The sequence below is a fragment of the Pseudomonas sp. FSL R10-1350 genome, assembly GCF_009600525.1.
Classification (GTDB): Bacteria; Pseudomonadota; Gammaproteobacteria; order Pseudomonadales; family Pseudomonadaceae; genus Aquipseudomonas; species Aquipseudomonas helleri.
Genome location: NZ_WIVR01000024.1, coordinates 1 through 57,069 on the forward strand (window position 1 = coordinate 1; position 57,069 = coordinate 57,069).

A 57,069-nucleotide genomic window follows, 5' to 3' on the forward strand; every position below is an offset into this window, starting at 1 on the left:
AGCGCAGGTAAACCGCGGCCTCGTGGCCGGTGGCGGGCAGGTCTGCGCTGAAGCTCATGGCCGAATGATCACGACGGCTGCGCAAGCGGTCTTGGGCAAAGGTGCGCAAGCCCCGGTGAGCGCTGGTTTGGCCACGGATCAATCCCGCATTGGCTGGCTTTTCTGGGGCGCTCAAAAACGGGTTGGGCGGTGGCAACTGCCAGGCGTGTCCAGTGGCCGGTTGCGCCGCGGGCAGCATCTGTTGCAGTAGGCCTGCGAGCGCTGCTACGGCTTGATCTGACAACCCAGGTACACGTTGCTCACAATCAGCGCGGGCCAGTTCCAGCGCGCTGCTGACCTCCAGCTGACGCTGGCGCAGCCATTGGAATTCGTTGCGCAGGGCGGGATGGTGTTGCTGCGTGCTGAAATAGGCCAGCCAGTCGTAAAACGCGTCGCGCACGATCGTGGCGTTTTGCGTCATGTTGCCCGCCGCGCTGAAGGCGATGTGCAGCAGCGCCTGGCCCTCGAACTGGTACAGCACGTCTGCTTTCAGGCCGGTGCACAGTTGCTGTTCGCGCAGGTAGGCGAGAAGGCCTCCCGGCTTGTCGGCATTGATCCAGCGGCACAAAAAGTCCAGCGCCGTGCTGGAGGCCTCGGGCAGTTGTTCGAAGGCGAACAGCAGGTTCAGATGCTGGCCGTCGAGTTGCTGGTACACGGTTTCGCCGTTTGACAGCAAGGTCGGTGGGCGGGTTTGCGCCTTCACTGGGCCGGTGGCAAAGGGTTCGGTATAGCGCTCGGCCAGGGCTAGCAGTTCGGCTTCGGGCACTGGGCCGACCAGGCTCAGGCTGATGTTGCCGGCGTGATAAAACGTTCGGTAATAATCGTGCAGGGCTTGCTGAAATGCAGGGCGCTGGATCGGCAGGCTGTAGCGATTACCGGCGTGAAAAGCCCGCAGAGGGTGAGCCGGGTTCAGCGGCTGGAGCAATTCGAACTGGCGCCGGGCCGATGGCTCACGGGCCCAGGCGATAAATTCTGCGTGCAGTACTTCACGTTCGCGCAGTTGCTCTGCCGGGTTCATGCGTGGCTGAGCGAGCATGTCGCACAAACGCGCCAGGCCGCCTTCGAACGCTGCCACCGGCAGTTCAAAAAAGAAGTCGGTGTGGCGCTCGCTGGTGCGGGCGTTGACCTGGCCGCCGTGGCGTTGCACATAGGCCATCAGGTTGTCGGCGGCGGGGTAGCGCTCGGTGCCGAGGAACAACAGGTGTTCGAGAAAGTGCGCGAGCCCCGGCCAGGCGGCTGGCACGTCGTGGCTGCCTGCGTGAACCCGTAAAAACGCTGCGCAGCGCTTGAGGCGCGGCGCGTGGCGCAGTGAAAGAGTCAGGCCGTCAGTGAGGGTCAAACGGCGGGCTTGGGAAGGGTTCAGCGCAGACATGGGCATTTCCGGAACAGAGATGCCCACATGCTAGCGGATTACGGGCGATCAGCGCTTGCTCAGCGCGGTGTAAAGTTCGGGGCGGCGATCAGTCAGGTAGAAGTTGCCGGTGCGGGCATCCTCCAATTGTTGGCTGTCGAGGGTGGCGGTAATCAGGATTTCGTCCTGCTCGGCTACGGCGATTTGCTGGCCGTTGGGGGCGCTAATGCTGCTTTGCCCGCAGTAATGGACATTGCCTTCGTGCCCGCAATAGTTGGCGTAGGCCACATAGCACTGGTTTTCGAAGGCCCGGCTACGCACGGTAACCTCGGCGATAAAGTCGTACGGCGCCATATTGGCGGTGGGGACGACGATCAGCTCGGCCCCGGCGAGGGCCAGACGGCGGGTGTTTTCGGGGAATTCGAGGTCGTAGCAAATCAGCAGGCCGAGTTGCCAGCCATTCAGTTCGAACACCGGAAAGGCGTCCGGGCCGGGGCTGAACATGTCGCGATCGAGTTGGCCGAACAGATGGGTTTTGCGGTAGTTGCACAGGCTTTTACCGTGGCTGTCGATCACCTGCACGCTGTTGTAGATGTGCCCGTCAAGGTCGCGCTCGGGGTAGCCGTAGGCAATCGCGATGCCGGTGGTTTGCGCCAGCTCGGCAATTTGCAGCGCAGCGTCGCCGTCAGAGGGCTGGGCCAGATCGGCCACCGCTTTGGCGCCAATGTTGTAGCCCGTCAGGAACATTTCGGGCAGGACCAGCAAGTCAATGTCCTGGGCTTGCGAAGCGATGGAAGCCAGGCGCTGGAGGTTGCCTGCCACGTCGAGTGGCAAGGGTTGGCATTGGTAAAGGGCGATGCGCATGGTGGCTCTCCTTATTCACTATCCCTGTGGGAGCGGGCTGGTTTTGCGGTCTTTTCAAGGTCAAAAGATCGCGAGGCGAGCTCGCTCCTACAGGGGGCAGCGGGGTTGCTTTGCGGTCAGTCCGGCAAGGCAATCGGGCCGATGTCGTTGAAGACATCGCCGGGGCCCGGGTTGTCGGCGTGGGTGCTGCCGCCGAAGTGGGTCATGATGCCCCAGACCGCGTTCAACGACGTTTGCACCGCGCCTTCAACCCAGGCCGGTGTCCATGAGACATCATCGCCGGCAATAAAAATCCCGCGCTGTTCGCTGGGCAGGTCTTGCTGCATGAAATGCGCGTACATGCGCTGGTTGTATCGGTAGTGACCCGGCAGCGCACCTTTGAAGGCGCCGAGGAAATGCGGGTCGGCTTCCCATGACACGGTGATCGGATCGCCGATGATGCGGCTGGCGATGTCGACCTTCGGGTAGATCTTTTTCAGCGAGTCGAGGGCCAGCTTGACGCGTTTTTCCACAGGGTGCGGGAGCATTTTCAGCGCATCGCTCATCCATGAGTACGACAGGCAAATCACCCCCGGCTTGTCGTCACCGTTGTCGAACAGGTAGGTGCCACGGGTCAGGCGGTCGGTGAGGGTCATGCTCATCAGGTCGCGGCCGGTGTCCGGGTCTTTGTCTTTCCAGAACGGGCGGTCGACCATGACGAAGGTTTTTGACGACTGCATGTAACGGGTACGGTCCAGCGCCATCCATACTTTTTGTGAGAACAGCGATTCTTCGCAGTCGATTTGCGTGGTCAGCAACCAGCTTTGGCACGTCACCAACACCGCTTCGTGGGTGCGGGTGACGCCGAGGTTGTCGGTGACCGAGAACTGCCCGTCAGCGGCACGGGAAATAGCCTTGACCCCGGTGCGCGGCGCGCCGCGATGCAGCGAGCGCAGGCTGGTACCTTCAGGCCAATGGGCGCATCGCTGCGGCACATGGCTCCAGATGCCCAGTGGCACTTGCTCGACGCCGCCTACCACGAGGTGCTGGTGGTCGTCGCAGTTGGTCATTACCACGCGGAAAATTTCCAGCATCGAGTTGGGGAAGTCCGAGTCCCAGCCGCCGGTGCCAAACCCGACCTGACCAAACACTTCGCGGTGCTGGAAGGACAACTTGGCGAAGGCTTTGGAGGTGGCGACAAAGTCATAGAAGGTGCGGTCGTCCCACAACGGAACCAGGGTATTCCACAGCTCTTTCAGGCGCGGGACGTCGCGGTCGCGGATGGCTTGTTGTATATCGCCAAAGCGCGAGCCTTCCTCCAGCGCGTCTGCCCAGGCGTCAGCCACTTCCTGGAACAGGGCGGGCAGATCCGCCAGCTTTTGTGCGTAAAAGGTCTGGCCTTCGAGGTCGATGACGGTACTGCCGGACGCGGGTGTCAGCGGGTTGGGGAACGGTTTGGTTTCCAGCCCCAGCTTGTCGACGTAATGGTAAAACGCGGTGGAAGACACCGGAAAACGCATGCCGCCCAGCTCGGCAATCACCCCTTCGCTGCCCTCGAAGGCTTGCGAACGCAGGCGCCCGCCCATCTTCGACGCTTCATAGACTACGGGCTTGAGGCCCAGCTTCATCAACTCGTAAGCGGCCACCATGCCCGCCATCCCGGCGCCGACAATCGCCACCTCAGCGCCCAGCTTATTGGCCGGAATACTGCCCAGCCCGGCCGGGTGTTCGATCCAGTCATCAAAGGCAAAGGGGAAGTCGGGGCCGAAAATAGTGATCGGTTTTTTGCCGTCGGCAGGGTGGCGATTGTTCTTGTTCATGGCTGACCTTACTGGGCGACTCGCGTTAAACGTGAGTATAGGAAAAGACAGCCGCCAGTTTAGGGAGCGCGGAACACGGTAATAAGACGCAAAGTGTCGTCGTTATGACATTTGTTTAGTCAATATGACGAATTTGGCCGACAGAATGATGTGCGCAGCAGGCATAACGCCTTAGCCGCGGTCGACCTTGCTGCTGAGAATGATCGAGGTGGTGGTTTTTTCGACACCGTCAACGCTGCCGATCTGATCAAGCAACTGGTCCAGTTGCTCGGGCGATTCGCTGCGCAGCCAGGCCACGTAATCGAACTCGCCACTCACGGCGCACAACTGTTGCACTTGGGCCATGCTGCTCAGACGCCGCACCACCTCCTTGCCGGAGCGCGGCTGCACGGTAATCCCGACATAGGCTTGCAGCCCGCCATCCACCAGACGCTGGCTCAAACGCACGCCATAGCCGGTGATGACCCTAGTTTTCTCCAGCCGCGCCAGGCGCGACGTCACCGTGGTGCGCGCAATCCCCAACTGCCGCGCCAGCATCGCCACACTCTCACGCGCATTAAGCTGCAAGGCCGCGATTAATTGGCGGTCAATGTCATCCAGTGCAGGCGGGTGGGTATCAGGCACAGGAAGGCTCCGGTGTGGGCAGGGTGGGCGGGTAGGGTAAGGGACAGGCCGGGTCTTCTCAACCGGCAAAATCTGGCCCGGCAGTGTTGAAATTGATGAGCGTTGATCTACGCTTGCCCGAAGATGCGGGGCGTTACATGAAGTGTGACAATCTGACTATTATCATAAAAAATAATAGGTCTATCTAAAACAAGTTAAAAAACCAATCTATTTCGATACTTTGTAAAGATTGGATAAAAGTTAGTTGCGCCAGTGCTACGTTAAAGAAGTTGTTTGATAGTTGTTATTTAAGCAGGTCAGTCATTAATAGCCACTCTGCAGTCATGGATTATGCAGAGCGGCTTTATTATTAAGTGCGGACCTTAAGATGGATAGGTGAGTGCGCAACTTTATCGGGTTGCGGCACTGGAAGTTTGAGAGTGCTGAATTAGTTAGAGCCGTCTAAGAGGGTAAGGGAATGTCCGACATCACATTGGCAGGCGATGGGTCTACAAGCAGTGACCCGGTGAAAAAAGCTAGCTCGCCCAGTTCGTCCAGCTCTTCTAACGCCAAGCCGGCGCGACTGGATGCTGAGGGTATCAAGAAAGAAATAAGCCAACTCAACAGTTCGCCAGATGGCCTTAGTTCGGCTACGGCCAAGAGCCTGCTTGAAAAGTATGGGCCGAACGCCATTGAGGCCAAAGAAGACAGTCGCTGGAAAAAGCTGCTCGGTTATTTCTGGGGGCCTATTCCATGGATGATTGAAATTGCGGCACTTATCTCGTTGGCGCGTCAGGACTGGCCAGACTTTATCGTGATTACCGGCCTGCTGCTTTATAACGCAGCTGTTGGTTTTTGGCAGGACAACAAAGCCGCCAGTGCACTGGCGGCGCTGAAGAAAGGTTTGGCACTTAAAGCCCACGCCAAGCGTGACGGGAAGTTGCAAACCATCGATGCGGCCGAACTGGTGCCGGGGGATGTGGTGACAGTGTCCGGTGGGGAGATTTTGCCCGCCGACTTGCTGTTGATCGACGGCGCTTATTTGTCGGTGGATCAGGCGGCGTTAACGGGTGAGTCTTTACCTGTATCGAAGATGGTCGGTGACAGCGGTTACTCCGGCTCTATCGCGCGGCAAGGTTCGATGACCGGTATTGTCACTTCAACCGGTAACAATACGTTCTTTGGGCGCACAGCCAAGTTGGTGGCCAGTGCGGGTGCCAAGTCTCACGCTGAACAAGCGGTACTGCGTATCGGGGATTTCCTGATTATCCTCGCGGCCATTCTGGCGCTGATTCTGGTCGGCACGCAGTTATACAAAGACATTGTTGTGCAAGGGCATTGGGCGTGGTCTGAGGCCGGTGATATTGCGCAGTTTGTGTTGGTATTGCTGATCGCTTCGGTACCGGTGGCCATGCCAGCGGTGATGTCCGTCACCATGGCGCTGGGGGCGTTGGCGTTATCCAAACAAAAGGCCATTGTTTCGCGGTTGTCGGCCATTGAGGAGTTGGCCGGGGTTGATGTGTTGTGCTCCGATAAAACCGGGACGCTGACGCAAAACCACCTGACGGTTGATAGCGCGATTCCTTTTGACCCTAAAACAACCCCCGACGAAGTGATTCTAGGCGCGGCGTTGGCGTGCCAGCCGGAAAGTACGGATGCCATTGACCAAGCTGTTTTAAGTGCGCTGAAAGATAAAAAATCGCTGGATGGCTTTAAACAAGTCAGTTTCACGCCTTTTGACCCGGTCAATAAAAAGACCTTGGCGGTGGTGCAAGACGCTTCGCAAAAGCAGACGTCCTATGCCAAAGGGGCGCCGCAAGTGATTGCCACGTTGTGCGGTATCAGTGAAACCTCCAGCGATGATCCGCGCTCCACGGCTTACTTCGGCAAAGTCAGTGAACTGGCCAGCCATGGCACGCGCGCACTCGGTGTTGCCCGCTCGGATGATGGCGGCAAAACTTGGGACCTCCTGGGCTTGCTGGCCTTGCTCGATCCGCCGCGCCCTGACGCTAAAGAAACCATTGCCCAGGCACGTGCGCTGGGGCTGTCGGTGAAGATGGTCACGGGCGATGACGTGGCGATTGGTTCCGAAATCTCCCGGCAACTGGGGCTTGGGACGCACTTGCTGGTTGCTGATCAGGTGTTCCCTAAAGATACGGACAACAACCATATTCCGATTGATGCGGCCCGTGCAGTTGAGGCCGCCGACGGGTTTGGGCGCGTGTTCCCGGAGAACAAATACCAGATCGTTAAAGCGCTGCAAGAGCGTAATCACATTGTTGCAATGACAGGGGATGGTGTTAACGACGCCCCGGCCTTGAAACAAGCTGAATGCGGTATTGCGGTGTCGGGTGCAACGGACGCGGCAAGATCGGCCGCCGCGCTGATTTTGACCGCCCCGGGGTTATCCACGATTGTGAATGCCATTGAAGAAGCGCGGGCTATCTTCGAGCGCATTACCTCGTATGTGTACTACCGGATTGCGATGACGATTTGCATCATGTTTGTGGTGGTGCTGTCTTATTTGGTATTCGGCGTGCGTCCGTTGACCGCCATCATGATTGTGGTACTGGCGTTGCTGGATGATATTCCGATCATGACCATCGCCTATGACAACGTCAAAATAGCCAAGAAACCGGTGCGGTGGGATATGCACCGAATCATCATATTCTCTTCACTGATGGGGTTGATGGCACTGGCGCAGAGCTTTGGTCTTGTTCTGATCTCGATGTACTGGATGAACAACGCAGAACTGATGCATGTGTTTGCACTCGACCTGAGTCATCTACAGACCATGTTGTTCTTGCAGTTGGCAGCCGGCGGACACTTGTTGCTGTTTGTGGTGCGTAACCGTAATAGCGTGTTCAAACCACCGTTCCCGTCGTTGCCGCTGTTGTTGGCGGTTATCGGTACGCAGATTGTCGCGGTATTTATTTGTGCCTTCGGTATTTTCGTCCCGGCTATTTCGTGGGAACTGATCGGCGTTGTCTGGGTGTACGTCCTTGTCTGGATGGTGATCATCGATATCGTGAAGTTGATCTACTTCTCCGTCGTCGACAAGCGTGAAAAACAAAGCGAAAACCTGACTAAAGCCATCGCATGACTAGGGAAGCCAGACTATGAGCCTTATGAGTAAGTTGATTGTTAAGCCAGGGTCAAAAATTCGCCTCGCTGATGTGGACCCTGACTTTCATGGTTCTTATAAATCGGAAAAGGATGCGCAAAAGCATCTTGATCAACAGTCCGCCAGCATCTCTGACCTGCAAAAGAAGCTCTATGCCGAGCGTAAACATTCTTTGCTGATTGTTTTGCAGGGCATTGATGCGGCCGGTAAAGATGGCACTTGCTGGCATGTGTTGCGTTCGATGAACCCGCAAGGCACCAATGTGCATGGTTTCAAGCAGCCGACAGCCGAAGAAAGCAGCCATGATTTTCTTTGGCGGGTGCATCCCCATGTACCGGCTGACGGTAACGTGGCTATCTTTAACCGTTCGCACTATGAAGACGTGCTTGTGCAGCGCGTGCACAAAATGGCGCCCGGCAAGGTTATTGAAAAGCGCTACGACTTGATCAATGCGTTTGAAAGCACCGTGCATTCGAATAACACGACGATCTTGAAGTTCTTCTTGTACATCTCGCCTGAAGAGCAACTCAGACGCTTTGAAGAGCGTCTGGATGATCCGATGCGGCAGTGGAAAATCAGCGAGGGTGACTATTCAGAGCGCGCCCTGTGGGACGACTACATCAAGGCGTATGAGGCGATGTTGAACAAATGTTCGACTGACCACGCGCCTTGGTATGTCATCCCGGCCAACCACAAGTGGTTCCGCAACCTGGCGGTCGGGAGCATTGTTGAGAAGACGCTCAAAGACATGAAGATGCAGTTGCCCAAACCTACGGTTGATCTCAAAGAAATCAGAAGGAAGTACCACCAGGCCAAGAAAGAAAAACTCTAAATCATTAGAGCGCCGCCCTGAAGGTTTTGAACGTTCAGGGCGGCGATGGCCAGGTCTGACATCTCATGGCGTTTCCTGTTGGTTGATCAGAGCAGGAAGCGCTATCGGCATTTAGCGGTTCACCTTATATCGGCCTGTGACGGGCTTCATTGCATTAGGCGTCGTTATGTACACAACCCTGCTCATTTTCTTCATGGTTTATTTGGTAATGGGTGTCGGTAAGCTGCCGGCATTTAACGTGGACAGAACGGGCGCTGCAGTCGTTGGCGCCCTGGCCATGATCGTAGCAGGAAGCCTTAGCCCGCAAGCCGCGTGGGATGCCATCGACTACCGCACCCTTGGGCTGCTGTTTGGCTTGATGGTGGTGTCGGGGGCGTTCACGGTCTCGGGATTTTATGCCTGGGCTGCGGAGAAAGTCGCAACGCTGAAAATTACCCCGGTCGCGCTGTTGGCAGTCTTTATTGCGGTCAGTGCCGGGCTTTCCTCATTGCTGACCAATGACGTGGTGGTGTTGTCGATGACGCCGCTGCTGGTCAGCGTAGCGCTGGCACGGGGGCTTAACCCGGTGCCGTTTCTGCTGGCGTTTTGTTTTGCAGCCAACGCCGGTGCCGCGGGCACCCTGATCGGCAGCCCGCAAAACATGATTGCGGCCCAAGCGCTTGATCTCTCGTTTAACGAATTCATGATTGCTGCAGGGGTGCCGGCGCTTTTATCGCTGCCCATCATCTGGTGCATCATCGCGTGGCAATACCGTGGCAAATGGACGCTGGAGCGTAAGACCGATAAAGCGGTTGTTCACCCTCCCGTACAGCTCGATAAAGTCGAAACGACCAAAGCCATCATCGTCGCCAGCGCCGTGATCATCGCCCTGGTGGCCGACATATGGCCGCGTGAACTGGTGGCCCTGGCCGGCGCGGGCATCCTGCTGGTCAACCGCAGCCTGGCTTCCAAAGACGTGCTCAAGCAAGTTGACGGCAACCTGTTGCTGCTGATTATCGGCTTGTTCATTTGCAACCAGGCACTCGCCAATACCGGACTGCCGCAATCGCTGTTTGACTGGTTGCGCCATGTGGGTATCGACGTTAACGACCCAATTTCGCTGTTTGTGGCCGGTTCATTGCTCAGTGATGTGGTCGGCAACAACCCGGCGGTCATGCTGCTTTCCCCATACCTGCACCCGGACAACAACGCGCAGTCATTAGGTGCTGCAATTGCGTTGGGTACCGGGTTTTCGAGCAACCTTATTATTTTCGGCAGCCTGGCCGGGATCATCGTCGTGGAACAGGCGGCGGGGTGCGGTATCAAGATCTCGTTCGGGGCATTTGCAAAGTCCGGGGTGCCGGTGACCTTGGTGACCTTGCTGATGGCGGGGCTGTGGATTGCGTTTTTGTGAGGGGAGGGCTCGGCAGCGGCTACAGGGGTTTAGCGTTCGCTGGCTGTAGGAGCGAGCTTGTCTCGCGATCTTTTCAGCGTGGTTTACGGCTGCTGCGCAGCCGGACGTAGCCTCGCAGGCTCGTCAACTGCTACGGGGGAGCGTGAGCTCTGTGTCGGAGCTGCCGAAGGCTGCGATCTTTTGACGGTATTTTGGTGGGCACAAAAATGCCGCGCAATGCGCGGCTTTTAATGTGGTGGGCCCAGCAGGACTCGAACCTGCGACCAAGGGATTATGAGCCCACTTAAAACACCAGGGTTCATTGGTAAAACCCAGCAAATAAAGGTTTTTACGAATATTTATTCCCATATTTCCCGCATGTACTCGATGGATCTGGACACGCTTTGAGCCTGACTTCTCACAACCCTACAAAACCTTTCACTCTGTGCAATGGCCTCCAAGCTGTCAGAGCCCATACACGACGTGGCCTAGCTAGCTGATTGCACCACCCCGTGGGTTTGCACAAAAAAAGGACGTGAAGCCCGTCGGCGGGAGGGGGGATAAGTGTATTTCAGCTAATATTTTTTTTTGGTAGGCTTTTTTAGCACTGCGGTTACCAGCCGCTTGTCCACAAGTACCTAGCGCGTGACGATTGCTAAATGCAATTGCGGTGACAGTTGCTGAACTAAAGCAAGAGTTAGGAGTTTAAAAATGGTATTGGATTGGAACTGGTTTTTCAGTACTCTTTCGCAATCAACAGCTGCAATTGTAGGTATTGTTGGCGCTTTCATTATTGCCAAGATTTTCTCTAATCAGAGCGTATTCTCTGAAAAAAATAACAAAATGAATGCTCTCATAATTGAATCACATAAGCTTCTTGATAAAATTGGGACTATAGATTTTGACTGGTACAACAAGCAGAAAAATAATGCGGCTTATAGATCTGCAGCCAAAAAAATATACTCCATCGAAGATGAAAATGAATCAAATTACAACGATGATGTACTGTTGGAGATTTATGAGGGAGCGAATTTTTCTGAGTTCTCTGAAAGGGAATCGATCTTAGAAAAACTTCGCGAAGAGGTGGCACATCACTGTAGCTCTCTTTCGGAAAAGCGGCTTCGCGAAGAGCGACAGCAAGAGAAACAGGAAAGAAGAGGTAGAGGTGAACTGGTCGGACTGGGTGGTCTAACAGCTATGTTAAGTGGGTTCACCAACCCCGAGAGTACTAGGGGGTCATTGCTCAACTATTCTGATATTGCATCCATGCCTTGGGTTGCCATTAATAAGGAGCGGGATCTTATCACCGAGTGTTTTCTAGAAGCGAAGCATCATGCTCGACTCATAGGAGATTTTGTTGAGTCAGTTACAGACAATCCAGAGTCGCCACCGCAGATAACTTGGTCGCTAGCTTTTGTCGCTTTAATCTTCCTTGCAGGCGTAATTTATCCTTTAACTTTTATGCCAAGCGGCACACCTCCAACTCACGCTTTAAATTGGATCGGATTGCTCAATGCTTTTTTATCCGTGAAAGGCGCTTTGTTATCTCTGTTAAGTTTGGCGTTCATGTTTATCATTGGCATGTTTATGTTTACGAACCATTCTATGAAATACAGTCCTAGTAAGGTCTCCCAGCTTGAGAGGTTGAGTGATGCAAACAACTATTCTGAGTATTTTAAGTGTTTGTAAAAATTGATGGATTTGTCACTGCTTTATAGTGTGTATAAATCTATGTATTTGTGAGAATACGTATACTGATCCAATAGCCCATGACGAGTAGATCATTGTAGGTCGAAAGGCAGTCCAAAAAGTTTTTTGATCTACACTAGTTTGGCACTAATAAATTGCAAAATATGGTGCGCAAACAAAATCAATGAAGCTGACTGAGCTTGTTATCTTTCCATTCCATCATTAACAATAGTGGCAGATAAATTATGAGTTTTCGCAAAGCAACCATAACAAAAAATAATTTCTGCTCAATCCTTAAGGATTCAATGGTTCTTTATGAGATGTCTCGAGATGCGAAGGATTTTTTTACGAAAGATATTTTGTCGAGACAATCCATACTCTCCACATGTTTTGCCATGGAGGCTGTAGCAAATTCACTACTTGAAATGCTACCACGCAAAGATCGTGATGACTTGGAGATTGAAAGAAAGTCTACATTGTCAAAGTTGGCGTACGTGATATTTGAGTGTGGCGGAAATAAAATTGATAGTAATAGTAAGGAGTATGACGCTATATCAAAACTTATTAAATTGAGAGATGCTATGGTCCATCCGAGCGTTTTAGTGAAAGAGATAGAAGTCTTTACGGAGAAAGGAGAGCAGGGAATTGCTTTTAATCATACTGAAAAAGACGATCGTAGTCCTAAAAGAAAGAATTACTCAGTCAAAGGTTTTTTAGCTCTGGATTGTCCGCCCGATAACTTTGATCACAGAGATGCTAAGACGGCACTAAATATGCTTGTGGCTTTCCTCAATAAATATGTCTTGGAATGGTGGGGGATAGAGGTTAAAGATATTGAGATTTATTTTTTTGACGTCTCGGATATAGGGCTTTCTGACGATATGAGGATGATAAACCTGAAAGAAGCAGAAGTTTTTAACCGAAACTCCGATATCTTCGATATCAAATTTATTTCAGCTCAAAAGCTTTGCCTCTCAACAGAGATTCAACACTTGAGTGCTAAGTAAGGCGCTTTGTTTGGCGGTGGGCTTAAAGCGTGCGAGTGATTACTAATATTCAGGTTCATTTGAGCGACAATGTCAGTGAGATCACTTAAAGCCTTCAAGATATTCAACGTATCCGAGCCCACCCAAACCTTTGGTGATTTTAGTGTAAGACTAACTCCCGAAGACTTTGAAGAATTCCTTCGATCCGCTCCTGCATATCGCCACCCACGGTGGCGTTGTACTTATCCCCAACCACCAGATTCAGATCCCGGCACGTGGCTTGGTGTAAATCATCCACAGCCGCCACGCTCATTGATCCGCCTGACAGCAGTTTCACGGCGCCCAGCGCTTCTATGGTTTTGACCCCCCCGACAGTTTCCTTTGAGTGGTCGTCCACGGTTTGGCTGTGGCTTTGATAGTGCTCTTGGTTGTCCAAGGCCTGAACTTCGCGGTCAGCTGAAAAGTCCTGTATGCGACCATCGGTCTGCCGCGACCAGTTGCCGTCGGCGTCCACGCGCTGCTGGGCGGTTTCGCTGTGCTGCCAGATTTGATCCCCTTTGGGCACTTTGGGCAGGTTCAGGCCGTGGGGCAGGATGGTCTGGATAAAGGGCTTTATCGGTATGCCGTAGGCGAAGTTGACCACGACCATGCTGCTTTCCCCATACCTGCACCCGGACAACAACGCGCAGTCGTTAGGTGCTGCAATTGCGTTGGGTACCGGGTTTTCGAGCAACCTTATTATTTTCGGCAGCTTGGCCGGGATCATCGTCGTGGAACAGGCGGCGGGGTGCGGTATCAAGATCTCGTTCGGGTCATTCGCAAAGTCCGGGGTGCCAGTGACCTTGGTGACTTTGCTGATGGCGGGGCTGTGGATTGCGTTTTTGTGAGGGAAGGGGCTCGGCAGCGGCTACAGGGGGTTAGTGTTCGCTGGCTGTAGGAGCGAGCTTGTCTCGCGATCTTTTCAGCGTGGTTTACGGCTGCTGCGCAGCCGGACGTAGCCTCGCAAGGCTCGTCAACTGCTACGGGGGAGCGTGAGCTCTGTGTAGGAGCTGCCGAAGGCTGCGATCTTTTGACGGTATTTTGGTGGTCACAAAAAAGCCGCGCAATGCGCGGCTTTTAATATGGTGGGCCCAGCAGGACTCGAACCTGCGACCAAGGGATTATGAGTCCCCTGCTCTAACCAACTGAGCTATAGGCCCTAAGTAAGCCGGGGATTATAACGATGGTTTCTTAGGAGTGCTATCCGAAAAATCTTAATTAGAGGTACGAAGAATTCTGTGTGCGAATTCTGTCGCATTTGAAGGCGTGCAGGCGCTGTATTGCCCACAAAGCAAAACCCCCGGCAGGGCCGGGGGTTTTGGGATCACTCGTCGAGGAAGGAGCGTAAGTGCTCGCTTCTCGTCGGGTGGCGCAGCTTACGCAGCGCTTTGGCTTCGATCTGACGAATCCGCTCACGGGTAACGTCGAACTGCTTACCAACCTCCTCAAGGGTGTGGTCGGTATTCATGTCGATACCGAAACGCATGCGCAGTACTTTGGCTTCGCGTGCCGTCAGGCCGCCGAGTACGTCGCGTGTCGCTTCTTTAAGGCTCTCAACGGTGGCTACATCGATTGGCGACTGCATGGTCGAGTCTTCGATGAAGTCGCCCAGATGGGAGTCTTCGTCATCACCGATCGGGGTTTCCATGGAAATCGGCTCTTTAGCGATCTTCAATACCTTGCGGATTTTGTCCTCAGGCATTTCCATGCGTTCGCCCAGCTCTTCCGGGGTCGGTTCACGGCCCATTTCCTGCAACATCTGGCGGGAAATACGGTTGAGCTTGTTGATCGTCTCGATCATGTGCACCGGAATACGGATGGTGCGGGCCTGGTCGGCGATCGAGCGAGTGATCGCCTGACGGATCCACCAGGTGGCATAAGTCGAGAATTTGTAGCCGCGGCGGTATTCAAACTTGTCTACCGCTTTCATCAAGCCGATGTTGCCTTCCTGGATCAGGTCGAGGAACTGCAAGCCACGGTTGGTGTACTTCTTGGCGATGGAGATCACCAGACGCAAGTTCGCTTCAACCATCTCTTTCTTCGCGCGGCGGGCCTTGGCCTCACCGATCGACATACGACGGTTGATGTCCTTGATCTCAGCAACCGTCAAGCCGGTTTCTGCTTCCAGTGCCGACAGCTTTTGCTGGCAACGGATGATGTCCGGTTGCAGGCGGCCTATGGCTTCAGCGTATTTGCTTTTGCCTTTGGCCAGCGAATCGCTCCAGCTTTCGTCAACTTCGTTGCCCGGGAACAGGCGCAGGAAGTCGGCGCGTGGCATACGTGCATCACGTACGCACAGCTGCATGATGGCGCGTTCTTGTGCACGCAGACGCTCCAGGGCACTGCGAACACGCTCAACCAAACCTTCGAATTGCTTCGGAACCAGTTTGATCGGCATGAACAGCTCAGCCAGGGCAACCAGTTCGATGATGGCTTGCTTGCTGTCGCGGCCGTGCTTTTTCAGCGCCTTGCGAGTGATTTCCATCTGATCAGAGACGGCACCAAAACGCTGGGCAGCAATGACCGGATCTGGACCGCTTTCGGCTTCTTCTTCATCGTCTGAAGCTTCTGCGTCGTCATCGTCGCTGTCGTCGTCAGCTTTAGCAGCTTTGGCGTCGACAGGTGGCGGAACTTCGGCGGCAGGTGGCGTAATACCGTCGTCCGGGTCGATATAACCGCTCAGAACGTCGGACAGGCGGCCACCTTCGGTGGTGACGCGAGTGTACTCGGAGAGAATGTGGTCAACCGTGCCAGGGAAGTGCGCGATTGCGCTCATCACTTCACGGATGCCTTCTTCGATACGCTTGGCGATTTCGATTTCGCCTTCACGTGTCAGCAACTCTACCGTACCCATTTCACGCATATACATACGTACAGGGTCAGTCGTACGACCAATATCGGTCTCTACTGCCGCCAACGCTGCGGCTGCTTCTTCAGCAGCGGCTTCGTCGGTGTCAGCATCGGCCAACATAAGGGCGTCCGCATCCGGAGCACTCTCGTGTACGGGGATCCCCATGTCATTAATCATGCGGATGATGTCTTCCACTTGCTCCGGATCTGAAATATCTTCGGGCAGGTGGTCGTTGACCTCTGCGTAAGTCAGATACTTCTGCTCACGGCCGAGGGTGATCAACTCTTTGATACGAGACTGCTGTTGCGCTTTTCCGGACATAACACCCTATCCACTGAAGGTCTTGGCGGGCAAAAAACAAGCCGAGGATTATACCTTAGCTGTGACCTCACGCGCCAGTTGAGGTCGGGTTTGATGCAGGATTATTGCGACTCAAGAGGTCGCGTAACTGGTTTTTTTCCTCGGTACTAAGCTCGCCTTGACGTGCTTTTCGAAGAAGTTGCTCTAGATTTCGCTCACGTTGGCGTGCTGACAAGCTAGTTATGGTGTCGAAAAACTGTTGTTCAAGGTTATCGGCGTCAATTAGCCATTCCTTTTCCAGCAATCGTTGTAACAATCGACCCTGCTCGGTGCCGTGCCAGCGCGACAGCAACTGAATAGAGCTTAGCTTAGGATTTTTCTGTACGGCTTCTACCAGAGCAATCAGTAGTTGATTATTGGTCTGGTCTTCGGCCGCAAAGTGCCCGGCGTCCTCAACTTTTTTTGCCAGTTGGGGGTGGTGCAGCAGGGTGCGCAAGGCCGTTAGCGTGGGCGGTTCGACGCCGACTGGCACCCAGGCCTGCTCGCGCTCGGCACCGCGTTTGCCTTTTTTGTCCCAAGGTTTGTTTTCCCACTTTTTACCGCCAGCGCCAGGCTTTTTCGGGGTCCATTCCTGTTGGGGGATGTACACGTCCGGTTGCTGGAAGTCGCTGTAGTCGGGCATTGCGTCGTAATCAATGCCGGGGTCGTAAGCGGGTTGGGGCTGGGGTTTGACGGGCGCGCTTTGTGCCAGTTGGCTAACCATGTCGTGGGTCAGGCCGGTGATTTCGGTCAGGCGCTGACGCATCAGCGTGCGCAGGTTGGCGCCCGGCACTTTGTCGATCAACGGTGCTGCCAGCGTGACCATGTGGGCTTTGCCCTCAAGCGACCGCGGGTCGGCTTCTTCGGTGAGTTGCTGGAAAAAGTAATCGGCCAGCGGTTGTGCGTGCTGGTTGATGCGCGCCTTGAAGGCGTCGGTGCCTTCGGAGCGCACCAATGTGTCCGGGTCTTCGCCCTCGGGCAAAAACAGAAAGCGCGCACGGCGACCGTCCTGCAAGCACGAGAGGGTTGCTTCAAGGGCGCGCCAGGCAGCGTTGCGGCCAGCCTGATCGCCGTCAAAACAGAATAGAACGCTGGGCACCACGCGAAACAAGCGTTTCATGTGCTCTTCGCTGGTGGCGGTACCCAAGGTGGCGACGGCATTGCGCAGGCCTTGCTGGGCCAGCGCGATCACGTCCATGTAGCCTTCAACCACGATGATTTCATCGAGGCTGCGGTTGAATTTGCGTGCCTCGAACAGCCCGTAGAGTTCCTGGCCCTTGTGGAATACAGGGGTTTCCGGGGAGTTCAGGTATTTGGGCTTGTCGTCGCCGAGCACGCGGCCGCCGAACGCAATGATGCGGCCGCGGCTGTCGCGGATCGGGAACATCACGCGGTCGCGAAAGCGGTCGTAGCGTTTGCCGGTCTCGGCGTTCTCCACCAGCAGCCCGGCGTCAATCATCGCCTTTTGCTGCAGGGTGTCGTTGCTCAAGTGCTTGAACAGGTTGTCCCAGCCGGGTGGGGCGAAACCGAGGCCAAAGTCGCGAGCGATTTCGCCGGTCAGGCCGCGGCCTTTGAGGTATTCGACGGCGACTTTGCGTGCAGGATGACTCTTGAGCGCTTGCCGGTAAAAGTCGGCGGCAGCGGTCAGAAGCGGGTAGAGCGGTGAGTCGGTAGGTTGCCGTGGCTTGTGTGAGCGGCCGCCTTCTTCTCGGGGGATCTCCATGCCGGCAGCTTTTGCCAGTTCTTCGACGGCCTGGGGGAAGTCCAGGTTGTCGTGGTCCATGATGAAGCCGAGGGCATTGCCGCCTGCGCCGCAGCCAAAGCAGTAATAAAACTGTTTGTCGGGGCTGACACTGAACGAGGGCGTTTTTTCTTTGTGAAACGGGCAGCAAGCCGTGTAGTTCTTGCCTGCTTTCTTCATTTGCACGCGCGAGCTGACGACATCGACGATATCGGTGCGGTTCAGAAGGTCGTCAATAAAGCTCTGGGGGATTAACCCGGCCATGGCGTTCTCGTCATCACGGAGCAGAAATTAACCCAGATGAGTGGCTTGGCATGATGGCGTGCACGCAGGTGCATGGCTCGATCGTGTGGCGTCTGCTCAGTCATTGTGGGGAAGTGTATCTGTCGAATCTCATCTGACTAGGGTTTTAATCAGTACGAATATGTTCGATAGGTGTTGCGCTCTGAGTCCGAATTGACCTGTGGTGGGTCTCGGGTGGCTCATAAGCAGGCACAGGAGAAGTACCTTGGGCTGATTGTCTTGGGAGAATCAGGAAAAGTGTGCTCGTCGGTAGCCTTGTAAGGCTCGTCAGTAAAGACGTGCACCGCTGGTTGTTAAAACCAGGTCTGACGTGGTGTTACGCTTTGTCGCGGTCGCATCTGCGGCCTTTACGGTAGAGCGTGTAACTTGCTGCAACTGCCTACGGCCCGGCTTTAGGCCGGGCTTGGCAGAAGCTTGCAACGAACGTCTGTGTATTAGTACAGACGAACGGCGCGGCGCTGCTCGCGCTGAACTTTCTTTGCGTGACGCTTAACAGCTGCTGCTGCTTTGCGCTTACGCTCAGAAGTCGGCTTCTCGTAAAATTCGCGGCTGCGAACTTCAGCCAGTACACCGGCTTTTTCGCAGGAGCGCTTGAAACGACGCAGAGCTACGTCGAAGGGTTCGTTCTCTTTTACTTTGACGGCTGGCATCCAGAGCTACCTTCATTCATTACCGGGGTCAACGTCCCAAGGCTAAATTGCGTTGTAAGACGTCGGTTTTTAAGGGTTGCGGATGTTAACCCCTCAACGCCCGGAATGCAAAGCCTCTGATCGAAAACCGCTGGTCGGGGGCGGGAGTGGCGACTATTATGCGCGCCTTCGAATTGAGCCTCAACAAGGCGTAAACCCATGCTAGTACTGGGATTAGAAACTTCCTGCGACGAAACCGGCGTCGCGCTATACGACAGTGAACGCGGGCTTTTGGCCGATGCGCTGTTCAGTCAGATCGACCTGCACCGCGCTTATGGCGGTGTGGTGCCGGAGCTTGCCTCGCGTGATCACGTCAAGCGCATGCTGCCCTTGATTCGTCAGGTGTTGGCTGAGGCCGATTGCGTGCCTACAGAGATTGACGCCATTGCCTACACGGCAGGGCCGGGACTGGTCGGGGCCTTGCTGGTCGGGGCTTCGTGTGCCCAGGCGCTGGCTTTTGCCTGGGGTATTCCTGCCCTTGGCGTGCACCACATGGAAGGCCATTTATTGGCCCCCATGCTGGAAGAGCAGCCACCAGAGTTCCCGTTCGTCGCTTTGTTGGTGTCGGGAGGTCATACGCAGCTGGTGCGTGTTGATGGCATCGGTCAATACGAGCTGTTGGGCGAGAGTCTGGATGATGCGGCGGGTGAAGCCTTCGACAAAACCGCCAAGATGATGGGGATGCGTTATCCGGGTGGCCCTGAGATCGCGCGGCTGGCTGCACAAGGGGTTGCCGGGCGTTTTGTGTTCCCGCGGCCGATGACCGATCGTCCGGGGCTGCAATTCAGTTTTAGCGGCCTTAAAACCTTCGCGCTGAATACTTGGCAGCGTTGTGTAGACGCGGGCGAGGATACGGAGCAGGCGCGTTGCGATATTTCGCTGGCGTTTCAGCAAGCCGTTGTCGAAACCCTGACCATCAAGTGCAAGCGCGCGCTGAAGGCTGCCGGGATGAAGCGCCTGGTTATTGCCGGGGGGGTGAGTGCGAACAAGGCGCTGCGTGAATCGCTCGAGAAAATGCTCGGCGAGATGAACGGTCAGGTGTACTACGCTCGCCCCGAGTTCTGCACCGATAATGGCGCGATGATTGCTTATGCCGGGTGTCAGCGTTTGCTGGCGGGCCAGCACGAGAGCCTGGCGATCAGCGTGCAGGCACGCTGGCCGATGGAGCAGTTGCCACCGCTGTAAGTGTTCAGAAATGCCGTTCGCGCCCAGCCATCAGGTCGCGTAGATTGCTGCGGTGCCGCCACACAATGAGCGTCGTCAGGGCGCTCATGGGCAGCAGCGCTGCAGGCTCTTGCCAAGCCAGCAAGGGCAGGGTGAGGGGGCGGCAATCAGTGAGGCCAGCGAGCTCGTGCGGCTGAGCTGGAAGGTCAGCAGCCATGCGACAGCAGCCAGCAGCGCGGCGGGCGGATAAAGGCCCAGCAGCATGCCGGCCGCGGTGGCAACGCCCTTGCCGCCGCGAAAGCGGAAGTACAGTGGGTACATGTGCCCTACAACGGCGCAGGCGCCGATCCAGGCTTGTTGCTGGAGCGTGCAGCCCAGTTGATAGGCCAGCAATACCGGTAAAAGCCCTTTGCACAGATCGCCAAGCAAGGTCAGGATGGCGAGCTTTTTACCGGCCAGGCGCAACATGTTGGTTGCGCCGGCATTGCCTGAGCCACTCATTCGCGGGTCGGGGTTTCCCGTCAGGCGGCTGAGCAAAATAGCGAAGGACATAGAACCAAGCAGGTAGGCGAGCATCGCCAGTAACCAAAACATGCTAACTATTCCGGGCAAGGACGCCCTGATTCTAACGGCGCATTGCGCCCTTGTCGTGCTGCGGAGAAGAGTGCTTGGACAGAGTGTTTATCGAAGGCCTGGAAGTTGACACCGTTATCGGTGCTTATGACTGGGAGCGCGGCATCCGTCAGTGCCTGCGGCTAGATCTGAGTTTTGCGTGGGATAACCGCCCGGCAGCGGCCGGAGACGACCTGACCCTGGCATTGGATTACGCCAGTGTGTCGGCGCGCATCCAGGCGTTTGCCGAGCAGGCTCAGTTCCAGCTGGTAGAAACATTTGCCGAACGTTTGGCGCAGGTGCTGATGAGTGAATTCAATATTCCCTGGTTGCACCTCAAGCTGACCAAGCCCGGCGCCGTTGCGGCGGCCACAGGGGTGGGTGTGGAGATTGAGCGCGGATGCCGCTAACAGAGGTTTATCTCGGGCTCGGTAGCAATACCGAGCGTGAACGGCATTTGTGTGCCGGGCTGGACGCGCTTGCGGGCTTTTTAGTGGGCATGACGTGTTCGGCGGTGTTTGAAAGTCAGCCGGTGGGCATCAAAAGCGGGCCATTTTTCAATCTGGTGGTCGCGGCCAAAACCGATTTGCCACTGATGGAATTAAGCCGACGTTTGAAGTTGATTGAAGCGGATAACGGGCGTTATGCCCCGGATCGCAAAGGGCTGCCGTTGGATATCGACGTGTTGTTTTACGGCGATCTTAAGGGTGACTTTGAGTTCCTGACCTTGCCGCGAGCAGAAATTCTCAAGAATGCGTTTGTGCTTTGGCCGTTGTCGTTGATGGCACCAGATAAGGTGCATCCGGGCGTGGGTAAAACCCTTGCCCAGATGTGGGCCGAAGCGCAGATCGACCAGGTATTGGCGCCTGTGGCGTTTGAGTGGCGGGGCGTGCAATTGACGCCGGCAGAGATGCTTTGATTTTGTAGGAGCAGCCGCTCGACGCTCGATTGCCTCGCGATCTTTTGATTGTTTAAAAGATCGCGAGGCAAGCTCGCTCCTACAGACGGTCAGTGTTTGGCGGCGTCTTTGTAGGCTTGCAGGGCCTTGAGCCGTTCGTGCTTGAGGGCCTCGCCCAGTTCGGGGCCTTTGAAACCTTGTTCTATCAGCGGTTGTACGGTCACGCCTTGTGCTGCCAGGGCCGCGCCGCGCAGATAGTCCGCCTGTGGGTAAGGGCGGTTCTCCAGACCTAAACGCCCTCTGGCGTCCATTTCGCAGGCCACCACAAATTCCTCAAAACGCTGAGGGCGGCGATATACATCAAACCGCTGCAGCAACTCCAGCAATGTCGATGCCTTGAGCTCCAGGGCGCGATGACCATGGGTGTGGTACTCGCCCACCAACAGGGCCAGTTCCTGGCAATCTCTCGGTACTTTGTAGCGTTCGTTGACGGCTTTTATCAGACGCAGCCCTTTGTGCTCGTGGGCAATGTGTCGTGGCCACTGGCTTTCCGGTGTCAGCCCTTTACCCAGGTCGTGCAGCAGGCAAGCCCAGCGCACGGTCAGTGGTTGGTGGTGCAAGGCAGCTTGTTCGAGCACGCTCAGCGTGTGCAGGCCGCTGTCGACTTCGGGGTGATGAGCGGGAGGTTGTGGCACGCCAAACAAGGCGTTGACCTCTGGCAGTAGCACCTCAAGCGCGTCGCAACTGCGCAGCACTTCGATGAATACCTGTGGGTGATCTTCCATGAGTGCGCGAGAGATTTCTTTCCAGCAACGCTCGGGCGTCAGGGCCTGCAGTTCGCCAGAGGCGGACAGTTGGCGCATGAGTTCCAGGGTCTCGGGAGCGATGCTGAAACCAAGCCCTGCATAACGGGCGGCAAAGCGGGCAACACGCAGGACTCGCAAGGGATCTTCGGCAAACGCGGGGGAAACGTGGCGCAGAATGCGTGCTTCTAAGTCTCGCTGGCCGTGGTACGGGTCGGTGATATTGCAATCAGCGTCTTCGGCCATCGCATTGATGGTCAGGTCGCGGCGTATCAGGTCGTCTTCGAGGGTGACGTCGGGGCTGGCATGGAAGATAAAGCCACCATAGCCATGGCCGCTTTTGCGTTCGGTTCGGGCAAGTGCATATTCTTCACCGGTTTTTGGGTGAAGAAATACCGGGAAGTCTGACCCCACCGGGCGAAACCCTTCGGCGAGCATTTGCTCGGCAGTCGCGCCCACCACCACCCAGTCGATGTCGGTGACGGGTTTGCCCAGCAAGCGGTCGCGCACTGCGCCGCCCACTTTATAGATCTTCATAAAAAGCCTCCGTTAGCGCGACAGGATAACCCGTGTGCCGCGTTAGCGGAGGTCGATGTGGTTACAGGTGGACGGCGGACAAGTCCAGACGGCCGTAGTCGTTTTCACCATGCTCGCCTTTGGGCGGTACGTGCTGGACCTTCATGATCTGGTCGCCTTGCAGGGTCTCCAGATGGATATCGAAGCCCCACAGACGGTGCAGGTGCTTGAGTACCTCGTCGGTGGAGTCACCCAGAGGTTTGCGGTCATGTTGTTGGTGGCGCAAGGTCAGGGAGCGGTCGCCGCGTCGATCAATGCTCCAGATCTGCACGTTGGGTTCACGATTGCCCAGGTTGTATTGCGCTGCCAGCGTTTCGCGGATGGTGCGGTAACCGTTCTCGTCGTGAATCGCAGGCACCAGCAGGTCGTCCTTTTGATCGTCGTCCATGATGCTGAAGAGCTTGAGGTCGCGAATGACCTTGGGCGACAGGTATTGCAGGATGAAGCTCTCGTCCTTGAAGCTGCTCATGGCAAATTTGATGCTGGTCAGCCAGTCGCTGCCTGCAAGGTCCGGGAACCAGCGCCGGTCTTCTTCGGTGGGGTGCTCGCACATGCGGCGGATGTCCTGGTACATCGCAAACCCCAGAGCATAGGGATTGATGCCGCTGTAGTACGGGCTGTCAAAGCCTGGCTGGAAGACCACGCTGGTGTGCGAGGTGAGGAACTCCATCATGAAGCCATCGGTGACCAGCCCTTCGTCGTACAGGTCGTTCATCAGCGTGTAGTGCCAGAACGTGGCCCAGCCCTCGTTCATCACTTGGGTTTGGCGCTGCGGGTAAAAATACTGGGCGATTTTGCGCACAATGCGTACGACTTCGCGCTGCCAGGGCTCCAGCAGTGGCGCGTGTTTTTCAATGAAGTACAGGATGTTTTCCTGCGGCTCATCCGGGAAGCGGGCGTTGTCCTTTTCACTGGATTTTCCCACCCCTTTGGGGATGGTGCGCCACAGGTCGTTGATTTGCTTTTGCAGGTGCTCTTCGCGGTCTTTCTGGCGACGGCGTTCTTCTTCGGCAGAAATCGGATAGGGCCGTTTGTAGCGGTCCACGCCGTAGTTCATCAAGGCATGGCAGGAGTCGAGCAGGTCTTCGACGGCATCGATGCCGTGGCGTTCTTCGCACTGCATGATGTACTGCTTGGCGAACACCAGGTAGTCGATGATCGAGCTGGCATCGGTCCAGGTCCGGAACAGGTAGTTGCCCTTGAAGAAGCTGTTATGCCCGTAGCACGCGTGGGCTACGACCAGGGCTTGCATGCAGATGGTGTTTTCTTCCATCAGGTAGGCGATGCACGGGTCGGAGTTGATCACGATTTCGTAAGCCAGCCCCATCTGCCCACGGCTGTAGGACTTCTCGGTACTCAAGAAGTGTTTGCCGTAGGACCAATGGTGGTAACCCAGCGGCATGCCGACGGACGCGTAGGCGTCCATCATTTGCTCAGCGGTAATCACCTCAATCTGGTTGGGGTAGGTGTCCAGCGCATAACGTTCCGCGAGGCGGCTGATTTCGCGGTCGTAAGCCTGGATCAGCTCAAAGGTCCATTCGGACCCTGTGGAAATAGGTTGGCGTTTATGCTCTTTGGCGGTCATGTGGCTAACCTGCGCTGGAAGAGTTCACGGAAGACCGGGTAGATATCGCCGGCCGAGACCAGTTGCTGTTGAGCGAACGTGTCGGGGAACGAGTCTCTGATGCGCTCGTATTCGAACCAGAGCGCCTGATGCTCGCGCGGGGTGATCTCAACGTAAGTGTAGTACTGCACGAACGGCATGATCTGGTTGACCAGGATGTCGCGGCAAATAGGCGAGTCATCGTTCCAGTTGTCACCGTCCGAGGCCTGGGCCGCGTAGATGTTCCATTCATTGGCCGGATACCGCTCGGCCATGATCTCTTGCATCAGTTTGAGTGCGCTGGACACGATGGTGCCGCCGGTTTCCCGGGAATAGAAAAACTCCTCTTCATCGACCTCGCGGGCGCTGGTGTGATGGCGGATGAACACCACGTCAATCTTGTCGTAGTTCCGTTTCAGGAACAGGTACAAGAGGATGAAGAAGCGCTTGGCGATGTCTTTGGTGGCCTGGGTCATGGACCCGGAAACGTCCATCAGGCAGAACATCACCGCCTTGGAGCTGGGGTTGGGTTGTTTGACCAGCAGGTTGTACTTGAGGTCGAACGTATCAAGGAACGGCACGCGGTGTATCCGCGCGCTAAGTTTCTCTATTTCGGCCTCGATGTCTTTGATATCGCCGAAGTTGTCTGGTTCTTCGCGTTTTAGCCGCTCAAGTTCAGCTTTGGCTTCTTTGAGTTTTACCCGGCTGCTGCCGGACAGGGCGATGCGCCGTGCGTGGGCTGAACGCAGGGTGCGGATGATGTTGATGCGCGACGGGTTGCCTTCGTTGCTGATGCCCGCGCGCACGGTTTTGAAAGTGTCGGTGCCGGTGAGGTGGCGTTTGATCAGGTTCGGCAGTTCGAGGTCTTCGAACATGAACTCGAGGAACTCTTCCTGGGTGATCTGAAAGACGAATTCGTCCATGCCCTCACCGGAATTACCTGCTTTGCCCGGGCCGCCGCCCCCTCCGCCGCCCCCTTGCGGGCGCTGGATATGTTCGCCGCTGGTGAATTCCTTGTTGCCGGGGTGAACCGTGGTTTGCTTGCCACCACGGCCGTGGTGAAGCACGGGCTCATCAATGTCGCGGCCCGGGATGCTGATTTGCTCGCCATGCTCCATGTCGGTGATGGAGCGATGGCCTACGGCCTCTTCGACCGCCTTTTTGATGTGGTCGCGGTAACGCCGCAGGAAACGCTGACGGTTTACCGTGCTTTTATTCTTGCCATTGAGGCGTCGGTCGATCACATAGCTCATAAGGCCCTCCGGGCAGCTTCAAGTTGTCAGCTGCAAGCTGCAAGTCGAAGCACAGCGCGTGTGTTTTCTTCTTGCAGCTTGAGGCTTGAGGCCTACAACTGCCTCACTGCGATTTTCTGACTCGCAGATACCACTCGGAGAGCAGTCGTACTTGTTTGTCGGTGTAGCCGCGTTCGACCATGCGGGTGACGAAGTCGTTGTGTTTTTGCTGGTCCTCTTTGCTCGCTTTGGCGTTGAAGCTGATAACCGGTAGCAAGTCCTCGGTGTTGGAGAACATTTTCTTCTCGATGACCACGCGCAGCTTCTCGTAGCTGAGCCAGGTCGGGTTTTTGCCATTGTTGTTGGCGCGGGCGCGCAGCACGAAGTTGACGATTTCGTTGCGGAAATCTTTCGGGTTGCTGATGCCGGCCGGTTTTTCGATTTTCTCCAGCTCTTCGTTGAGCGCTACGCGGTTGAGGATTTCGCCTGTTTCCGGGTCGCGGTACTCCTGGTCCTGAATCCAGAAATCGGCGTAAAGCACGTAGCGGTCGAAGATGTTTTGCCCGTACTCGCTGTAGGACTCCAGGTAAGCGGTCTGGATTTCCTTGCCGATGAATTCGATGTAGCGCGGTGCCAGGTATTCCTTGAGGAAGCGCAAATAACGCTCGCGGGTTTCCGCCGGGAACTGCTCTTGCTCGATCTGTTGCTCCAGCACATAGAGCAGGTGCACCGGGTTGGCAGCAATTTCGTGCGGGTCAAAGTTGAACACTTTAGAAAGGATTTTGAACGCGAAACGGGTCGACAGACCGGTCATGCCTTCATCCACGCCCGCGCTGTCGCGGTACTCCTGAATCGACTTGGCTTTCGGGTCGGTGTCTTTGAGGTTCTCGCCGTCATAGACCCGCATCTTGGAGTAGATGTTGGAGTTCTCTGGCTCTTTGAGGCGCGACAGGACGGTGAACTGCGCGAGCATTTTCAGGGTGTCCGGCGCGCAATGGGCCTTGGCCAGCGAACTGTTGAACAACAGCTTGTCGTAGATTTTGACTTCGTCGCTGACGCGCAGGCAGTACGGGACTTTGACGATGTAAATCCGGTCGATGAACGCTTCGTTGTTCTTGTTGTTGCGGAAGGTGTGCCACTCCGATTCGTTGGAGTGAGCCAGCAGGATGCCGTTGAACGGAATCGCGCCCAGCCCTTCGGTGCTGTTGTAGTTGCCCTCTTGGGTGGCGGTGAGCAGAGGGTGGAGGACCTTGATCGGTGCCTTGAACATCTCGACGAATTCCATCAGGCCCTGGTTAGCCCGGCACAGTGCGCCCGAGTAGCTGTAGGCGTCGGCGTCGTTTTGCGGGAATTCTTCGAGTTTGCGGATATCGACCTTACCGACGAGGGCCGAAATGTCCTGGTTGTTCTCGTCACCGGGCTCGGTTTTGGCCACGCCGATCTGATTGAGGATCGAAGGGTAGAGTTTAACCACGCGGAACTGGCTGATATCACCACCGAATTCGGCCAGGCGTTTAGTCGCCCAAGGCGACATGATGGTGTTCAGGTAGCGTTTTTGGATGCCGAAGTCTTCTTCAAGAATCGCGCCGTCTTCGGTCGCGTTGAACAGCCCCAGCGGTGATTCAAAGACGGGTGAGCCCTTGATTGCATAGAACGGGACCTTCTCGATCAGTTCTTTGAGCTTTTCAGCCAGCGAAGACTTGCCGCCGCCCACCGGGCCGAGCAGGTAGAGAATTTGTTTTTTCTCTTCCAGGCCCTGAGCGGCATGGCGAAAGTACGACACGATCTGGTCAATGCACTCTTCCATTCCGTGGAAGTCGGCAAAGGCCGGATAGCGGCGAATCACTTTGTTCGAAAAAATGCGCGACAGGCGGGAATTGGTTGAGGTGTCCAGTAGTTCCGGTTCACCGATGGCCATCAGCAGCCGTTCGGCAGCTGAGGCGTATGCGCTTTTGTCTTGTTTGCACAGCTCAAGGTATTCCTGGAGCGTTAGCTCTTCTTGGCGTGTGGATTCAAAGCGTTGTTGGAAGTGGCTAAAAATACTCATGACGTCACCTCGCTCGATACGTGGAGCCGGCGATTGATCGGTCAGTTCGAGTGCTGGCATGCAGCAACGTTGCAGTTGCCGTGTACCCCCCAGGACACCATCAAGGGGCTTAACCCCTTGAAGTTACTACTGATGATCCATACACCGGTGTACCGGCTCTCCCCAGATTCGGATGGCCTGCGCTTAAGGATAGTTGGTAATCGGGGAGGTCAAGAAGAGATGCGCGAATAGTTGGCGCGACCGTTGGTCTGCAAGAGCGCCAGCCCGCTCAGGACGCGGGCTTGGGCGGATGAAAATATTTTTCGGGCTACTTATTGGGACGTTTCTGCGGGGTAGGTGGTGCGCCACAGTTCGAAGCCGCCATCGAGGCTGTAAACGTCAGAAAACCCTTGGCTGATCAGGTAAGCCGCTGCGCTTTGGCTGGAGTTGCCGTGGTAGCAGGTGACGATCAGCGGGGCGTCGAGGTCGGCTGCGCGGATGAAGTCAGCGATCGACTGGTTGTCCAGATGCTGTGAGCCGGTGATATGCAGGGCGGCATAGGTGGGCTGGTCGCGGATGTCGACGACTACAGCGCCTTTTTCGCGCAGGGCTTGGGCTTCTTGTGGGGGAATGCGTTTGAATTCAGTCATGGGAGTTTCCTTTAGCCAGGCAGCGCGTGCGAATCAGGGCGCGAGCGGCGGTTGCGAAGAAGGGGTTGGAGGGCAAAGCAGTTGAGGGGCCGGGTGCCCCTGCTCATCACAGTCGCAGCTCAGGCGCAGGCCGGTATCGACATTGAGCAAGGTCATCGCCCCGCCCCAGACGCAGCCGGTATCGAGTGCGAACACGCCAGGCTCAGAGCATTGGCCTTCAAGTGCCGCCCAGTGGCCAAAGATGATCTTGGTGTCCCGGGTTTTGCGTTCTTTGTAGCTGAACCATGGCGCAAAGCCCGGCGGCGCGGTACCCAGACCTTCTTTGCTCTTGAGGTCGAGTTTGCCGTCGCGGGTGCAAAAGCGCATGCGGGTGAAGTAGTTGGTGATGACCCGCAGGCGGGTGATACCGGTGAGGTCGCTGTCCCACTTGGCCGGATCGTTGCCGTACATGCCGTCCAGGAACGGCTTGATGAGGCTGTCATCGCGCAAGGCGTGTTCAACTTCACCGGCGTATTTGAGGGCTTTTTTCAGTGACCACTGCGGCGGTATCCCGGCGTGCACCAGCGCCGTATTGCGCTCGGCGTCGTAGTGCAGCAGCGGTTGCTGTCGCAGCCAGGTAAGCAGGTCGTTGCAATCGGGCGCTTGCAGGATGTCGCGCAGCGTATCGCCCTTTTTCAGGCGTTCGATGTTGTAGGCAACCGCCAGCAGGTGCAGGTCGTGATTGCCCAGCACGCACACCACAGATTCGCGCATGTGGTAGAGAAAGCGCAGGGTTTCGAGTGATTCCGGGCCGCGGTTGATCAGGTCGCCCACCAGCCACAGTTTATCGTTGGCTGGGTCGAAGGCCACTTGCTCCAGCAGGCACTTGAGGGGCTGCAAGCACCCTTGCAGGTCACCCACGGCATAGACCGCCATCAGTGAAGCGCTCCGGGTACGGCCAGGCGGAAGGGCTTGATGATGGCTTTAAACTGATGGCCGTCATTTGCCTGCATCAGGTAGCTGCCCTGCATGGTGCCCACTGTGGTGGTGAGCACCGAACCGCTGCTGTACGTGTGCTGCTCGCCGGGCTCGATCAATGGCTGTTGCCCGACCACTCCGGCTCCGCGCACTTCTTCGACATGCCCGTCACCATCGGTAATCACCCAATGCCGGGACAGCAGTTTGGCCGCCACGGTGCCTGTGTTGCTTACTGTAATGGTGTAGGCAAAGGCGTAGCGCTGATGCTCGGGTTGAGATTGTTCTGGCAGGTAACGCGTGACGACGCTGACGTCGATCACATAGCGGGGCTCATGCATGCGAGAGGCCTTACTGAAAAGCACAGACAACGTTCGGAATAAAACAGCTGCCTGAGTCTAGGCTAGAGGGCGGGTGCCCGGCCAGAGGCTATGTCTGGTACGGGCACCGTTTTTTCTCAGTAATCAGTCAGCGACGGGCGCGTTAGCCGCTTTTTCGCTGAGTGTGTCGGCCAGGCGCACGAAAGCGGCGAGGTCGAGTTGCTCCGGGCGCAAGCTGCCATCGACGCCGGCGGCTTCGATTTCGTCGTTGCTGAGCAAGGCTTTAAGGGTGTTACGCAGCGTTTTGCGGCGCTGGTTGAAGGCTTCACGCACCACGCGCTCCAGCAGGCGGTGATCCTTGGCCGGGTGGGGCAGTACGTCGTGTGGCACCAGGCGGACAATCGCCGAGTCGACTTTTGGCGGCGGGTTGAAGGCGCCAGGGCCGACGTTGAACAGGTGTTCGACGCGGCAATGGTACTGAACCATGATCGACAGACGACCCCAGTCTCCGCCGCCAGGCCCTGCGGCCATGCGCTCAACCACTTCTTTTTGCAGCATGAAGTGCATGTCGCGGATCAGCTCGGCGTTTTTCAGCAGGTGAAAAATCAGCGGCGTGGAGATGTTGTACGGCAGGTTACCGACGACACGCAGCGTGCGTGGCGCAGCATTGAGCGTGGCGAAGTCAAACTTCAGCGCGTCGCCCTGGTGCAGGTTGAAGTTGCTCATGCCGGCAAATTGCTGATTCAGGATCGGGATCAGGTCTTTGTCCAGCTCGACAACGTCCAGTTGCCCGCCGCTGCTGAGGATGCCTTGGGTCAGTGCGCCCTGGCCCGGACCAATCTCCAGCAGGCGGTCGCCCGACTTGGCATTGATCGCGCGCAGGATGCGGTCGATAACGCCCGCATCGTGCAAGAAGTTTTGGCCAAAGCGCTTACGCGCCTTGTGTTGGTATTGCTCGGTCATAGTTGTGTCTCGGCCATCTGATAGGCGGTTTCCAGGGCGACTTGCAGACTGCCAGTGTCGATCTTGCCGCTGCCTGCCAGATCCAGGGCGGTGCCATGGTCAACAGACGTGCGGATGATCGGCAAGCCCAGGGTGATGTTGACGGCGGCGCCAAACCCTTTGTACTTGAGCACGGGCAGGCCTTGGTCGTGGTACATCGCCAGCACTGCATCGCAGTGCTCCAGATATTTGGGGGTAAACAGAGTGTCGGCAGGCAATGGGCCGCGCAGGTCCATGCCTTCGCTTCGCAGACGCTCCAGGGTGGGTTCGATGATGTCGATTTCTTCAAAGCCCAAGTGACCGCCTTCACCGGCGTGGGGATTGAGCCCGCACACCAGGATACGCGGCTGGGCGATGCCGAACTTGTGTTGCAGGTCGGCATGCAGAATTCGGGTTACCCGGGTTATACGCTCAGGTGTGATTGCATCGGCCACCTGACGCAGCGGCAGGTGAGTGGTCACCAGCGCGACGCGCAGCCCGCGCGTGGCAAGCATCATCACGACTTGCTCGGTGCCGGTCAGGTCTGCCAGAAATTCGGTATGACCAGAAAACGCGATGCCGCCTTCGTTGATCACGCCTTTGTGCACGGGCGCGGTGATCATGCCTGCAAAGTCGCCTGCAACACAGCCAAGGGCTGCACGGGTCAGGGTTTGCAGTACGAACGGGGCGTTGGCTTTGTCCAATGTGCCTGCGGTGACAGGGGCATTGAGCGGCGTGTCCCAGACATAGAGGCTGCCTGCAGGTGCCGGTTGGTCGGGCCAGTTGTCCGGGCTGACGGGCAGCAAACTGACAGCCACGCCCAGTTGCGCGGCCCGCTCGTGGAGCAGGTCGCGGCTGGTAATGGCAATCAGGGGATGTGGCTGGCGTTGCGAGGCGAGAAGCAGGCACAGGTCGGGACCTATGCCTGCCGGCTCGCCGGGTGTCAGTGCAAAACGCTGTGTTTTCACTGTGCTGGGTCTGCGCTCTCTGCCTGGTTGGTTGCGCCAGGGAGTTTGATTTCTACGTAGGCTTCGTCACGGATCTGACGCAGCCAGCTTTGCAGCTCTTCGTCGTACTTGCGGTTACGCAAGGCGTTCATGGCTTGCTGCTCGCGGGCCTGGGTGGTGCTGTCAGTGGAGCGACGGCCCAATACTTCCAGAACATGCCAGCCGTATTGAGTACGGAATGGCTTGGACAGGACGCCTTGTGGGGTTTCAGCCATGACTTCACGGAACTCCGGCACCAGCGCGTTCGGGTCGATCCAGTTCAGGTCGCCGCCGTTAAGGGCTGAGCCTGGGTCTTCCGAATAGGTTTTGGCCAGGGTGGCAAAGTCTTCGCCCGACTGAATGCGGTCGTAGATTTTTTGTGCCAGTTCCTTGGTTTGCGCTTCAGTGCGGATTTCGCTTGGCTTGATCAGGATGTGACGAACATGAACTTCGTCGACCATCACGGTCTGGCCGCCGCGCTTGTCGAGCAGCTTGAGAATGATAAAGCCGCCAGGCGTGCGGACCGGAGGCGTAATGTCGCCTGTAGGCATGCTGCTCAGCATACGATCGAACGGAGGTGGCAACTGACCCGCTTTACGCCAGCCCATGTCGCCGCCATCCAGAGCGGTGTCGCTGCCGGAGCGGGCGATCGCCAGCTGGGCAAAGTCAGCACCTTGCTTGAGTTGCTTGTAGAGGTCTTCAGCCTTCTGGGCCGCCGCCTGGACTTCACTTGAACTCGCGCTGTCAGACGTCGGGATCAAGATGTTGGCCAGGTGGTATTCCTCGGACAGTTGCGCCTTGCCCAGGTCAGAGGCGAGGAAGTTTTTCACTTCCTGATCGGTCACCTGAATACGCTCGGCCACACGGCGTTGACGTACACGGCTGATGATCATTTCGCGGCGAACCTGCTCGCGCGCATCTTCATAGGACAGGCCGTCGTGGGCCAGCGCCTGACGGAACTGATCAAGGGTCATGTTATTGCGCTGGGCAATAGTACCGATGGCCTGGTTAAGTTCTTCGTCAGAGATACGAATGCCCGAACGCTCGCCGATCTGCAGTTGCAGGTTTTCGACAATCAGACGCTCAAGCACTTGTTGGTCCAGCACGCTGGCAGGGGGGACACCCTGCCCGCGCTTGGCGATGGTTTGCTGAACTTCATGGACACGCTGGTCCAGTTGGCTCTGCATGATCACGTCGTTATCGACGATGGCCACCACCTTATCAAGGGGCTGAACTGCAGCGTGTGCCGCCGCAGTACCCAGGAACAATGCGCCCAATACTAGGGGGCGCAGACACTCAGAAAGCTTGATCTTCACGTTCACGATAACCTTGGATGCCTTTGTCGAGGAAGCTCTCTACTTTGGCGCCTGTAACGCCGCCGAGACCTTTCAGCACAATTTGAAGGAAGATCCCATGGTCGCCCTTTTCGTTTTGCGGGGCTTCTTGGGTGTATTCGTCGTTGGAAACCCAGTAGCGGCTGATCAGGCGCATTTTCCAGCAGCAGTTGTCGTACTCAAAGCCACCGAAGGCTTCCAGGGTACGGTTGCGGTTGTAATCGTACTGCCAGCGGCTGATGACGCTCCATTGCGGCACGAGCGGCCAGATCACCGAGAAGTCGTGCTGCTGGATTTTGTAGTAATCCTTGATGAAGCCAGGATCGCTCGGGGTCAGGTAATCACCGCCGAACTGCCACTTGCCGGTGTACTGGTTGTACACCACCTGGTCGTTGCGATAGCGATAACCCAGGTTGACGACCTTGTTCGGGTTGTCTTCTGGCTGGTAGTGCATCATCGCGCTGCCAGAACGTGGGCTACGGGTTTCCGGGTCCCAGTTGTAGTCAGCAGTGGCACGCCAGTCGCGGTTGAAGCGGTAAGCGTATTCCAGTGCATATGGAGACACACGTGACGTCGAGTCATCGCGATCGTCGCTCACGCCTGGCAACTGAACCTTGCGGTCTTTGAAGTAATACGCCTGGCCAATGCTGACGCGTTGACGCTCAAAGCCGTTTTCTTCGATCCAGCGGCTGGTCAGGCCCAGCGACAGTTTGTTTTCGTCGCCGATGCGGTCAGAGCCGGTGAAGCGGTTGTCACGCCACAGCGAGGAATAGCTGAACGAGCTTTCGCTGGTGTCGAATACAGGGATGTTCGCCTGGTCACGCTCAGGCACATACAGGTAGAACGCCCGTGGTTCCAGAGTCTGGCGGTAGTTGGTGCCGAACCAGTTGGTGTTGCGGTCGAAGTACAGGCCGCTGTCAACGCTGGCGATCGGTACGCTGCGGCTGACCGAGCTGTCGAACTTGTCGCCATCATCAATCATTTGCGACTTGCCACGGCCATCCAGATCCAAATCGTACTGGGTGTACGCGTACTTGAGGGTCGGCGTCAGGAAGCCATAGTTCCAATTCATAGGCAGTGACATAGCCGGTGCTACGTTCAGACGTGTGCCGTTAGCGCGCGCCAGACCGCGTACGTTGTTATCTAGTCTTGGCGACCCAATGGTCCCGTCAGAGTTAAAAGGTCCGCCATATTCATCTACATACGTACCAGATTTAAGGTCGCGCTCAAACCGCACCAGCTCGGTGTTGTAGGAGAAGTTCACGCCACCCGGGTGATACGGCAGGCCACCATTGAAGGTGAGCTGTGGCATCTGGTTGTACGGCGTGACCTGGGTCACGGTCGCCAACTGGTAAGCGTGCACGTTCAGCTTGGCGGTGAAGTCATCGCCACGGTAGCTGACAGCTGCTTGCTGGTTCAGGTAGTCACGGCTTTCGACGCCGACCTGATCACTTTGCAGATCCTGGAAGTAGTACGGATCGCTGATCTTGGTGTAGTCAACTTCGGTCAGCACGCGCGAATCAAGCCCGCCCTTGTGCTGCCAGTTGTACATGTAGCGAGTTTTTTCGTAGTCGGTCTGCAGCTTGCGATCGTCGTTGTCGTCGTTGAGGTACGCGGCACCGAACTGCCCTTCGCTGGACTCGGTCAGGTAGCGGAACTCACCTTCCATCAACAGACCGCGCTTGGTCATGTAGCGCGGGTACAACGTGGCATCGTAGTTGGGTGCCAGGTTGAAGTAGTACGGGGTCACGAGCGTAAAGCCGGTGTCGGAGCTGCTGCTGAAGGACGGCGGCAGGAAACCGGACTGACGGCGATCGTCGATCGGGAAGTAAATGTACGGGGTGTAAAGGACAGGAATGTCTTTAACCCGCAGTGTCACGTTGGTTGCGGTACCGAAACCGGTGGCCGGGTTCAACGTGATGTTGTTGCCTTTGAGCTGCCAGGCGTTGCTGTTCGGCTCGCACGTGGTGTACGTACCGTCCTTGAGGCGGATGATCGCGTCTTCGGCACGTTTGGCGTACAGCGCGCTGCCGCGAATGCGCGACTTATGCAACACGTACTCGGCGTTGTCGACCTTGGCGGCACCGGTGTCCAGCTGCACATCGGCGTGGTCGCCAACCAGCAGTGCACCGTTGTCACGCAGACGCACATTGCCGCTCAACTCGCCACGGCTCTCGGCCTGGTACAAGTTGGCTTCGTCAGCCTCGACCTGCATGCTGCCCTGGCGCATGACCACATCACCGGCCAGGGTCGCGATTTGCTCTTCCTGTTGGTAGCGGGAAGCTTTGGCGCCAATGAAGGTCGGCGAATCGCTTTTGCTGGTGGTGTCGCGCATGCCGGGACGCGTAGGCTCGATATAGGCGCCAGAGCAATACGGGCCGGTTTCAGCCAGTTGCGCCGGCGTGAGCTTGTCACGCGGGACCCAGTCAAGGTGGCTGTAGTCAGCACTGCGCGCCTTGAGGCCACGACCTTTGGCGGATGTCACCAGCGGGGTTTGCTCACCTTGCTCGCCAGACTCACCATTGGCTTGCGCCACGGTGCCGTTGTGCGATGGGCGTGGTGGCAATTGCGCAGTATTTGCTTTCGGCGCGCAATCCCAGCCACCCGAAGCCGATGCGGAACAGTCATACTGCTCCTCGGCAAATACGAATGGCACGGCTAGAGGTTGCATGGCCAGCAGACTGCCAGTTACCAGCAACGGAAATTTTTTACGAAACGCGGGGGATTTCAATGCCATCTTATTAGTCCGGGCTTCCTGCGTGCCATCAGCCCGCGGTGGGGGGACCGCACGCCTATCGATGGTCTGGAAAAGATTCTGGATAATAAAGCATGACCCGCTTGACGGCTAGCGCCGTCGGAGACCCTTGTAATGCCTGACCAAGATGTACGCTTGCAACACCTGAATGTTTGGCTTGATGAACAGTTGCACACCTTGTTCGAGAACGAGGGGTGGGGTCCCGTGCCCCCGGCCTCATTGACTGCGGCCAGCAGTGACGCGAGTTTCCGACGCTACTTCCGGTGGGAGGGCGAGGGCCGCAGTTTTATCGTGATGGACGCTCCGCCGCCCCAGGAAAACTGCCAACCTTTCGTCGAAATCGCAGATTTATTGCGTACCAGCTGGATAAATGTTCCAAAAATTTACGCTCAAGACCTGGAACGCGGGTTCCTTTTGCTCAACGATCTGGGCAATAAAACCTTTTTGGACGTGATCAACAGCAGCAACGCCGATGAGTTGTTCAAGGACGCCATCGAAGCCTTGCTGGCCTTCCAGCAATTGCCGATGACGGCCCCTTTGCCCAGCTATGACGTGGCCTTGCTGCGCCGCGAGCTTGAACTGTTCCCTGAGTGGTACGTGCGCCGCCATTTGGGCGTCGAGTTCACCGAGCAACAATTGGCGGCCTGGCAGCGTGTCAGCACGCTGTTGATCGACAGCGCATTGGCGCAGCCCCAAGTGTTGGTGCACCGCGACTTTATGCCGCGCAACCTGATGCTCAGTATTCCCAACCCCGGCGTGCTGGATTTTCAGGATGCCGTGTATGGCCCGGTGACCTATGACATCACCTGCCTGTTCAAAGACGCGTTCCTGAGTTGGCCCGAAGAGCGCGTGCGCGCCTGGCTGGAAGACTACTGGAAGCTGGCCTTGCCGCTGGGTATTCCGGTGGGTGCCAATTTTGAAGAGTTCTTGCGGGCCAGTGATTTGATGGGCGTGCAGCGCCACTTGAAAGTGATCGGCATCTTTGCCCGTATTTGCCACCGTGATGGCAAACCCCGCTACCTGGCCGACGTGCCGCGCTTCTTCTCTTATATAGAAGCGGTTCTGGCGCGCCGTCCTGAACTGGCTGAGCTGGGTGAGTTGTTCGCCAGCCTGCCCCTGTCTGCCGAGGCCCGTGCATGAAAGCGATGATTTTGGCTGCGGGCAAAGGCGAACGCTTGCGGCCGTTAACCCTGGACACGCCCAAACCGTTGATTCGCGCAGGCGGTGTGCCGTTGATTGAGTACCACCTGCGTGCACTGGCAGCGGCAGGTTTTACCGACATCGTGATCAATCACGCCTGGCTCGGCCAGCAGATCGAAGACCACCTGGGCGATGGTGCACGCTTTGGCGTGAGCATTCAGTACTCCGCCGAAGGCGAGCCGCTGGAAACCGGTGGAGGCATTTTTAAAGCCTTGCCGCTGTTGGGCGATAAACCTTTTGTCGTGGTTAACGGCGACATCTGGACCGATTACGACTTCGCCGGGTTGCGCCAACCCCTGGCCGGGCAGGCTCATTTAGTGCTGGTGGACAACCCGGCGCATCATCCCGCCGGCGATTTTTCGCTGATTGATGGTCGCGTACAGGACGCGCTGCCCGGTGCTGACACGTTGACTTACAGCGGGATTGCGGTCTTGAGCCCGACGCTGTTCGACGGCTCGACAGCGGGGGCATTCAAGCTGGCGCCTTTGCTGCGCACCGCCATGGCTGCAGGTGCGGTAACAGGCGAGCGCTTGCAGGGGCAGTGGGTGGATGTCGGCACACATGAACGCTTGGCAGAGGTTGAGTTGTTGATTAAGGGCAAACACTAAGATGCTGTGGCCAGGGACTCTGATCGGAGCCGGGGCTGGCTTTTTCATCGCCAGCATTCCGGGGGCCATGCTTGGCGCTTTGTTGGGGCAAGCCCTGGACCGGCGCTTGCAACTTCACAGTTGGGCGCAATTGCGTGAGCGTCTGGGTGGCCGCCCGGCCTTGCGCAATGATGAGCTGCTGTTTGTTTTACTCGGTCGGCTGGCCAAGAGCGGCGGGCGGGTTGTGGATAAACACATCGAACAGGCGCGCCAGGAAATGCGCCAGCTCGACATGAATCCGGCCGCGCAGCAGCGTGCGATTGCCGCGTTTAACCGGGGCAAGTCCGAGCATGACTCGTTACGCGGTTATCTGCTGCGCCTGCGGGCTCAACCAGCGGCGGCCGAAGGCGTGTTGCGTGCCTGTTGGCGAATGATTGTGGCGGACGGTCGGGTGGACCCCAAAGAGCGGACATTGATTTTTCAGTGGGGCCGTTGGTTGGGCTGGCCCCCGCAACAAGTGCAGCTGCTGGGGGCCGATTACGAGCCGCAGAAAAAAACACCCGCGACCCGCGGCGGCACGTACCAGCAGGCGCTGGCCTTGCTTGGCGTGACCGCGAGCACCGACCCCGAGCACATCAAACGGGCTTACCGGCGTTTGCTCAGCCGTCACCATCCGGACAAAGTGGCGGGCGCCGGTGCAACCCCGGCGCAGGTGCGTGAGGCCACCGATAAAACCCGTGAGCTGCATCACGCGTATGCGTTGATCCGTGAGTACCGCGGTTTTCGTTAGTCTGGCTTATCCACTGCCTTCGGGCTGAGCCAGCCGCGAACCCTGCGCAACAGTTGTTCCTGCTCAGCCTCGCGATTGCCGGCAATGGTGTCCAGGCCCACCTGGTTAAAATTTGAGCGATCCATGCGTTTGCTGGCGTGTAGCCGTTGCAAGGCGGCTTTGCGCATGAGCGGTTTGTCTTTGTAGAACACATCCAGAAGCTCAACCGAGAGCGCCGGGGCCAATACATTGATATCGGGTTCGACCTGAGCGGGTGACTGCGCTGTCACCAGGATCAGCTTTTGCACCTGCTTGGGCTGCTTTTCGTTCAGGTAACGCGTTGCCCAATAAGCCCCCGTACCGTGCCCGAGCAGCACAATACTGCGCATGTGTTGCTGCTGAGCGAAGGCAATGGCCGCGTCGATGCGGGCGAAAATGCGCTCGGCGTCAGCGTTGGTCAGCGCTTCCAGGGTTTGCTCGGGTTGCAGCTCGGTGTCCGGGTTCTCGGTACCGACACTGGCGGCCTGCTCGATGGGTTTGGCTGTGGTGCTGGCCTCTTTACTGCTACTGTTCGGCGCGGGCTCTGTAAGAATTTTCTCTGGTTCGGCCGCGCGCGGTTGGCTGGCTTCGCTGCGCAGGTCAGGCAAGCTCAGGCTCAGGCTGGCCCAGTAGGCGTCTGGCAGTTTGTTGCGCAATGGGCCTACGACCCGTGGCCAGTCGGCGCTTTCACCGGCACCGGGGACGATCACCACGACGCCGCTGGGGTCACTGCTGTTGGCCGGTTTCCAGAGCGCCAGAAAAGTATCCTGCGCGGCTTGCAGGTGTTGCTGCTCAGCAGCCGGCACTTGTCGTTCAAGTGCAGTGGCATCTTCCTGGCTGCGTTCAGGCAAGGGTTGACGCACCACGGGTGCGGGTTGCGCGGGTGTGGTGTCGGGAGCTGGCTCGGCCGCCAGGACCGGTAAGGCAGATGACAGGTACAACGCCGCCAACGCCAGGCGCAAAGAAGACATAAGTAATTCCAGGCCAGAAGTTATCCCGGCAGCGTAATGGGTGTGAGTGTTGCGATGAAGCGTTTTTGCTATCTGTTGGTTATCGGCTGGTTGTGGCTGCCCTTGATGGGGCACGCGACGTCCATCCCGGCGGCGCAATTAAGTCCCGAGCAACAGCAATGGCTGGCGCAGCATAAAGCGCTGCGGGTCGGCCTGGTATTGCAGGCGCCTTATGCCACGTTTGACCAACGTTTGCAGCAGTTGTCCGGGGCCAATGTTGAGCTGATGAAATGGCTGGCGCAGAGCCTGGACATTGACCTGACCTGGCGCACCTACCCGGACCTTGAACAGTTGGAGAAGGCCGCGCGTGAGGGGCAAATCGACATCGCGCCGGGGCTCAAGCAAACCCCGGCCGGGCTGCGCGTGTGGATTTTTTCTGACCCTTATATGCGGGTCCCGCAATTGTTGGTCGGTGAACGCAATGGCTCGGGTTCGGTAGACCTTGATCGCATCGACAGCAAAACCCGTGTCGCCGTGCGGATGCCCGGTGCGACGGCAGATTTTTTGCGCTCCAGTTATCCGGGGCTCAATCTGCAAGGCGTGCCGCTGGAGCGTCAGGCCCTGCAACTCCTGCTGAGTCAGCAAGCCACCTATGCGGTGATTGATGAAGCGCAACTGGCGCGGCTTTCTGCCGAGCCTGAGTTCACAGCGTTGGCAGTGGTTGGCGACATTGGCTTGCCGCAGCTTTTGCGGGTGGGTACGCGTCGGGACTTGCCCGAGCTGGCCGGCATCGTGGAGCGCGGGCTCCACGCGATTCCTGCGCGGGACATGGAGCAACTGCACACGCGCTGGTTGCAGCCCAAGTTCGCGCGCTCAACCCATTCGCCCGGCTTCTGGCAAAACCTCGTGCTGTTGTTCGGGGCGCTGATGCTGGCCAGCATGGCCATTGTGGTGTGGCAGCGCCGCCAGCAGAGTGTTCTGGAGCAGGCGCTGTTGAAGGCCCGCGAAGACCTCGCCGAGGGGGCCGCCAGCGCTGAGGCTCTGCGTCTCACGCAGTTTTCCATCGACAAAAGCCCGGTGGGCATTTTATGGGTTAACTGGGACAGCCATGTCCGGTATGCCAATCAGGCGGCCGAAAACATGCTGGGATACTCGCCCGGCGCGGTACTCGACCGACCATTGAGTGATTTCGAGCCGGGCCTGGACATGGACCGCTGGTTGGGCTTGTGGCGCCGCGCGCGGGGTAACGAGGACACGGCGCAGCGCATGGAAGCGATTTGCGTGCGGGCTGATGGCAGCGAGTTCCCGGCTGACGTGACGTTGAGTTTCCTGCGTTTCAAACAGGCCGAATACCTGGTGGTTTACCTGCATGACATCACCGAGCGCCGCCGTGTGCAGGCCGCGTTGCAAGAAAGTGATGCGCGCTTGCAAGGCATTGCGGCCAACGTGCCGGGGCTGGTGTTTCGGCTGGAGCGCTCGTTGCTGACGGGTGAGCTGGACTTCCCTTATATCAGTGAAGGCAGCGAGAGCCTGGTGGGGTTTTCTCCGGCGACCTTACGCCGACATGACGTTGGCCTGCGCAGCCTCGTGCACCCGGATGACAGAGCCGATTACCATCGGGTGCAGGACGTGGCCATAGACAGTGACAGCGATTGGTCGTGGCAAGGGCGAATCCTGACCCGCGAAGGGCTGCAACGCTGGGCCGAGATCAAAGCCATTACCCGCCGTCTTGAAGACGGTACGGTGGTCTGGGACGGGATTGTCTGGGACATCAGCGAGAGCAAGCGCATTGAGCTGGAACTGGACAGTTCACGCGGTCAGTTACGTGAGCTGTCGGCGCATCTGGAGAGCGTGCGCGAGGAAGAAAAGGCGCGAATAGCCCGCGAGGTTCATGATGAGCTGGGGCAAATGCTCACGGTGCTTAAACTCGAAACCTCGATGTGTGAGCTGGCGTATGCGGACCTTGATCCGGGGTTGCGCGAGCGGCTCAATAGCATGAAAAAACTCATCGCCCAGTTGTTCCAGCTCGTGCGTGATGTGGCCACGGCCTTGCGCCCGCCGATTCTGGATGCCGGGATCAGCTCGGCGATTGAGTGGCAGGCCCGTCGTTTTGAAGCACGCTCGAATATCCCGTGTCTGGTACAAGTCCCTGAACAACTGCCGCCGTTGAGTGCGGCCAAGGAAGTGGGCCTGTTCCGGATTTTGCAGGAAGCCCTGACCAACGTGCTGCGCCACGCCGATGCGCAAACGGTTGAGTTGACCCTGAGTGTCGAAGGCCGGGAGTTGTGCCTGACCATCAGTGATGATGGCCGGGGCTTTGAGCCGACGGCCGGGCGCTCTACCTCCTTCGGCCTGGTGGGCATGCGCGAGCGCGTCCTGATGCTTGGCGGCACCCTGGACCTGCACAGCGAACCGGGCGAGGGCACTACCCTGGCGGTGCGCGTGCCATTGATTCAACGCCAGCCAGACCCAAGTGACTCTGAATAAGGAAGGACCTGTGATTCGTGTACTGGTAGCAGAAGATCACACCATCGTGCGTGAAGGTATCAAGCAATTGATCGGCCTGGCGAAAGACTTGTTGGTGGTGGGCGAGGCGAGCAATGGCGAGCAGTTGCTTGAAACCTTGCGCCATGTGCCGTGTGAAGTGGTGCTGCTGGATATCTCCATGCCGGGGGTGAATGGGCTGGAGGCCATCCCGCGGATTCGTGCGTTGAACAACCCGCCGGTTATTTTGGTGTTGTCGATGCACGACGAAGCGCAAATGGCGGCCCGTGCCTTGAAGTTTGGCGCGGCGGGCTATGCCACTAAAGACAGCGACCCGGCACTGCTGTTGACCGCCATTCGCAAGGTGGCCGCGGGCGGGCGCTATATCGACCCGGAGCTGGCAGATCGCATGGTGTTTGAGGTGGGGCTGACGGATGAGCGGCCGCTGCACGCGTTGTTGTCCGAGCGCGAGTTTTCGGTGTTTGAGCGCCTGGCCCAGGGGGCGAACGTCAACGACATTGCCCAGCAACTGGCGCTGAGCAGCAAGACCATCAGCACCCATAAAGCGCGGTTGATGCAGAAGCTCAATGTCACCTCGCTGGCGGAGTTGGTGAAGTATGCGATGGAGCATAAGTTGATCTAAACCGTAGGAGCGAGCTTGCCTCGCGATTTTTAGAAGGCAAAAAAGATCGCGAGGCAAGCTCGCTCCTACAGGTTTTTTTGGGTGTGCATATCTGTTTGCGACAGTTTTGTGACGGCTCTCAACGTAGTCGTTGGGCCGGGTGGAAGGAGGCGTTCTGTTTGCGACATTGCTATAGGGCAATCCCTACAAAAAGCCTTCCAGCCTGCTGATGTAAATCTCTCCTGCGCCCCGATTTCTGTGGGCTGGCACCTTCTTTAGTCTTGGACTACAGCAGTCCAAAACAAAAGGTGCGGTTATGAGTGAGGTCGGTGCAAGCGCTGGGGCGAGTGATGTATTGGTCAGCTTCCGTGGCGTGCAAAAGAGCTATGACGGCGAAAACCTGATCGTCAAAGATCTTAATCTGGATATTCGCAAAGGCGAGTTTCTGACCTTGCTCGGACCGTCCGGTTCGGGCAAAACCACCAGTCTGATGATGCTGGCCGGCTTTGAAACGCCGACCGCTGGCGAGATTTTGCTGGCCGGGCGGGCCATCAATAATGTGCCGCCGCACAAGCGCGACATCGGTATGGTGTTTCAGAACTACGCCTTGTTCCCGCACATGACGGTGGCCGAAAACCTCGGGTTTCCGTTGACGGTGCGCGGCCTTAACCGCACCGATGTCAGCGAGCGGGTGAAAAAAGTCCTCAGCATGGTCCAGCTCGAAGCGTTTGCGCAGCGTTATCCGGCGCAATTGTCGGGTGGCCAGCAGCAGCGTGTTGCCCTGGCGCGGGCGCTGGTGTTCGAACCGCAGTTGGTCCTGATGGACGAACCATTGGGCGCACTGGACAAACAGCTGCGTGAACACATGCAGATGGAGATCAAGCACCTGCACCAACGCCTGGGCGTGACCGTGGTGTACGTGACCCACGACCAGGGCGAAGCGCTGACGATGTCGGACCGGGTGGCAGTGTTCCATCAGGGCGAGATCCAGCAAATTGCCCCGCCGCGTACCCTTTACGAAGAACCCAAAAACACCTTTGTGGCCAACTTTATTGGCGAGAACAACCGCCTCAGCGGCCGCCTGCACAGCCAGGACGGAGAGCGCTGCGTGGTCGAGTTGAGCCGTGGCGAGAAGGTGCAGGCGCTGGCCGTGAATGTGGGCCGCACGGGCGATCCGGTGACGCTGTCAATTCGTCCCGAGCGCATCACCCTCAAGGACGCGAGCGAGTCCTGCGCCAACCGTTTCTCGGGGCGTGTCGAAGAATTTATCTATCTGGGCGACCACGTCCGGGTTCGTCTGGAAGTCTGCGGCAAGACCGATTTCTTTGTGAAACAGCCGATTGCCGAGCTGGACCCCACCCTGGCCGTCGGCGATGTCGTGCCGCTGGGCTGGCAAGTCGAACATGTACGTGCGCTGGACCCTGTATTAGAGGCGAATTGATCGCCCGTCTTCACCTACCCTGCACAGCGGAGAACACACAATGCACAAGACTTTAAAGTTAACGGCTCTGAGCCTCGGCCTGATGTTTGCGGGCAGTGCGCTGGCCGCGACTGACCTGACCGTAGTGTCGTTTGGCGGCGCGAACAAGGCGGCGCAGGTCAAAGCGTTTTACCAGCCGTGGGAAACCAAGGGCGACGGCAAAATCATCGCCGGTGAGTACAACGGTGAAATGGCCAAAATCAAGGCCATGGTCGATACCAAAAGCATCTCTTGGGACCTGGTAGAAGTTGAGTCGCCAGAACTGGCCCGTGGCTGCGATGAAGACATGTTTGAAGCGTTGGACCCTGCACTGTTCGGCAACCCGGAGCAGTACGTCAAAGGCGCAATCCAGACCTGCGGCGCGGGCTTCTTCGTGTGGTCAACGGTACTGGCTTACAACGCCGACAAACTGAAAACTGCGCCGACCAGCTGGGCGGATTTCTGGGACACGCAAAAATTCCCGGGCAAGCGCGGTTTGCGTAAAGGCGCCAAATACACTCTCGAATTTGCCTTGATGGCCGATGGCGTGGCGCCAAAGGATGTGTACACCGTGCTGGCGAGCAAGGACGGGCAGAACCGCGCCTTCAAAAAACTCGATGAGCTCAAGCCTTTCATTCAATGGTGGGAAGCGGGCGCTCAGCCGCCGCAGTACCTGGCCTCTGGCGACGTGGTCATGAGCTCGGCGTACAACGGCCGGATCGCTGCGGTACAAAAAGAAAGCAATCTAAAGATCGTCTGGAATGGCGGCATCTATGACTTCGATGCATGGGCCATCCCTAAAGGCCTGAGCAAGGCTAAAGCCGACGTGGCGAAGAAGTTCATGGCTTTCACCTTGCAGCCGCAACAGCAGAGCCTCTACTCGCAAAACATTGCGTACGGCCCGGCGAACAAAGAAGCCATGCCTTTGCTGCCTAAAGACGTGCAGGAAGATATGCCGACCGCCCCGCAAAACATCGTTAACCAGGTGCAAATCGACGTCAGCTTCTGGGCTGATAACGGTGAGCAACTGGAGCAGCGTTTCAACGCCTGGGCTGCCAAGTAAGCAGTACGCAACTGCGGCGTGGCTGTTCTGGCCACGCCGCCATCGTTTAAAGATTTCCGGAGTTCGCCATGGCCATCGCCGTTCCCCTGAACGAGGTCTCCAACACGTCGTTGAAAAAACGCCTAAAGCGTGCCGAACGGGTTAATCGCTGGAAAGCGCAGGCCCTGATCGCACCGTTGGTTATTTTCTTGTTGCTGGTGTTCCTGGTGCCCATCGCGGCCCTGCTCTACAAAAGCGTCGGTAACCCGGAAGTGGTAGAGGGCTTGCCGCGTACGGTGGTGGCCGTGCACAGCTGGGACGGTAAGGGGTTGCCCGCTGAGCCGGTGTACCAGGCGTTGAGTGAAGACTTGGCCGAAGCCCGCAAGAATCAAGTGCTGGGTGATTTGTCCAAGCGTCTGAACATGGAATTGGCCGGCTACCGCAGCCTGCTGATGAAAACCGCCAAGGGCTTGCCGTTCAAGGCGCAGCCAGCGTCTTACAAAGACGCGATGGAAGGCCTGGACGAGCGCTGGGGCGACCCGGCTTATTGGCAGGCAATCAAGCGCAACACCTCAAGCGTTACCCCGTTTTACCTGTTGGCCTCCGTTGATCACCGTATCGACGACTTGGGCGAAATAGCCCCGGCCACTCCGGATCAGTCGATCTATCTGGATATTTTTGCGCGTACGTTCTGGATGGGTTTTGTCATCACGTGCATCTGCCTGGTGCTGGCGTATCCGTTGGCGTACCTGTTGGCCAACTTGCCGGCACGCAAAAGCAACCTGTTGATGATTCTGGTGCTGTTGCCGTTCTGGACCTCGGTGCTGGTTCGGGTCGCGGCCTGGATTGTCTTGTTGCAATCGGGTGGCCTGATCAATAGCGGGTTGATGAGCCTGGGCATTATTGATAAGCCGCTGGAGCTGGTGTTCAACCGGACCGGTGTCTACATCGCGATGGTGCACATCTTGTTGCCGTTCATGATTCTGCCGATCTACAGCGTGATGAAAGGTATTTCTCCGACCTATATGCGCGCAGCGATCTCACTCGGTTGCCATCCATTTGCCAGTTTTTGGCGAGTGTATTTCCCACAGACCTATGCCGGTGTGGGCGCGGGTTGCTTGCTGGTGTTCATCATTGCGATTGGCTACTACATCACCCCGGCCTTGCTGGGCAGCCCGAACGATCAAATGGTCAGCTACTTCGTGGCGTTCTACACCAACACCAGCATCAACTGGGGTATGGCGACGGCATTGGGCGGCCTGCTGCTGTTGGCGACCGTGGTGCTTTATCTGATTTACAACTGGCTGGTAGGCGCAAGCCGCCTGCGCTTGAGCTAAGGAGACCGCCATGCTGAGTCCTTATATGTCGCCCATTGAGCGGGTGTGGTTTTACAGCTTGCGCATTCTGTGTGGGTTGATCCTGTTGTTTCTGATTTTGCCGGTGCTGGTGATCATCCCGTTGTCGTTCAACTCGGGTAGCTTTCTGGTGTATCCGTTGCAGGGCTTTTCGCTGCACTGGTACCAGGATTTCTTTGGCTCGGCGGAGTGGATGCGGGCCTTGAAAAACAGCGTGATCGTGGCGCCTGCCGCGACCGTGCTGGCCATGGTGTTTGGTACGTTGGCGGCCATTGGTCTGACCCGGGGGCACTTCCCGGGCAAGGCGCTGGTGATGGCCTTAGTCATCTCGCCGATGGTGGTGCCGGTGGTGATTATCGGTGTGGCCAGCTACCTGTTCTTTGCGCCGCTGGGCCTGGGCAACAGCTACTTTTCGTTGATCGTGGTGCACGCGGTGTTGGGTGTGCCGTTTGTGATCATCACCGTGTCGGCGACCTTGCAGGGCTTCAACCAGAACCTGGTGCGTGCTGCGGCCAGCCTGGGGGCTTCGCCGCTGACGGCGTTCCGCCGGGTGACCTTGCCACTGATTGCACCGGGGGTGATTTCGGGGGCGTTGTTTGCCTTTGCGACCTCGTTTGATGAAGTGGTCGTGACCCTGTTTTTGGCCGGGCCCGAACAAGCGACCTTGCCACGGCAGATGTTCAGCGGCATCCGCGAAAACCTCAGCCCGACCATTGCCGCCGCGGCGACGTTGTTGATTGCCTTCTCGGTGGTGTTGCTGCTGACCCTGGAATGGCTGCGCGGGCGCAGCGAAAAAATGCGCACAGCCCAGGCATAAGGGTTACATCCAGCACGCATCCCATAAGGGATAGTCCCCGATTCGTGTGGCCAGGCCCGCACGGATCGGGTTTTGTACGATGTAGCGGGCGGTTTCTTTGAGGTCATCTTCACGGCGCAATGCCCTGTCGTGATAACCCTTTTGCCATAGTCGACCGCTGGACTGCTGGCGTTGTTAACGGTCACGCTGCTGCGTGACTTGATACGGCACATTAATTCGCCCAGTGTTTTGTTGTTCAGTTCGACTAACCAATGAAAATGGTCCGGCATCACGACCCATGCCTTTGATGTCACGATGCCTTCGTCATGGGCTTGTTTAAATTGATCGACTAAAAGCCTTCCTAGCTGAAAGTCTTCAAACACTGGACGCCGTTGATCAGTCACCGTGGTGAGTAGATACAGTCGTCCTGGTTCGCAGTAGCGGCCTTTTAATAGGCGATTGCTGGTATAGCAACGCGGCATTCCTTTGCCCTCGTCTAGGTCCGTGTTTTTTAAAACTAGCCGTTGGGCGTAGACGTAGCCGCCTTCTTTATTCGCAAGATATTGCTGGAAGGTCCTTTGGCCCTTATCGCAGCCTGCGGCAGCGACTACATAGGTATGCGCCCTGTAGTCGCTGCCGCAGGCTGCGATCGGGCGCGAAGCGGTCGTGAAGTTGGCTTTAGGCGCCAATCATCACGGTGCGGTGGCGCTTCTTGGCAGGGCGTATACAATGCCCGCCACCGTGATTTGCTTATTAAAAGGTGCGTTATGCAGCCCTTCGCTATTGCCCCATCGATTCTTTCTGCCGATTTCGCCCGCCTGGGCGAGGAAGTCGACAATGTGCTCGCCGCGGGCGCTGATATCGTGCACTTCGATGTCATGGACAATCATTACGTCCCCAACCTGACCATCGGCCCGATGGTCTGCGCCGCGCTGCGCAAATACGGCATCACCGCGCCCATCGATGCCCATTTGATGGTCAGCCCGGTCGACCGGATCATTGGCGACTTTATCGAAGCCGGGGCGACTTACATCACCTTCCACCCCGAAGCCACTCAGCACATTGACCGCTCTTTGCAGTTGATCCGCGAAGGCGGCTGCAAGGCGGGTCTGGTGTTTAACCCGGCCACGCCACTGGATGTGCTCAAGTACGTGATGGACAAGGTCGACATGGTCTTGTTGATGAGCGTGAACCCGGGCTTCGGCGGGCAGAAGTTCATTCCCGGTACGTTGAACAAGCTGCGTGAAGCCCGTGCACTGATCGACGCTTCGGGCCGTGATATCCGCCTGGAAATCGATGGTGGCGTGAACGTCGGCAATATCCGTGAAATCGCTGAAGCCGGTGCCGACACCTTTGTCGCCGGTTCGGCCATTTTCAACACGCCGAACTACGAAGAAGTCATCCAGAAAATGCGCGCCGAGCTTGCGTTGGCACGCCCATGAGCCGTTTTGAGCAGTCGCTCCAGGGGCCGCTGCCTAAACTGGTGATGTTCGATCTGGATGGAACCTTGATCGACTCGGTTCCAGATCTGGCCGTCGCCGTTGAGAGCATGCTGCTCAAACTGGGGCGTCCACCGGCGGGCATCGAGAACGTGCGGATGTGGGTTGGCAACGGTGCGCCGTTGCTGGTGCGCCGTGCGCTGGCCGGCAACATGGACGCAAAGGGCGTCGATGACGCCGAAGCCGAGCAGGCGCTGGAGATTTTTATGGAAGCCTACGCGGGCGGCCATGAACACACCAAGGTTTACCCGGGTGTGCGCGAAAGCCTCAAGTGGCTGCAAAAGCAGGGCGTTGAAATGGCCCTGATTACCAACAAACCCGAGCGGTTTGTGGCGCCCTTGCTGGATGAGATGAAGCTGGGCCGGTTTTTTCGCTGGATTGTCGGCGGCGATACCATGCCGCAGAAAAAGCCGGACCCTGCAGCGCTGTTTTTTGTCATGAAAATGGCCGGTGTTACTCCGCAAGAGTCGCTGTTTGTCGGTGATTCGCGCAATGACGTGCTGGCGGCCAAGGCCGCAGGTGTACGCTGTGTTGCGCTGAGTTACGGCTATAACCATGGCCGACCGATTGCCGAAGAGTCACCGGATGCAGTTATTGATAGCCTGCAAGAGCTGATAGCCGGTTGCTTAGATTCGGCGCCTGAGATAACGTTGGGCGCTCCTGTTCACCCCTCTCAAAGAGATTCCATCGTGGTGGTCACTCGCAAACTCTGGATGAAAGTTATCAAGGCCCTGGCCCGTTGGCGTTGGCGCGCCTGACTTTTATCTGGCCGGAGATCCGGCACGTTTGCATACCTGACTGTTTTACCTCAGACCACGAGGCACCTCATGATCCGCGAAGAATTCCTGCGCTTGGCCGCTGCTGGCTACAACCGTATCCCGCTTGCACGTGAAACCCTTGCTGACTTCGACACGCCGCTGTCGATCTACCTGAAACTGGCTGACCAGCCCAACTCCTATCTGCTGGAGTCGGTGCAGGGCGGCGAGAAGTGGGGGCGTTATTCGATCATTGGTTTGCCATGCCGCACGGTGTTGCGTGCCCATGAGCAACAGATCCGCATCACCCACGACGGTGTAGAAATCGAAGCTCACGAGGTTGAAGACCCGTTGGCTTTCGTTGAGGCCTTCAAAGCGCGTTACAACGTACCGACCATTGCCGGTCTGCCGCGTTTTAACGGCGGTCTGGTGGGTTATTTCGGCTACGACTGCGTGCGTTATGTCGAGAAGCGTTTGGGTAAATGCCCGAACCCGGACCCGCTGGGCGTGCCGGACATTTTGCTGATGGTGTCGGACGCTGTTGTGGTGTTCGATAACCTGGCCGGCAAGATGCACGCAATCGTGCTGGTGGATCCGTCTGAGGCCGATGCCTATGACCAGGGTCAGGCGCGTCTTGAGGCGTTGCTTGAGCAGTTGCGCCAACCGATTGCCCCGCGCCGTGGCCTGGATTTCACCCAGCAGCAAGCCGCTGATCCGGTGTTCCGTTCCAGCTTCACCCAGGCCGATTACGAAAAAGCCGTTGATACGATCAAGGACTACATCCTGGCGGGCGACTGCATGCAGGTTGTGCCGTCGCAGCGCATGTCGATCGACTTCAAGGCCGCGCCGATTGATCTGTACCGCGCGCTGCGTTGCTTCAACCCGACGCCGTATATGTACTTCTTCAACTTTGGTGACTTCCACGTGGTGGGCAGTTCGCCGGAAGTGTTGGTGCGGGTGGAAGACAATCTGATTACCGTGCGCCCGATTGCCGGGACTCGCCCACGCGGCGCCACGGAAGAAGCGGACCTGGCGCTGGAAAAAGACCTGCTGGGGGATGACAAGGAAATTGCCGAGCATTTAATGCTGATTGACCTTGGGCGTAACGACACGGGGCGCGTTTCGGAAACCGGTTCGGTGAAGCTCACCGAGAAGATGGTGATCGAGCGTTACTCCAACGTGATGCACATTGTGTCTAACGTCACTGGCCAGCTCAAAAGCGGCCTGACCGCAATGGACGCGTTGCGCGCCATTTTGCCTGCGGGCACGTTGTCGGGTGCGCCGAAAATTCGCGCGATGGAGATCATCGACGAACTGGAACCGGTCAAGCGTGGCGTGTATGGCGGCGCAGTCGGTTATTTCGCCTGGAACGGCAACATGGACACGGCCATCGCGATTCGGACCGCCGTGATCAAAGATGGCGAATTGCACGTACAAGCCGGCGGCGGCATTGTCGCTGACTCGGTACCGGCCCTGGAGTGGGAAGAGACGCTGAATAAACGTCGCGCGATGTTTCGTGCCGTAGCGCTCGCTGAACAAACCCCCGCATCCGACGCCTGAGGAGCTTTGCCATGTTGCTGATGATCGACAATTACGACTCTTTTACTTACAACGTTGTGCAATACCTCGGCGAGTTGGGTGCCGAGGTCAAAGTGGTGCGCAACGACGAATTGACCGTGGCCCAGATCGAGGCGCTCAAACCTGAGCGCATTGTGGTCTCACCCGGCCCGTGCACGCCTAACGAGGCGGGCATTTCCCTTGAAGCGATCAAGTACTTTGCCGGCAAGCTGCCGATTCTGGGTGTGTGCCTGGGCCATCAGTCCATCGGCCAGGCCTTTGGCGGTGACGTGGTTCGCGCCCGGCAAGTGATGCACGGTAAAACCAGCCCGGTGTATCACCTGGACACGGGTGTATTCCAGGGCCTGAACAACCCGCTGACCGTGACGCGTTACCACTCGCTGGTGGTCAAGCGTGAAACCCTGCCGGAGTGCCTGGAGCTCACGGCCTGGACGCAACATGCCGATGGTTCGGTTGACGAGATCATGGGCCTGCGCCACAAAACGCTGAACATTGAAGGGGTGCAATTTCACCCGGAGTCGATTCTGACCGAGCAGGGCCACGAACTGTTCGCTAACTTCCTCAAACAAACTGGCGGCACGCGCTAAGGACTTCTTATGGATATCAAAACAGCCCTGAGCCGTATCGTCGGTCACCTTGATTTGAGCGAAGCCGAGATGCGCGATGTGATGCGCGACATCATGACCGGCCAATGCACCGAAGCGCAGATTGGTGCGTTCATGATGGGCATGCGCATGAAGAGCGAAAGCATCGACGAAATCGTCGGTGCCGTCACGGCCATGCGTGAGTTGGCGGACAAGGTCGAGCTCAATACTCTGGATGGCGTGGTGGATATCGTCGGCACCGGGGGCGATGGGGCGAACATTTTCAACGTCTCCACGGCGTCTGCCCTGGTGATTTCTGCTGCCGGTTGCACGGTGGCCAAACACGGTAATCGTGCGGTGTCGGGCAAAAGCGGCAGTGCCGACCTGCTTGAGGCTGCCGGGGTGTACCTGAACCTGACACCTGTTCAGGTGGCGCGTTGCATCGACAGCGTTGGCATTGGCTTTATGTTTGCCCAATCCCATCACGGCGCCATGAAGCACGCGGCAGTCCCGCGTCGCGACCTGGGGCTGCGCACCCTGTTCAACATGCTTGGCCCGCTTACGAATCCGGCTGGTGTGTTGCATCAAGTGGTCGGGGTGTTCAACCAGGCGCTGTGCCGTCCGCTGGCTGAAGTGTTGCAGCGTCTGGGCAGCAAGCACGTGCTGGTGGTGCATTCGCAAGACGGTCTGGATGAGTTTAGCCTGGCCGCACCAACGTTTGTGGCTGAGCTGAAAAAAGGTGAAATCACTGAGTACTGGGTTCAGCCAGAAGACTTGGGTATAAAGAGCCAGAGTTTGTTTGGCCTGGTGGTGGATAGCCCGGCGCAATCATTGGAGCTGATCCGCGATGCCTTGGGCCGTCGCAAAACTGAGGCTGGCCAGAAGGCCGCTGAAATGATCGTACTCAATGCCGGCGCTGCGCTGTACGCCGCTGACCTTGCCTACACGCTCAAAGAGGGTGTGGCTTTGGCCCACGATGCGTTGCACACAGGTCTGGCGCGAGAAAAACTCGAAGAGCTGGGCGCCTTTACCGCGATCTTCAAGCAGGAGAATGAAGCATGAGTGTGCCTACCGTTCTGGAAAAAATTCTGGCGCGCAAAGTTCAAGAAGTCGCCGAGCGCAGCGCACGCGTGAGCCTGGCGGAGCTTGAAGGTCTGGCGGCTCAGGCTGATCCTGTACGCGGCTTTGCCAAAGCCTTGTTGGCTCAGGCCAAGCTGAAGCAGCCGGCTGTGATTGCCGAAATTAAAAAGGCATCGCCGAGCAAGGGCGTGATCCGCGAAGATTTTGTTCCGGCCGACATTGCCAAAAGTTATGAGCTGGGCGGCGCAACGTGTTTGTCGGTTTTGACCGACGTTGACTACTTTCAGGGCGCTGATCAGTACCTGCGTGAAGCCCGGGCAGCGTGCAAGTTGCCGGTGATCCGCAAGGACTTCATGATCGATCCTTATCAGATCGTTGAAGCGCGCGCGTTGGGGGCGGACTGCGTGTTGCTGATCGTCTCTGCGCTGGATGACGTGAAGATGGCCGAGCTGGCTGCTGTTGCCAAAAGCGTCAACCTGGATGTGCTGGTTGAAGTGCACGATGCCGATGAACTGGAACGTGCCTTGAAGACCCTGGATACCCCGCTGGTGGGTATCAACAACCGCAATTTGCACACCTTTGAGGTCAGCCTGGAAACCACGCTGGACTTGTTGCCACGGGTGCCGCGTGATCGCTTGGTGATCACTGAAAGCGGGATTCTCAACCGCGCCGACGTTGAGCTGATGGAAATCAGCGAGGTGTATTCGTTCCTCGTCGGTGAGGTGTTTATGCGCGCTGAGCAGCCAGGCGTTGAGCTGCAGCGTTTGTTCTTTCCGGAGCGCAGCGTGCACGTGACAGGCTCGACGCTGGACTAACCCGTTTTGTCTCAGGCAGGTCTCTATGGCGCTTATCCAGCAACTCACCGTCGAAGCAGGTCTTAAAGCCGAGCAGGATTTGCTGGCTTCGGTGTGTGCTGGGCAGGCTGAGGCGGGTGTGCTGTTCTGGCAGCCCACTGACCGTGCGCTAGTGATGCCTCGGCGTTTGAGCCGGTTGGCCGGGTTTGATCAAGCCAGTGTTGAATTGGCCGCCAGTGGTTGGCCGATTTTGTTGCGTGAGACGGGCGGAGAGCCCGTTCCTCAATCGGCCTCTACGGTCAATATCGCGCTGGTGTATGCACCGCCCCGCAGCGAAGGCGATCACGGTCGTATCGAAACGGCCTATCGCCGCTTGTGTGACCCGATCTGTGATCTGTTGACGGCTTTGGGCGGCACGGCGTCTTTAGGCGAAGTCGAAGGCGCCTTTTGTGATGGCCGTTTTAACGTCAATCTCAATGCCCGCAAACTGGTTGGCACGGCTCAGCGCTGGCGCCAAAGCCAGGGCGGCCAACGGCCTGTAGGTCTGGTGCACGGTGCATTGCTGGTTGAAGATGAGCGTGAGTCGATGGTGGCTGCCGTCAATCGTTTCAATCAGCGCTGTGCGCTGGATCAACACTGCCTCGCTGACAGCCATATTGCCTTGCATGAAGTGTTTGCCGCGCCCGATTTCTTCGAGCGCCTGGGTGCCAGTTATCAACAAATTCTGGCGCCCCTGCTGCGCCCTTAGCGGGTGCCGTACACCACCATGGTTTTGCCTTTGACGCTGACCAGGTTTTGCTCTTCAAGACCTTTGAGCACACGGCCGACCATCTCTCGTGAACAACCGACAATTCTGCCGATCTCCTGACGCGTGATTTTGATCTGCATCCCGTCCGGGTGGGTCATGGCGTCGGGTTGTTTGCACAGGTCCAGCAGGCAACGCGCGACTCTGCCTGTGACATCAAAGAACGCCAAGTCGCCCACCTTGCGTGTGGTGTTACGCAGGCGCTGAGCTATCTGGCCGCTCAAGGAGTAAAGAATCTCGGGTTCTTGTTGTGCGTACTCTCGGAACTTTACGTAGCTGATTTCTGCGACTTCGCATTCAGTCTTGGCTCGAACCCAAGCGCTGCGGGGTTGTTCTTGCCCTGCCTGTTCAAACAAGCCCAGCTCGCCAATGAAGTCGCCTGAGTTGAGGTAGGCAATGATCATCTCGCGCCCTTCGTCGTCCTCAATCAGGATGGTGACAGAGCCTTTGAGAATGAAAAACAGCGTGTGTGAGTGTTCGCCTGCGCAGATGATATTGCTCTTGGTTGGATAGCGTCTGCGTTGGCAATGAGTCAAAAATTTGTCGAGATTCTTGATCTTGGATAGGGGGGTAATAGCAACCATGGTTGTATCCCGAAAGCGTACACAGTAAGGGGCAGATCTATTTATATAGAGAGCGCTGGCTGGCTGGCGCCAGTGATTTGGCGCCAGCTTAACAGACAGATTCTGTATGGTTTGTAGATTTTTTATTATGGGCTGACGGATAAAGCCTTTGGTGCGGTGAGTCACCGCTTTCAGGCCCTGTGCTAAGCTGGCGCCCCTTTTAGAACAGTGGAGTCTGGGTGATGAAGGCACGCATTCAATGGGCTGGTGAAGCCATGTTTCTGGGCGAATCTGGGAGCGGCCATGTGGTTGTCATGGACGGCCCTCCTGAGAGTGGCGGTCGTAACCTGGGCGTACGGCCTATGGAAATGCTCCTGCTTGGGCTCGGTGGCTGCAGTAACTTTGATGTCGTCAGTATCCTTAAAAAGTCGCGTCAGCCGGTTGAAAGCTGTGAGGCTTTTCTGGAAGCGGAACGCGCCACTGAAGACCCAAAAGTGTTCACCAAAATTCACCTGCACTTTGTCGTCAAGGGCCGCGGCTTGAAAGAAGCTCAGGTCAAGCGTGCGATCGAGCTGTCTGCCGAGAAATATTGCTCGGCGTCGATCATGCTGGGCGCAGCAGGTGTAGCTATCAGCCACGACTATGAAATTGTTGAGCTAGGCTGAGCCGACATCCAATTTACATAAAAGCATTGCAGACTCTGGCGATCAGAAGCTGACGTCTGCATAATGCGCCACTTTTTTAAGGGCAGTGGCAGGGAATAACCCCGGCTCACGTCCGAACAAATAACCAAAATCGCCATCGCGAAGAGGTGTTAACCGTCCTACGCAGGTGCGTCCACGCACTTGACGGGCATGCTGGATCACGCGGCCGAGCCGCATCGACATAGAGAGTTTTATAACGGTGAAAAGCAAACTCAAGCTCCACGGGTTCAATAACCTGACAAAGACCTTGAGCTTCAACATCTATGACATCTGCTACGCGGAAACTCCGCAAGACCAGCAGGCATACGTTGAGTACATCAATCAAGAGTACGACGCAGAACGCCTGACGCAGATCCTCACAGATGTGGTCGATATCATTGGGGCCAATATCCTGAACATCGCTCGTCAGGATTACGATCCACAAGGCGCCAGCGTCACTATTCTGATTTCTGAGCAGCCGGTAACGCCTACCGAAAGCCAAATTGAAGAATCCCCTGGCCCGCTGCCAGAGACCATTTTGGGTCATCTCGACAAAAGTCATATCACGGTGCACACCTATCCAGAGATTCATCCTGTGGACGGTATTGCGACTTTCCGTGTGGATATTGACGTGTCGACATGCGGCGTTATTTCACCGCTTAAAGCTCTCAACTATCTGATCCATCAGTTTGATTCGGATATCGTTACGGTCGACTATCGTGTGCGTGGTTTTACCCGTGACGTAGAAGGCAAAAAGCACTTCATCGATCACGAGATCAACTCGATCCAGAACTACCTCTCCGAAGACACCCGCGACGGTTACCAGATGACCGACGTGAACGTGTACCAGGAAAACCTGTTCCACACCAAGATGCTGCTCAAGAACTTCGAACTGGATAATTACCTGTTCGGCGACGCGACCAGCAATCTGTCGGTTGAACAACGTGCGCAGGTCACTGAGCGCGTGAAGCACGAAATGCTCGAAATCTTCTACGCCCGCAATATGGGGTAAGTTTTCGCGCAACAAAAAAAGGCGGCTACCGAGAGGTAACCGCCTTTTTTATGGCTTGGATGCCGGGATCAGATGCGATAGGTGCTTTTGGTCATGACTTTCGCCAGCAGGCTCATGCCAAATTTTACCGGCGCCGGGAAGCGGTAGCCGCCTGCATTCAATGCTGACTCGGCGTGTTGTTCTTCGTCGAGGCGCATCTGCTCGAGGATGGCGCGGGATTTTTCATCTTCGGCAGGCAGTTGCTCAAGGTGCTCGTTGAGGTGTTTGCACACTTGGTCTTCAGTCGCGGCAACAAAGCCGAGGCTAACTTTGTCGCTGATCAGGCCGGCGACTGCGCCTATACCAAATGACATGCCATAGAACAGCGGGTTGAGCACGCTGGTATGGCTGCCCAGTTGGTGGATACGGTGTTCGCACCAGGCCAAGTGGTCGATTTCTTCTTCAGCGGCATGTTCCATCGCTTCGCGCACGTGTGGCAATTTGGCGGTCAAGGCCTGCCCTTGGTACAGCGCTTGGGCGCATACCTCGCCGGTGTGGTTGATGCGCATCAACCCGGCCACGTGGCGGGCGGTTTTTTCATCGAGCGGCTTTTCGGTTTTGACAATGGCCGGGGAAGGGCGATGCGGCTGACCACTGAAGGGCAGCAGGGTGCGCATGGCGGTATCGGCTTGCAACAGGAGACGGTCAATCGGCGAGTAGTGACGTTGGGTAGTCATGCTTACCTCCGGAAAAAATCACGGTGGCCAGTTTACCTCAAACGCGCAGGCAGGGTTTGCGTTGGATCATGCGTCGGCGTGGGAGCGGTGGCTCCCACGGTGTATACGGTCGGGCAGGGCAATCAGCCCGGCGGCCAGTTCATCTGGCGTTGACCCAGAACGTGCATGTGAATGTGGTAAAC

General features: G+C 57.1%; 49 protein-coding genes, 1 tRNA gene and 3 pseudogenes (1 of these 53 only partly in view). 27 read left to right on the plus strand and 26 right to left on the minus strand.

Annotated features, from left to right (window positions below):
- The 4 genes from pqqF to GHO25_RS12920 form a co-directional block, all read right to left on the minus strand.
- On the minus strand, positions 1–1,411 hold a 1,411-nt coding region (pqqF, locus tag GHO25_RS12905; RefSeq protein WP_153390930.1), incomplete at its 3' end, for a pyrroloquinoline quinone biosynthesis protein PqqF.
- A 48-nt stretch (positions 1,412–1,459) separates the two neighbouring features.
- Entirely contained in the window at positions 1,460–2,254 is a 795-nt protein-coding gene (locus GHO25_RS12910; RefSeq protein WP_153390931.1) for a carbon-nitrogen hydrolase family protein, read from the minus strand.
- A 116-nt stretch (positions 2,255–2,370) separates the two neighbouring features.
- Complete coding sequence (locus GHO25_RS12915; RefSeq protein ID WP_153330191.1) at positions 2,371–4,053, minus strand: NAD(P)/FAD-dependent oxidoreductase; 1,683 nt, start codon at positions 4,051–4,053, stop codon at positions 2,371–2,373.
- A 171-nt stretch (positions 4,054–4,224) separates the two neighbouring features.
- Positions 4,225–4,677, minus strand: coding sequence for an Lrp/AsnC family transcriptional regulator (locus tag GHO25_RS12920; RefSeq protein ID WP_048372258.1), 453 nt, complete (start codon positions 4,675–4,677; stop codon positions 4,225–4,227).
- A gap of 457 nt (positions 4,678–5,134) precedes the next feature.
- Between GHO25_RS12920 and GHO25_RS12925 the strand changes: the two genes are divergently transcribed.
- The 5 genes from GHO25_RS12925 to GHO25_RS12945 all read left to right on the plus strand — a co-directional run bounded on the left by GHO25_RS12925 (position 5,135) and on the right by GHO25_RS12945 (position 12,680).
- On the plus strand, positions 5,135–7,759 hold the full coding sequence (locus GHO25_RS12925) for a plasma-membrane proton-efflux P-type ATPase (RefSeq protein ID WP_053225282.1): 2,625 nt from the start codon (positions 5,135–5,137) through the stop codon (positions 7,757–7,759).
- Positions 7,760–7,784: 25 nt separating this feature from the next.
- Positions 7,785–8,612: a polyphosphate kinase 2 family protein gene (locus tag GHO25_RS12930; protein ID WP_218581076.1), complete on the plus strand. Its 828-nt coding sequence runs from the start codon at positions 7,785–7,787 to the stop codon at positions 8,610–8,612.
- Between the two features lie 166 nt (positions 8,613–8,778).
- Positions 8,779–10,005: an SLC13 family permease gene (locus GHO25_RS12935; protein ID WP_153390933.1), complete on the plus strand. Its 1,227-nt coding sequence runs from the start codon at positions 8,779–8,781 to the stop codon at positions 10,003–10,005.
- Positions 10,006–10,695: 690 nt separating this feature from the next.
- Entirely contained in the window at positions 10,696–11,673 is a 978-nt protein-coding gene (locus GHO25_RS12940) for a hypothetical protein (RefSeq protein WP_153390934.1), read from the plus strand.
- 245 nt (positions 11,674–11,918) lie between these two features.
- The gene (locus GHO25_RS12945) at positions 11,919–12,680 is read left to right on the plus strand and encodes a hypothetical protein (protein WP_153390935.1); all 762 of its coding nucleotides are present in this window, start codon (positions 11,919–11,921) and stop codon (positions 12,678–12,680) included.
- On the opposite strand, the pseudogene GHO25_RS12950 reads toward GHO25_RS12945, so the two are convergent.
- Positions 12,659–13,317 (minus strand): annotated as a pseudogene (locus GHO25_RS12950) (hypothetical protein); the annotation flags it as partial. The gene GHO25_RS12945 and the pseudogene GHO25_RS12950 overlap by 22 nt on opposite strands.
- Here GHO25_RS12950 and GHO25_RS12955 point away from each other — a divergent pair.
- Positions 13,307–13,546, plus strand: a complete 240-nt coding sequence (locus GHO25_RS12955; protein WP_218581077.1) for a hypothetical protein — start codon at positions 13,307–13,309, stop codon at positions 13,544–13,546. The pseudogene GHO25_RS12950 and the gene GHO25_RS12955 sit on opposite strands and share 11 nt — an antisense overlap.
- A 235-nt stretch (positions 13,547–13,781) precedes the next feature.
- On the opposite strand, the gene GHO25_RS12960 is transcribed toward GHO25_RS12955, so the two are convergent.
- From GHO25_RS12960 to rpsU, 4 genes are all read right to left on the minus strand, one after another.
- Positions 13,782–13,858: transfer RNA gene (locus tag GHO25_RS12960), tRNA-Ile, on the minus strand.
- A gap of 164 nt (positions 13,859–14,022) precedes the next feature.
- Complete coding sequence (gene rpoD, locus GHO25_RS12965; RefSeq protein ID WP_048389611.1) at positions 14,023–15,870, minus strand: RNA polymerase sigma factor RpoD; 1,848 nt, start codon at positions 15,868–15,870, stop codon at positions 14,023–14,025.
- Between the two features lie 67 nt (positions 15,871–15,937).
- Positions 15,938–17,893, minus strand: coding sequence for a DNA primase (gene dnaG, locus GHO25_RS12970; RefSeq protein WP_048389612.1), 1,956 nt, complete (start codon positions 17,891–17,893; stop codon positions 15,938–15,940).
- 473 nt (positions 17,894–18,366) lie between these two features.
- Positions 18,367–18,582: a 30S ribosomal protein S21 gene (gene rpsU / locus GHO25_RS12975; protein WP_002551877.1), complete on the minus strand. Its 216-nt coding sequence runs from the start codon at positions 18,580–18,582 to the stop codon at positions 18,367–18,369.
- A 198-nt stretch (positions 18,583–18,780) separates the two neighbouring features.
- Here rpsU and tsaD point away from each other — a divergent pair, with 198 nt between their 5' ends.
- The gene (gene tsaD / locus GHO25_RS12980; RefSeq protein WP_048389613.1) at positions 18,781–19,806 is read left to right on the plus strand and encodes a tRNA (adenosine(37)-N6)-threonylcarbamoyltransferase complex transferase subunit TsaD; all 1,026 of its coding nucleotides are present in this window, start codon (positions 18,781–18,783) and stop codon (positions 19,804–19,806) included.
- A 4-nt stretch (positions 19,807–19,810) separates the two neighbouring features.
- Here tsaD and plsY read toward each other — a convergent pair.
- Positions 19,811–20,379: pseudogene (gene plsY / locus GHO25_RS12985) on the minus strand (glycerol-3-phosphate 1-O-acyltransferase PlsY).
- Between the two features lie 74 nt (positions 20,380–20,453).
- Here plsY and folB point away from each other — a divergent pair.
- Both folB and folK read left to right on the plus strand, forming a co-directional pair.
- The gene (folB, locus tag GHO25_RS12990; protein ID WP_048372241.1) at positions 20,454–20,807 is read left to right on the plus strand and encodes a dihydroneopterin aldolase; all 354 of its coding nucleotides are present in this window, start codon (positions 20,454–20,456) and stop codon (positions 20,805–20,807) included.
- A complete protein-coding gene (gene folK / locus GHO25_RS12995; protein WP_153390937.1) occupies positions 20,798–21,316 on the plus strand; it encodes a 2-amino-4-hydroxy-6-hydroxymethyldihydropteridine diphosphokinase in 519 nt (172 codons plus the stop codon). The genes folB and folK overlap by 10 nt, the downstream gene beginning before the upstream one ends.
- Before the next feature lie 89 nt (positions 21,317–21,405).
- On the opposite strand, the gene GHO25_RS13000 is transcribed toward folK, so the two are convergent.
- The 11 genes from GHO25_RS13000 to GHO25_RS13050 all read right to left on the minus strand — a co-directional run bounded on the left by GHO25_RS13000 (position 21,406) and on the right by GHO25_RS13050 (position 35,497).
- The gene (locus GHO25_RS13000) at positions 21,406–22,635 is read right to left on the minus strand and encodes a multifunctional CCA addition/repair protein (RefSeq protein WP_153390938.1); all 1,230 of its coding nucleotides are present in this window, start codon (positions 22,633–22,635) and stop codon (positions 21,406–21,408) included.
- A 61-nt stretch (positions 22,636–22,696) separates the two neighbouring features.
- Positions 22,697–24,259: a SpoVR family protein gene (locus GHO25_RS13005; RefSeq protein WP_048372235.1), complete on the minus strand. Its 1,563-nt coding sequence runs from the start codon at positions 24,257–24,259 to the stop codon at positions 22,697–22,699.
- Positions 24,256–25,530, minus strand: a complete 1,275-nt coding sequence (locus GHO25_RS13010; RefSeq protein WP_153390939.1) for a YeaH/YhbH family protein — start codon at positions 25,528–25,530, stop codon at positions 24,256–24,258. The genes GHO25_RS13005 and GHO25_RS13010 overlap by 4 nt, the downstream gene beginning before the upstream one ends.
- A 103-nt stretch (positions 25,531–25,633) precedes the next feature.
- The gene (locus GHO25_RS13015; protein ID WP_048372233.1) at positions 25,634–27,556 is read right to left on the minus strand and encodes a PrkA family serine protein kinase; all 1,923 of its coding nucleotides are present in this window, start codon (positions 27,554–27,556) and stop codon (positions 25,634–25,636) included.
- Between the two features lie 311 nt (positions 27,557–27,867).
- A complete protein-coding gene (glpE, locus tag GHO25_RS13020) occupies positions 27,868–28,185 on the minus strand; it encodes a thiosulfate sulfurtransferase GlpE (protein ID WP_048372231.1) in 318 nt (105 codons plus the stop codon).
- 33 nt (positions 28,186–28,218) lie between these two features.
- On the minus strand, positions 28,219–29,100 hold the full coding sequence (locus GHO25_RS13025) for a symmetrical bis(5'-nucleosyl)-tetraphosphatase (protein ID WP_153390940.1): 882 nt from the start codon (positions 29,098–29,100) through the stop codon (positions 28,219–28,221).
- Positions 29,100–29,480 carry a Co2+/Mg2+ efflux protein ApaG gene (gene apaG / locus GHO25_RS13030; protein ID WP_048372227.1) on the minus strand — a complete coding sequence of 127 codons (381 nt, stop codon included), beginning with the start codon at positions 29,478–29,480 and terminating at the stop codon, positions 29,100–29,102. Before apaG ends, GHO25_RS13025 begins: the two co-directional genes overlap by 1 nt.
- Before the next feature lie 123 nt (positions 29,481–29,603).
- A complete protein-coding gene (rsmA, locus tag GHO25_RS13035; RefSeq protein ID WP_048372225.1) occupies positions 29,604–30,422 on the minus strand; it encodes a 16S rRNA (adenine(1518)-N(6)/adenine(1519)-N(6))-dimethyltransferase RsmA in 819 nt (272 codons plus the stop codon).
- On the minus strand, positions 30,419–31,408 hold the full coding sequence (gene pdxA / locus GHO25_RS13040; RefSeq protein ID WP_048372223.1) for a 4-hydroxythreonine-4-phosphate dehydrogenase PdxA: 990 nt from the start codon (positions 31,406–31,408) through the stop codon (positions 30,419–30,421). Before pdxA ends, rsmA begins: the two co-directional genes overlap by 4 nt.
- Positions 31,405–32,742: a peptidylprolyl isomerase SurA gene (gene surA, locus GHO25_RS13045; RefSeq protein ID WP_178110080.1), complete on the minus strand. Its 1,338-nt coding sequence runs from the start codon at positions 32,740–32,742 to the stop codon at positions 31,405–31,407. The genes pdxA and surA overlap by 4 nt, the downstream gene beginning before the upstream one ends.
- The gene (locus GHO25_RS13050) at positions 32,723–35,497 is read right to left on the minus strand and encodes an LPS-assembly protein LptD (RefSeq protein ID WP_153390941.1); all 2,775 of its coding nucleotides are present in this window, start codon (positions 35,495–35,497) and stop codon (positions 32,723–32,725) included. The genes surA and GHO25_RS13050 overlap by 20 nt, the downstream gene beginning before the upstream one ends.
- A gap of 132 nt (positions 35,498–35,629) precedes the next feature.
- On the opposite strand from GHO25_RS13050, the gene GHO25_RS13055 reads away from it, so the two are divergent.
- From GHO25_RS13055 to GHO25_RS13065, 3 genes are read left to right on the plus strand one after another with little or no spacing between them, the layout of a single operon-like run.
- Positions 35,630–36,655, plus strand: a complete 1,026-nt coding sequence (locus tag GHO25_RS13055; protein ID WP_153390942.1) for an aminoglycoside phosphotransferase family protein — start codon at positions 35,630–35,632, stop codon at positions 36,653–36,655.
- Positions 36,652–37,323, plus strand: a complete 672-nt coding sequence (gene murU / locus GHO25_RS13060) for an N-acetylmuramate alpha-1-phosphate uridylyltransferase MurU (protein ID WP_153390943.1) — start codon at positions 36,652–36,654, stop codon at positions 37,321–37,323. Before GHO25_RS13055 ends, murU begins: the two co-directional genes overlap by 4 nt.
- A gap of 1 nt (position 37,324) precedes the next feature.
- The gene (locus tag GHO25_RS13065; protein WP_153390944.1) at positions 37,325–38,092 is read left to right on the plus strand and encodes a TerB family tellurite resistance protein; all 768 of its coding nucleotides are present in this window, start codon (positions 37,325–37,327) and stop codon (positions 38,090–38,092) included.
- Here the strand turns inward: GHO25_RS13065 and GHO25_RS13070 are convergent.
- A complete protein-coding gene (locus tag GHO25_RS13070) occupies positions 38,089–39,081 on the minus strand; it encodes an alpha/beta hydrolase family protein (protein ID WP_153390945.1) in 993 nt (330 codons plus the stop codon). The two genes, GHO25_RS13065 and GHO25_RS13070, sit on opposite strands and share 4 nt — an antisense overlap.
- A gap of 54 nt (positions 39,082–39,135) precedes the next feature.
- On the opposite strand from GHO25_RS13070, the gene GHO25_RS13075 reads away from it, so the two are divergent.
- The 6 genes from GHO25_RS13075 to GHO25_RS13100 all read left to right on the plus strand — a co-directional run bounded on the left by GHO25_RS13075 (position 39,136) and on the right by GHO25_RS13100 (position 46,839).
- The gene (locus GHO25_RS13075) at positions 39,136–41,547 is read left to right on the plus strand and encodes a PAS domain S-box protein (RefSeq protein WP_153329199.1); all 2,412 of its coding nucleotides are present in this window, start codon (positions 39,136–39,138) and stop codon (positions 41,545–41,547) included.
- A 10-nt stretch (positions 41,548–41,557) separates the two neighbouring features.
- Positions 41,558–42,187, plus strand: coding sequence for a response regulator transcription factor (locus GHO25_RS13080; RefSeq protein ID WP_048372210.1), 630 nt, complete (start codon positions 41,558–41,560; stop codon positions 42,185–42,187).
- 295 nt (positions 42,188–42,482) lie between these two features.
- Positions 42,483–43,607, plus strand: a complete 1,125-nt coding sequence (locus tag GHO25_RS13085) for an ABC transporter ATP-binding protein (RefSeq protein WP_048389627.1) — start codon at positions 42,483–42,485, stop codon at positions 43,605–43,607.
- Between the two features lie 40 nt (positions 43,608–43,647).
- Positions 43,648–44,688: an ABC transporter substrate-binding protein gene (locus GHO25_RS13090; RefSeq protein ID WP_153390946.1), complete on the plus strand. Its 1,041-nt coding sequence runs from the start codon at positions 43,648–43,650 to the stop codon at positions 44,686–44,688.
- Between the two features lie 68 nt (positions 44,689–44,756).
- Entirely contained in the window at positions 44,757–46,004 is a 1,248-nt protein-coding gene (locus GHO25_RS13095) for an ABC transporter permease (protein ID WP_048372205.1), read from the plus strand.
- A gap of 10 nt (positions 46,005–46,014) precedes the next feature.
- Positions 46,015–46,839, plus strand: coding sequence for an ABC transporter permease (locus tag GHO25_RS13100; RefSeq protein WP_048372203.1), 825 nt, complete (start codon positions 46,015–46,017; stop codon positions 46,837–46,839).
- A 3-nt stretch (positions 46,840–46,842) separates the two neighbouring features.
- On the opposite strand, the pseudogene GHO25_RS13105 reads toward GHO25_RS13100, so the two are convergent.
- Positions 46,843–47,300 (minus strand): annotated as a pseudogene (locus GHO25_RS13105) (transposase).
- A 285-nt stretch (positions 47,301–47,585) separates the two neighbouring features.
- Between GHO25_RS13105 and rpe the strand changes: the two are divergent.
- The 7 genes from rpe (at position 47,586) to GHO25_RS13140 (ending at position 53,856) form a co-directional block, all read left to right on the plus strand.
- Positions 47,586–48,260, plus strand: coding sequence for a ribulose-phosphate 3-epimerase (rpe, locus tag GHO25_RS13110; protein WP_048372202.1), 675 nt, complete (start codon positions 47,586–47,588; stop codon positions 48,258–48,260).
- Positions 48,257–49,075 (plus strand): phosphoglycolate phosphatase, encoded by an 819-nt coding sequence (locus tag GHO25_RS13115; RefSeq protein ID WP_153390947.1) that lies wholly within the window; start codon positions 48,257–48,259, stop codon positions 49,073–49,075. The genes rpe and GHO25_RS13115 overlap by 4 nt, the downstream gene beginning before the upstream one ends.
- A gap of 69 nt (positions 49,076–49,144) precedes the next feature.
- On the plus strand, positions 49,145–50,632 hold the full coding sequence (gene trpE / locus GHO25_RS13120) for an anthranilate synthase component I (protein ID WP_048389631.1): 1,488 nt from the start codon (positions 49,145–49,147) through the stop codon (positions 50,630–50,632).
- A gap of 11 nt (positions 50,633–50,643) precedes the next feature.
- Positions 50,644–51,237 carry an aminodeoxychorismate/anthranilate synthase component II gene (locus tag GHO25_RS13125; protein ID WP_048372197.1) on the plus strand — a complete coding sequence of 198 codons (594 nt, stop codon included), beginning with the start codon at positions 50,644–50,646 and terminating at the stop codon, positions 51,235–51,237.
- Between the two features lie 9 nt (positions 51,238–51,246).
- A complete protein-coding gene (trpD, locus tag GHO25_RS13130) occupies positions 51,247–52,296 on the plus strand; it encodes an anthranilate phosphoribosyltransferase (RefSeq protein ID WP_153329204.1) in 1,050 nt (349 codons plus the stop codon).
- Entirely contained in the window at positions 52,293–53,129 is an 837-nt protein-coding gene (trpC, locus tag GHO25_RS13135; RefSeq protein ID WP_153390948.1) for an indole-3-glycerol phosphate synthase TrpC, read from the plus strand. Before trpD ends, trpC begins: the two co-directional genes overlap by 4 nt.
- Positions 53,130–53,154: 25 nt before the next feature.
- Positions 53,155–53,856: a lipoate--protein ligase family protein gene (locus tag GHO25_RS13140; RefSeq protein ID WP_153390949.1), complete on the plus strand. Its 702-nt coding sequence runs from the start codon at positions 53,155–53,157 to the stop codon at positions 53,854–53,856.
- On the opposite strand, the gene crp is transcribed toward GHO25_RS13140, so the two are convergent.
- The gene (gene crp, locus GHO25_RS13145) at positions 53,853–54,497 is read right to left on the minus strand and encodes a cAMP-activated global transcriptional regulator CRP (RefSeq protein WP_048372190.1); all 645 of its coding nucleotides are present in this window, start codon (positions 54,495–54,497) and stop codon (positions 53,853–53,855) included. The genes GHO25_RS13140 and crp overlap by 4 nt on opposite strands.
- A gap of 221 nt (positions 54,498–54,718) precedes the next feature.
- On the opposite strand from crp, the gene GHO25_RS13150 reads away from it, so the two are divergent.
- Both GHO25_RS13150 and speD read left to right on the plus strand, forming a co-directional pair.
- The gene (locus GHO25_RS13150) at positions 54,719–55,141 is read left to right on the plus strand and encodes an OsmC family protein (protein ID WP_048372189.1); all 423 of its coding nucleotides are present in this window, start codon (positions 54,719–54,721) and stop codon (positions 55,139–55,141) included.
- A 238-nt stretch (positions 55,142–55,379) separates the two neighbouring features.
- The gene (gene speD, locus GHO25_RS13155; RefSeq protein ID WP_048372186.1) at positions 55,380–56,171 is read left to right on the plus strand and encodes an adenosylmethionine decarboxylase; all 792 of its coding nucleotides are present in this window, start codon (positions 55,380–55,382) and stop codon (positions 56,169–56,171) included.
- Between the two features lie 68 nt (positions 56,172–56,239).
- Here the strand turns inward: speD and coq7 are convergent, their stop codons facing one another.
- Positions 56,240–56,887: a 2-polyprenyl-3-methyl-6-methoxy-1,4-benzoquinone monooxygenase gene (gene coq7 / locus GHO25_RS13160; protein ID WP_048372185.1), complete on the minus strand. Its 648-nt coding sequence runs from the start codon at positions 56,885–56,887 to the stop codon at positions 56,240–56,242.
- 122 nt (positions 56,888–57,009) lie between these two features.
- Positions 57,010–57,069 carry the 3' end of a histidine triad nucleotide-binding protein gene (locus tag GHO25_RS13165; RefSeq protein ID WP_153329208.1) on the minus strand. The gene runs 279 nt beyond the window's last position, so only the last 60 of its 339 coding nucleotides appear in the window; its start codon lies off the right edge, out of view; the stop codon is at positions 57,010–57,012.

Excerpts from the sequence above, each read along its gene's own strand:
- GHO25_RS13140 (WP_153390949.1), top strand. The coding sequence starts at position 53,155 with ATGGCGCTTATCCAGCAACTCACCGTCGAAGCAGGTCTTAAAGCCGAG.
- GHO25_RS13115 (WP_153390947.1), top strand. The coding sequence starts at position 48,257 with ATGAGCCGTTTTGAGCAGTCGCTCCAGGGGCCGCTGCCTAAACTGGTG.
- GHO25_RS13075 (WP_153329199.1), top strand. The coding sequence starts at position 39,136 with ATGAAGCGTTTTTGCTATCTGTTGGTTATCGGCTGGTTGTGGCTGCCC.
- GHO25_RS13025 (WP_153390940.1), bottom strand. The coding sequence starts at position 29,100 with ATGGCGGTCTATGCCGTGGGTGACCTGCAAGGGTGCTTGCAGCCCCTC.
- murU (WP_153390943.1), top strand. The coding sequence starts at position 36,652 with ATGAAAGCGATGATTTTGGCTGCGGGCAAAGGCGAACGCTTGCGGCCG.
- GHO25_RS13005 (WP_048372235.1), bottom strand. The coding sequence starts at position 24,259 with ATGACCGCCAAAGAGCATAAACGCCAACCTATTTCCACAGGGTCCGAA.
- trpD (WP_153329204.1), top strand. The coding sequence starts at position 51,247 with ATGGATATCAAAACAGCCCTGAGCCGTATCGTCGGTCACCTTGATTTG.
- tsaD (WP_048389613.1), top strand. The coding sequence starts at position 18,781 with ATGCTAGTACTGGGATTAGAAACTTCCTGCGACGAAACCGGCGTCGCG.
- GHO25_RS13125 (WP_048372197.1), top strand. The coding sequence starts at position 50,644 with ATGTTGCTGATGATCGACAATTACGACTCTTTTACTTACAACGTTGTG.
- apaG (WP_048372227.1), bottom strand. The coding sequence starts at position 29,480 with ATGCATGAGCCCCGCTATGTGATCGACGTCAGCGTCGTCACGCGTTAC.
- GHO25_RS13055 (WP_153390942.1), top strand. The coding sequence starts at position 35,630 with ATGCCTGACCAAGATGTACGCTTGCAACACCTGAATGTTTGGCTTGAT.
- GHO25_RS13085 (WP_048389627.1), top strand. The coding sequence starts at position 42,483 with ATGAGTGAGGTCGGTGCAAGCGCTGGGGCGAGTGATGTATTGGTCAGC.
- glpE (WP_048372231.1), bottom strand. The coding sequence starts at position 28,185 with ATGACTGAATTCAAACGCATTCCCCCACAAGAAGCCCAAGCCCTGCGC.
- GHO25_RS13050 (WP_153390941.1), bottom strand. The coding sequence starts at position 35,497 with ATGGCATTGAAATCCCCCGCGTTTCGTAAAAAATTTCCGTTGCTGGTA.
- GHO25_RS13010 (WP_153390939.1), bottom strand. The coding sequence starts at position 25,530 with ATGAGCTATGTGATCGACCGACGCCTCAATGGCAAGAATAAAAGCACG.
- dnaG (WP_048389612.1), bottom strand. The coding sequence starts at position 17,893 with ATGGCCGGGTTAATCCCCCAGAGCTTTATTGACGACCTTCTGAACCGC.
- GHO25_RS12935 (WP_153390933.1), top strand. The coding sequence starts at position 8,779 with ATGTACACAACCCTGCTCATTTTCTTCATGGTTTATTTGGTAATGGGT.
- GHO25_RS12940 (WP_153390934.1), top strand. The coding sequence starts at position 10,696 with ATGGTATTGGATTGGAACTGGTTTTTCAGTACTCTTTCGCAATCAACA.
- rpoD (WP_048389611.1), bottom strand. The coding sequence starts at position 15,870 with ATGTCCGGAAAAGCGCAACAGCAGTCTCGTATCAAAGAGTTGATCACC.
- GHO25_RS12915 (WP_153330191.1), bottom strand. The coding sequence starts at position 4,053 with ATGAACAAGAACAATCGCCACCCTGCCGACGGCAAAAAACCGATCACT.
- GHO25_RS12930 (WP_218581076.1), top strand. The coding sequence starts at position 7,785 with ATGAGTAAGTTGATTGTTAAGCCAGGGTCAAAAATTCGCCTCGCTGAT.
- trpC (WP_153390948.1), top strand. The coding sequence starts at position 52,293 with ATGAGTGTGCCTACCGTTCTGGAAAAAATTCTGGCGCGCAAAGTTCAA.
- rsmA (WP_048372225.1), bottom strand. The coding sequence starts at position 30,422 with ATGACCGAGCAATACCAACACAAGGCGCGTAAGCGCTTTGGCCAAAAC.
- rpsU (WP_002551877.1), bottom strand. The coding sequence starts at position 18,582 with ATGCCAGCCGTCAAAGTAAAAGAGAACGAACCCTTCGACGTAGCTCTG.
- GHO25_RS13000 (WP_153390938.1), bottom strand. The coding sequence starts at position 22,635 with ATGAAGATCTATAAAGTGGGCGGCGCAGTGCGCGACCGCTTGCTGGGC.
- GHO25_RS13095 (WP_048372205.1), top strand. The coding sequence starts at position 44,757 with ATGGCCATCGCCGTTCCCCTGAACGAGGTCTCCAACACGTCGTTGAAA.
- GHO25_RS13065 (WP_153390944.1), top strand. The coding sequence starts at position 37,325 with ATGCTGTGGCCAGGGACTCTGATCGGAGCCGGGGCTGGCTTTTTCATC.
- GHO25_RS12945 (WP_153390935.1), top strand. The coding sequence starts at position 11,919 with ATGAGTTTTCGCAAAGCAACCATAACAAAAAATAATTTCTGCTCAATC.
- GHO25_RS13015 (WP_048372233.1), bottom strand. The coding sequence starts at position 27,556 with ATGAGTATTTTTAGCCACTTCCAACAACGCTTTGAATCCACACGCCAA.
- GHO25_RS13090 (WP_153390946.1), top strand. The coding sequence starts at position 43,648 with ATGCACAAGACTTTAAAGTTAACGGCTCTGAGCCTCGGCCTGATGTTT.
- GHO25_RS12955 (WP_218581077.1), top strand. The coding sequence starts at position 13,307 with ATGCTGCTTTCCCCATACCTGCACCCGGACAACAACGCGCAGTCGTTA.
- trpE (WP_048389631.1), top strand. The coding sequence starts at position 49,145 with ATGATCCGCGAAGAATTCCTGCGCTTGGCCGCTGCTGGCTACAACCGT.
- folK (WP_153390937.1), top strand. The coding sequence starts at position 20,798 with ATGCCGCTAACAGAGGTTTATCTCGGGCTCGGTAGCAATACCGAGCGT.
- GHO25_RS12910 (WP_153390931.1), bottom strand. The coding sequence starts at position 2,254 with ATGCGCATCGCCCTTTACCAATGCCAACCCTTGCCACTCGACGTGGCA.
- GHO25_RS12925 (WP_053225282.1), top strand. The coding sequence starts at position 5,135 with ATGTCCGACATCACATTGGCAGGCGATGGGTCTACAAGCAGTGACCCG.
- rpe (WP_048372202.1), top strand. The coding sequence starts at position 47,586 with ATGCAGCCCTTCGCTATTGCCCCATCGATTCTTTCTGCCGATTTCGCC.
- GHO25_RS13070 (WP_153390945.1), bottom strand. The coding sequence starts at position 39,081 with ATGTCTTCTTTGCGCCTGGCGTTGGCGGCGTTGTACCTGTCATCTGCC.
- GHO25_RS13150 (WP_048372189.1), top strand. The coding sequence starts at position 54,719 with ATGAAGGCACGCATTCAATGGGCTGGTGAAGCCATGTTTCTGGGCGAA.
- GHO25_RS13100 (WP_048372203.1), top strand. The coding sequence starts at position 46,015 with ATGCTGAGTCCTTATATGTCGCCCATTGAGCGGGTGTGGTTTTACAGC.
- crp (WP_048372190.1), bottom strand. The coding sequence starts at position 54,497 with ATGGTTGCTATTACCCCCCTATCCAAGATCAAGAATCTCGACAAATTT.
- coq7 (WP_048372185.1), bottom strand. The coding sequence starts at position 56,887 with ATGACTACCCAACGTCACTACTCGCCGATTGACCGTCTCCTGTTGCAA.